We start from the raw sequence: 57,671 nt of genomic DNA, 5'->3' as shown, positions 1-57,671 counted from the left end.
CACGCCCGTAAAATCGAGGTGATCCTGCACGAGGATCAGTCCCTCGAGGTGATCGACGACGGCCGCGGCATGCCGGTGGACATTCACCCGGAAGAGGGCATTTCCGGGGTGGAGCTGATCTTCAGCAAGCTGCACGCCGGCGGCAAGTTCTCCAACAAGAACTACCAGTTCTCCGGCGGCCTGCACGGGGTGGGCATCTCCGTGGTCAATGCCCTAAGTTCGCGAGTGGAGGTCCAGGTGCGCCGAGGCGGCCAGGTGTTCGAGATGGCCTTCGAGCACGGTAACAAGGTGAGCGAGCTCACCGTGACCGGCACCTGCGGCCAGCGCAATACCGGCACTCGGGTGCGGTTCTGGCCTGACGGCAGTTACTTCGACTCGCCCCGCTTCTCCGCCACCCGGCTCAAGCACCTGCTGCGGGCCAAGGCGGTGCTGTGCCCGGGGCTGGCCATTCGTTTCGACGACAAGGCCAATAGCGAAACCCTGGAGTGGTGCTATGAGGACGGTCTCAAGGATTACCTGGTGGAAGCGGTCAAGGAGTCTCCCTGCCTGCCGGAGGCGCCCTTCGTGGGCAGCTTTGCTGCCGAACATTCGGCGGCGGACTGGGCCCTGTGCTGGCTGCCCGAAGGGGGCGAGACCCTGGGAGAAAGCTACGTCAACCTGATCCCTACCGCCCAGGGGGGCACCCACGTCAACGGCCTGCGCCAGGGGTTGCTGGATGCCATGCGCGAGTTCTGCGAATTCCGCAACCTGCTGCCTCGGGGCGTCAAGCTGACTCCGGACGATATCTGGGAGCGCTGCGCCTACATCCTTTCGGTGAAAATGCAGGATCCCCAATTCGCTGGTCAGACCAAGGAGCGGCTGTCGTCCCGCCAGTGCGCGGCCTTCGTCTCCGGGGTGGTGAAAGATGCCTTCAGCCTGTGGCTGAACCAGCATATCGAGCTGGCCGAGCAGCTCGCCGAACTGTGCATTAGCAGCGCCCAGCGTCGGCTGCGCCAGGCCAAGAAGGTAGTGCGCAAGAAGGTGACCCAGGGGCCGGCGCTGCCCGGCAAACTCACCGACTGCGCCTGCTCCGATCCGCTGCAGGGCGAGCTGTTCCTGGTGGAAGGGGACTCGGCCGGCGGCAGTGCCAAGCAGGCCCGGGACCGGGAGTTTCAGGCCATCATGCCCCTGCGTGGGAAAATTCTTAATACCTGGGAAGTGGAGTCCGGCCAGGTGTTGGCGTCCCAGGAAGTGCACGACATCTCGGTGGCCATCGGCCTGGATCCGGACTCCGACGATCTGTCCGGCCTGCGCTACGGCAAGGTATGTATTCTCGCCGACGCCGACTCCGACGGCCTGCACATCGCCACCCTGTTGTGCGCCCTGTTCGTGCGTCACTTCCGCCATCTGGTGGCGGCGGGGCACGTGTTTGTAGCCATGCCGCCACTGTACCGCATCGACGTGGGCAAGGAAGTGTTCTACGCCCTGGATGAAGACGAGCGCGACGGTGTGCTGGAGCGCATTCGCGCCGAGAAGAAAAAGGGCAAGGTGCAGGTCACCCGCTTTAAAGGCCTGGGTGAGATGAACCCCAAGCAGCTGCGGGAAACCACCCTGGATCCCAACACCCGCCGGCTGGTGCAGCTGACCGTGGACGACGTCGAGGCCACCGAAAAGCTGATGGACATGCTGCTGGCCAAGAAACGTGCCGGCGATCGCCGGGAATGGCTGGAAACCAAGGGCAATATGGTCGATCCCCTGGCCTGAGGATAATAATATAATGAGCAATCAAGACTTTACCATGGAAGGGGTGGAGCGCCTGCCGCTGCATACCTTCACCGAGCAGGCCTATCTGAACTACTCCATGTACGTGATCATGGACAGGGCCCTGCCGCATATCGGCGACGGCCTCAAGCCGGTACAGCGCCGTATTATTTACGCCATGAGCGAGCTGGGGCTGTCGGCCCTCTCCAAGCACAAGAAGTCCGCCCGTACCGTGGGTGACGTGCTGGGTAAATACCACCCCCACGGCGACTCCGCCTGTTACGAGGCCATGGTGCTGATGGCCCAGCCCTTTTCCTATCGCTACCCCCTGGTGGACGGCCAGGGCAACTGGGGCGCGCCGGACGATCCCAAGTCGTTCGCCGCCATGCGCTATACCGAGGCCCGGCTATCGCGCTTCTCCGAGCTGCTGCTGAGTGAGCTGGGCCAGGGCACGGTGGAGTGGATACCCAACTTCGACGGCACCATGAAGGAGCCGCGCATGTTGCCGGCCCGGCTGCCGCACATACTGCTTAATGGTGTGACCGGCATTGCGGTGGGCATGGCCACCGACATTCCGCCCCACAACGCCCGGGAGCTGGCCAACGCCTGCGTGCACCTGCTGGACAATCCCAAGGCCACCGTGGCCGAGCTGATGGCCCATGTGGCCGGGCCCGATTACCCGACCCAGGCCGAGATCATTACCCCTAAAGCCGATATTCAGAAGATTTACGAAACCGGCAAGGGCAGCATCAAGATGCGCGCCGTCTACCGGATGGAGCAGGGCGACATCGTGATCACCGCGCTGCCCCATCAGGCCAGCGGCGCCAAAATACTTGAGCAGATCGCCGGCCAGATGCAGGCCAAGAAGCTGCCCATGGTGGCGGATTTGCGCGACGAGTCGGATCACGAGAACCCGACCCGGCTGGTGATCATTCCCCGCTCCAACCGGGTGGACGTGGAACAGCTGATGCAGCACCTGTTCGCCAGCACGGATCTGGAGAAGAACTACAGGGTCAACCTCAACATGCTGGGGCTGGACAACCGGCCTCAGGTGAAGAGCCTGGACGTCATTCTCGGCGAATGGCTGCAATATCGCCGTGAGACGGTGCGCAGCCGGCTGCAATACCGGCTCGACAAGGTCGAGGCCCGGCTGCATATCCTTGCTGGATTGCTGATCGCCTTCCTCAATATCGACGAGGTGATCGAGATCATTCGAGCCGAGGACGAGCCCAAGTCGGTGCTGATGGCGCGCTTCGGCCTCACCGATATTCAGGCCGAGGCCATCCTTGAGCTGAAACTGCGCCACCTGGCCAAGCTCGAGGAAATGAAGATCCGCGGCGAGCAGGACGAGCTGGCCGCCGAGCGCGACAAGCTGGCCCAGATCCTGGGCTCCGAGCGCCGCCTCAGCACCCTGCTCAAGAAGGAAATTCTGGCCGACGCCGACAAATACGGCGATGACAGACGCTCGCCCCTGGTGGAGCGGGAAGAAGCCAGGGCCCTGAGCGAAAAAGAGCTGGTGCCGAGCGAACCGGTGACCATAGTGCTGTCGGAGAAGGGCTGGATCCGCTCCGCCAAGGGCCATGAGGTGGACGGCACCGGGCTCAGCTACAAGGCCGGCGACGGCTTCCTCGATGCCGCCTCCGGGCGCAGCAACCAGATGGCAGTGTTCCTGTCGAGCAGCGGCCGGGCCTATGGCCTGGATGCCCACAGCCTGCCCTCGGCCCGGGGCCAGGGGGAGCCGCTCACCGGCCGTTGCAGCCTGAGCCCGGGGGAGCAGGCCCGCTTTGTGCTCACCGGCGACGAAGAGCGGCTCTATCTGCTGGCCTCCGATGCCGGTTACGGCTTTGTCTGCCGCTATGGTGACATGGTCAGCCGTAACAAGAACGGCAAGGCGCTGCTCACCCTGCCCGCCGGCGGCGAGGTACTGAAACCCGTGCCGGTGTCACAGGTGGACAGCGAGCTGTGCCTGGTGGTGACCAACGAGGGCCGCATGCTGCTGTTCCCGCTCAAGGACCTGCCCATGCTGGCCAAGGGCAAGGGCAACAAGCTGGTCGGCATTACCGGGGTCAAGGTGCAGGCCCGGGAAGACTACATCAAGCAGCTGGCGGTGGTGTCCGAGGGGGCCAGCGTGACCCTGCACGCCGGCAAGCGCAAGCTGACCCTCAAGCCCGCCGATCTGGCCCACTACCAGGGCGAGCGCGGCCGCCGCGGCGCCCTGCTGCCCCGCGGCCTGCAACGGGTGGACAGCCTGGAGATCGAAACCACTCAAGCTTGAAGCTGGAAGTAAAAACCGGGCCTGTGCAGCCCGGTTTTTATTGAAGGTTGTTTCTCGCTCCCACGCTCAGGCGTGGGAGTGTATAGCTCGCTTAAGCCAGGCACCTGTATACATTCTTCCGGCCTCCGGCTACATTTGTTGCAGCTTTTCCACAATGGGGCTGTTGGCGGCGGGGAAGTCGTAGTTATGCAGTTCGTCCAGCGGTACCCAGCGGCTGGGCTGGCCTTCCAGGCCGTGCGGCTCGCCGTCAAAGGCGGTGACCCTGCGGATGTCGAGTATCACCCGCTTGTCTCCGTAGTCGTGCTCGATACGCATAAAGGGCTGGCAGGCCTGCACTGCTATGCCGATTTCCTCGGCCAGCTCCCGGGCCAGGGCCTGGGGCACGGTTTCACCGGCTTCCACCTTGCCGCCGGGGAACTCCCATTTATGGGCCTGATGCTGGCTGGCGCCGCGCCGGCAGATAAAGATCTCGCCGAGCCTGTTTTCGACCACCCCGACCGCCACCAGTACGGACTTCTTGAGGGTCTCAGTACTCATTTTCATCATCCTGTTCGGGCAGCCAGGCGGGATCGCCGGGGATGCGTTTTTCTTCGTCGGCCCACTCGCCCAGATCGATCAGTTGGCAGCGCTTGCTGCAAAAGGGGCGGAAGGGGCTCTGCTCATTCCATACCACCGGGGTTTGGCAGGTCGGGCAGGAAACAATCAGGGGTTTGTTCATTTTATATTGGCCAATTCAAAATCCAGGTTGCCGATCTCCATTTCGTCGACCGGCATAAAGCGTATGGTAAAACGGTACTTGTTGCCGCTGACCACGGGATAAACGGCAAGCTCGGCCGGCAGGCGCAGGCGGATCATCTCGGTTTGCTCTGCGTTGTCCTGGTAGAAACCGGTCATAGCTCGCTGGGGACGGAATTGACTGGCTTCCCGCCACAGGGTTAGCAGCAGCGCCAGACCATCCTGCAACAGCTGGGTATGGCTGAGCCAGCCGTTGATATCCTGCTGCTGTCGCTCGGCCGGCAGGTTCAGCCAGTAATGGAGCTGGGGCACATCGAAGGCACACAGGCCGCCAGGAATGGCGAAGCGGTTGCGAATGGCGGCCAGAAACTTGTCCTCCCGCAAAAACTGCCCCAGACGTGGGGTCCTGGGCAGGGCGTGGCTCAGTCTGGCCAGCTGCTCGCTCAGCTGCGCCAGGGCGTCTGCATCGACGCCGGGGACCCGGGCCCAGGCGTCGAGCCTGGCTTGCTGGGAGGCCAGATCCTTGGCCAGCTCGGTGCGCAGATCACAACGCTCCAGCAGCTCAAGTACGTCCAGCTGGGCCTTGAATAGTGCCACCGCCTGACCCGCCGTATTCAGTGTACGGCACGCCTGAAGCTGTTGAAACAGATCATCGAGGCGCAGATAGCTACGACATTTTTCATTAAGCGGAAATTCATAAAGCAGTGGTGACATAAGACTCCGGCCGACACGCTGTTACGACAACAGTGCCAAGAGTGTACCCGCTAAGGACGTCCATGTTGAGCGCTAAGGGCCAGATATTGCCGGTGCAGGACTTCGATCGCCGCGATCAGGGCGTTTTTGTCCGGGCCATTGTTATCCAGTACGTCATCGGCTGCCGTAAGGCGTTGCTCTCGGCTGGCCTGGGCGGCCATGATGGCCTTGATCTGACTTTCATCGGCGTTGTCCCGGGCCATGGTGCGGGTCAGCTGTTGTTCGGGAGCGACGTCTACCACCAGTACCCGCTGCACCAGTCCGGTCAGGTTGTTTTCCACCAGCAGGGGCACCACCAGCAGGCAATAGGGCGAGCGGGCGGCGGCGCAGGCCGCAACCATACGCTCTCGGATCAGCGGATGCAGCAGGGCATTCAGCCAGTCCTTGTGTTCCGGATGTTCAAATACCCGCGCTCGCAGGGCGCGCCTGTCGAGGCTGCCGTCACGGTGCAGCACGTCATGGCCAAAGTGCTCGGCGATGGCCGCCAGGGCCGGCTCCCCCGGTGCGACCAGGTCGCGGGCGATCAGATCCGCATCCACCACCTCTACTCCCAGGCCGGCGAACAGGTCGGCGACCGTGCTTTTGCCGCTGCCGATGCCGCCGGTCAGTCCTACAATAAAGCTCACAGTGCCAGGCTCCAGTACAGTTTCATCATTCCCGGTCCCCATAATAGATAGAGGGCGCCACCCAGTGCCAGGGCCGGGCCGAAGGGCAGCACCCTGTCCTGGCCGAGCTTGCGACTGGCCATCAGTGCCAGGCCGGCCAGGGCGCCGGTAAAGGAAGCCAGCAGCAGGATAGGCAACAAGGATTGCCAGCCAAACCAGGCGCCGAGCGCCGCCAGCAGTTTGAAGTCGCCGTAGCCCATGCCTTCCTTGCCGGTGGCAAGCAGAAACAACCAGTACAGGCTCCAGAGTACGCCGTAGCCGAATACGGCACCGAGCACGGCGTCGTCCAGAGGCACGAACAGTCCGTTGAGATTAACCAGCAGCCCCAGCCACAACAGCGGAAGGGTCAGGTGATCGGGCAGTAGCAGGTGATCCAGATCGATCAGCGTCAGGCACAGCAGGGTCCAGCCCAGCACCAGGGCACCCGCCAGGGCCGGGCTGACGCCGAAACGCCACAGGGCCAGCGCGGCAAGCCCGGCGCTGGCCAGCTCGACCAGCGGATAACGGCGGGAGATGGGCTCGCGACAATAGCGGCAGCGTCCCTGCAGCCACAGCCAGCTCAGCAGCGGGATGTTGTCCAGCGCCCCCAGCTGGTGCCGGCAATGGGGACAGCGGGAGCGGGGCCGGCACAGGTTGAGGGCCGGCTCGTCTTGTGGCGTTTCACCACCGAGCTCGGCACATTCCCGCCGCCATTGGCGCTCCAACATCAGCGGCAGCCGGTGGATCACCACATTCAGAAAGCTGCCCACCAGCAACCCCAGCAGCGACACCAGCGAATAGAGTAAGACGGGATTGTCTAGCATGTGCACCATTGTGTTTCCTGTATTGGATGTTCAGCCGTCAACCATGGATCCTGAGCGGCAGGACCAGACGGCCCGGTGTGATCTTGTATATTTTTGCTGATAGCTTACTTGATCACACTGCCCAGATTGAAGATGGGCAGATACATGGCGATTACCATGCCGCCCACCAGTATACCCAAAACCACCATGATCAGCGGTTCGATCAGGCTGGTCAGGCCGTCAACGGCGTCATCGACCTCCTGCTCATAGATGGTCGCCACCTTGTTCATCATATCGTCGATGGCACCGGATTCCTCGCCGATCATTACCATCTGCACCACCATATCCGGGAATAGCTGGGTGGCGCGCATGGCATGGTTCATCTGGATGCCGGCGATTACCTCGTCGCGCATACCCAGTACCGCCTGGCTATAGACAACATTGCCCGCGGCGCCGGCCGAGGATAGCAGGCCTTCGACCAGTGGGATACCGGTAGAGAAGGTGGTTGCCAGGGTACGGGCAAAGCGGGCGACCGCCGCCTTGTGCAGTATCTTGCCCACCACAGGGATGCGCAGGATAAAACGATCCGTGGCATCGCGTACCTTCTGGGAGTGGCGCCAGGCCCGTACATAGAGGAAGACGCCGACCATGAGCGCCGCCAGCAGATAGATCCACCAGGCCTGCAGCCAGCGAGACAGGGCGATCACCATCTGGGTAAAGGCGGGTAGGGGGGCGCCGAAGCCGGCGAAGATTTCCTCGAATTGGGGGATCACGAACAGCAGCAGGATGGCGGTAACCACGATGGCTACCAGCAGTACCATGGCCGGATAGAAGAGTGCCTTCTTTATCTTGGACTTGAGGGCCTCTGCCTTTTCCCGGTAGATGGCGATACGGTCGAAGATAAGATCCAGGGAGCCGGTCTGCTCGCCGGACCGCACCAGGTCGCAATAAAGCGTATCGAAGAAGCGGGGGTATTCTTTCAGTGCCTCCGAGACAGGGGTGCCCGACTCCACATCGGCGGCGAGCCGTCCGACCAGATCGCGCACACTGGCTTTGTCATAGGAGTGGCCGATCATTTGCAGGCTCTGTACCAGGGGCACGCCGGCACTCAGCATGGTGGCTACCTGGCGGGTGATGATGGCGATATCCACCGGCTTGACCTTGTCGCGGGGCAGGAACAGGCCACCCTGGCTGCGTCGTCGTATTCGGGTCGACTTGATCCCCTGGCGTTGCAGTTCCCGTTTGACCGCCTGGTTGTTGACTGCCTGGATATAGCCGGAGAGCTTCTGCCCCCGGCGGTTGACTCCTTCCCATTTATAGGAATGGAGCTTGTGGGTCGTTGCCTGGTATGCAGCCGCCATCATGATATCCCTATTATGAGCTTGAAGAGGCTTCTGGATAACCGGTTATCCGGTTATCCGGTTGACTTCCGCCAGGCTGATCAGCCCCAGCCTGGCCTTTTCCAGGGCCGAACGGCGCAGCGTCATCATGCCGTCCGTTTCCGCCGCCTTGGCCAGGGCCAGGGAGCTGGCGCCTTCCATGATCAGGTTGGCCAGGGTTTCGCTCATCGGCATCACCTCATACACGCCGATGCGCCCCTTGTAACCGTCGGTGCACTGGTCGCAGCCCACCGCCTTGTGCAGGGCCACGCCCCTGTCCAGCTGGGCCTGGCTGAAGCCCAGGACCAGCAGCTGCTCGGCGGGGACTTGCTCCGGGGCCTTGCAGTGCCCGCACAGCTTACGCGCCAGCCGCTGGGCGATGATCAGGCTGACGGACGAGGCGATATTGTAGGCGGGCAGGCCCATGTTGTTGAGCCGGGTGAGGGTTTCGGCGGCCGAATTGGTGTGCAGGGTGGACAGCACCAGGTGGCCGGTCTGGGCCGCCTTCACCGATATTTCGGCGGTTTCCAGGTCGCGTATCTCGCCCACCATGATGATGTCCGGATCCTGACGCAAGAAGGCGCGCAGGGCATGGGCAAAGGTCAGGCCCGCCTTGGTGTTGATCTGAACCTGGTTGATGCCCGGCAGGTTGATCTCGATGGGATCCTCGGCGGTGGAGATGTTGGCGGTGACCGTATTGAGTATGCTCAGGCCCGTATAGAGGGACACCGTCTTGCCTGAACCGGTGGGACCGGTCACCAGTATCATGCCCTGAGGGCGGCGCAATGCGTCCAGGTACAGCTGTTTCTGAGCCTCGTCGTAGCCCAGCTGATCTATGTCCAGCTTGGCGCCCGAGCTGTCGAGGATACGGATCACTATCTTCTCGCCCCATTGGGTGGGCAGGGTGTTGACCCGCAGATCCACCGAGCGGTTGCGGGTCAGTTTCAGCTTGATGCGGCCGTCCTGGGGCAGGCGGCGCTCGGCGATATCCAGCCGGGCCATGACCTTGAGACGGGCGGCGAAGCGGCCGGCCAGGTTGGCGGGCGGCGAGGCCACCTCGTGCAGCAGGCCGTCGATGCGGAAGCGGATGCGGTAAAAGTGCTCGTAGGGTTCGAAATGCAGATCCGAGGCTTCCCGGCGTACCGCATCCAGCATGATCTTGTTGATATAGCGTACTATGGGGGCGTCGTCTTCACCCCGGCCGAATTCGTCGTCGGGCTCCGGCTTGTCCTGGCCCAGCTCCAGCTGTTCTATATCCGCGTCATCGATATGGTCGAGATCCAGCATGGCCGAGCCGCCGCCCTGCTGCAGCTTCAGAATCATCTGGGAGAGCTTGTGCTCTTCCACCAGCAGCACGTCGGTGACCAGGTTGAAACGGAAGCTGAAATCTTCCAGCGCCGCCACATTGGTGGGATCGGGCATGGCCAGGTACAGCACCCGCCCCTGCAGGTAGACGGGCAGTGCATGGTGGCGCTCGATCAAGTCCAGGTTCAGGTACTGGGGCGGCAGTTGATCGGACTGAAAGTCGTCAAGATCAATCAGCGTCAGGCCGTATTCCTGCTCGCAGAAGCGGGCCAGTTCCGGGCTGGTCAGCATACTGTGCTCCACCAGCACGGTGCTCAGCGGCTTGCCTTCCTGGCGGGCCAGGGCCAGCGCCTGTTCCAGCTGTTCGGGCAACAACAGCGAAGAAGCGGCCAGGCTTCTGGCCAGGCCGCTTCTTTCCTGGTTAATGGCTTGGGTCATAGAGTCATTAAGTTAGCAGAGAACAGCATTTACACATGTGCCACCACGGGTCCAGTCAACTCTGGATCCTGCTGTAATCGTAGTGAGAGCAGGAGAAGGAGTGAGCGTAAAAGTTTCTCCATCGACATCGGATGTGCCTGTAGCTGTAATTACGCCAGTGTTAGCAACAGTTACTGATGCAACAACACCAAAAGCTGAAGGCGCTGCGCCACTAACTGCAGCTAAGCAATCTGTGGCAAGTGATGAGCCGGAATACCCCTGTACACATACTTCAAGAGCTGTTTTAGCTGGGCCCGCTGCCGCTATTACCTCACTAAATTTTGCCCGTTTGGTATAGGTCTGATAGGCCGGCAGGGCCACCGCCGCCAGGATCGCCACGATCGCCACCACTATCATCAGCTCTATCAGGGTAAAGCCGCCCTGGCGGCCGTTCACTGGAATCTTGCTCATAATCATCATCCTTGCTTTGAGAAGAGGCTGTCTTGTTATATTCGGGGGCGTTAATTGAAGCCCGCTCAATATCTATAGCAACTCCCGCCGGCTTTGCCCAATGAATCAACAGAAATTTTGAGATCGATCGGCGGTAAAGCCCGTGAAATTTGTCTATTTTTTAACCTTGTTGTTTCCCAGGTTCTGGACTAGTTAGCTGTTCCTGATGGGAGCCATGGTACACGCCTCGGTTCACGGCCCTAGAGTCGTTCAATAACCCCCCAGTCGAATCCTGTTCCCGGGTCCGTCTTGCGGCCCGGGGCAATATCGCTGTGGCCGACGATACGCTCCCGGGTGATGGCCGGATAGGTGCTCAGCAGCAGCCGGCTGACCTGGATCAGCTGCCGATACTGGGCGGGGGTGAAGGCATCGGTGTCGGTGCCTTCCAGTTCGATGCCGATGGAAAAATCATTGCACCGCTCCCGCCCTTCGAAACAGGACAGGCCCGCATGCCAGGCCCGCTTGGTGAAGGGCACATACTGTACCAGCTCGCCGTCCCGGCGGATCAGGCAATGGGCCGATACCCGCAATTGATGGATGTCGGCAAAGTAGGGATCGGCATCGGGGTCCAGTTTCCCCTGGAACAGCTGATCGATATAGGGGCCGCCGAAGCGGCCCGGCGGCAGGCTGATGCTGTGCACCACCAGCAGCGAGATTTCCCCCTCCGGGCGTTGATCACAATGGGGGGAAGGACAGTGGCGGGCGGGGGTCAGCCAGCCCTCGGGACAGAGGCTCAGGGACATATTTACCACAGGGTGAAGGAGCTTGAGGGTATACTAAAAGCGATAAGGTCAAAGGGGCAAGCCCCGGGGAAGGCAGCATGGGCAAGGATAGCGATACGCCACGCAGGCTGGGCCGCATCATGTGGCTGCTGGTGTGGGGGCTGGGATTGGCGCTGCTGACCTGGTTTTTTCAGCAAAAGATGGAGCAGGAATACAACCCCAACCGCCAGGTTCAAATGCTGGATGCCCAGACCATAGTGCTGGAGCAGAACCGCCAGGGTCATTACCTGGCCAGTGGCGCCATCAATGGCGAACCCGTGGTGTTTCTGCTGGATACCGGGGCCACCCAGGTGGCCATCTCCCAGCCGGTGGCGGCCCGGCTGGGGCTGGTGGTGGGCCAGCCGTTGCGGCTGAGCACGGCGGCGGGGTCGGTGACCGGTTATCGCACCCGGGTAAAAACCCTGTCTTTGGGCCCCTTCACCCTGTACGATCTGCACGCGGTGATCATGCCCGGTGATAACGACGAGATATTGCTGGGCATGAATGCCCTGCGTCAGTTTGAACTGATCCAGCGGGGCGAGCAGATGACGCTGAGGCATTACTGAAGCTTGGAGCCGCAAGCCAGTAAGTCTGGCTCTTCTTCATGAATCTGTCTGTACTCTCATGCAGAGTATTGAAACAGCGGGTGAGCGGGGCGGGATCATGAATAACAGCCCCGGCCCTTTGGCCCAAGTGCAAGTACTTGGCTATAACAGGAGTCTGTATTCCCACGCCGAGTATTGGGATAAAAAGTAATCAAGAAATAGGCGTTAAGCGCCGAGTTATTTTGGGTATGGATAAGGCGATGGAAGGGCCAGCACGCTGACTTACGGAGAGGACATGACACGCGATGTTGCAACCCACTGCGAACATTCACTGGATGCTCGGTTGGGCTGGAACACTTCGTCACGGTGAGCAAGCTTGCCCCATGGGGGCTTAACTGCGCCATCTGACCGCCATGGACGGCGAAAATGTCGAAAATGCAGGAGTATTTTTCGACCCTGGCGTTGATGGTCGGTTCTGCCGCGCTCTTCCATCACCTCGGCCCGATCCTCATTTCTGGATAAACGGTTAAAATATTTAAGGTTGGATAAAAGGCTGAACAAGATGCTGGATTCGATGCTGGAACAAGAAATTCGTTTTAATGTGACCGCGGCCCTGACCGAAGATCTGGGTGGCACCCTGGATTCCTCCCAGGACATCACTGCCCAGCTGTTGCCCGAGGGGCAGCAGGTGGTGGCCCACCTGATCACCCGTGAAGAAGGGATATTCTGTGGCCGGGCCTTTGCCGAGCAGACTTTCCTGCAGCTGGGTGGTGAGGTTAAATTGGAATGGTTTGTCGCCGATGGCGACCGGGTCGCCGCCGGCCAGCGGCTGCTGACCCTGAGCGGCCCGGCCCGGGCGCTGATGACCGGTGAGCGCACCGCGCTGAACTTTATCCAGACCCTGTCGGGAGTGGCCACCGCGACCCGCCGCTATGTGGATCAGCTGGCCGGCACCCGCTGCCGCCTGCTGGACACCCGCAAGACGATCCCCGGCCTGCGTCAGGCGCTGAAATACGCGGTAACCTGCGGCGGCGGGCATAACCATCGCATGGGCCTGTATGATGCTTTTCTAATCAAGGAAAACCATATTTTTGCCTGTGGCGGCATCGATAAGGCGGTGGCCGAGGCCCGCCGCATGCAGCCGGAAAAGCCGGTGGAAGTGGAGGTGGAATCCCTGGTCGAGCTGGAACAGGCACTGAATGCCGGCGCAGATATCATCATGCTCGACAACTTCACTACCGAGGATATGCGCACCGCGGTGGCCACCAGTGCCGGCCGTGCCAGGTTGGAAGTTTCCGGCAATGTTACCCTCGATACCATCGCCGACTATGCCGCCACCGGCGTGGATTTTATTTCGGTGGGGGCGCTGACCAAGCATATCTGCGCCCTGGATCTGTCGATGCGGGTACAGGCCTGAAGACAGCGGTCAGCTTTAAGACGTAAGTAAAGCAAATCTAAAACACCCATTCACAGAGCAGCACAATAAGCACTCCCACGTTGAGCCAGCGTGGGAGTGCTTGTTATTGAGGATACCTGTTTATTCGGAACCGATTGTCAGACGTATCAAGATAGACGGGCATGGGAGTGGTCCCATGCATCGATGCTGTCTTGTGGCTGATCGCATATGGTTTACGTCTCCCCTTGGTCTTACCAATTTAATTGTATTGTCATATCCGCAATTTAGACTAAATTCAGTGATCCAGCGCTAAGAAACCCTGTCTGAGTTGCCTGTTTTGTGTCCGATTTTGACGATAATGTTGGACATTTACCCAAGCTTCTGATACCTTTTTTTAACAGTGTTAATTGGTCTTACCAATATTAAGCCGGACAAGATGTCATATCAGCAGATTAAACAGCCGAAACTCGCCGACACCATCGCCGCCAAGCTGGAACAGATGATAGTGGAAGGCAGCCTTCAGCCAGGTCAGCGGCTGCCTCCCGAGCGGGAGCTGGCCAGCCAGTTTGCGGTATCGCGTCCGTCGGTGCGGGAGGCCATCCAGCAGCTTGAGGCCCGAGGGCTGGTGTCCCGCCGTCAAGGGGGGGGCACCTATGTGCAGAATGCCCTCAGCAAGGGGCTGGCCGATCCGCTGTTTCAGTTGCTGGCAGAACACCCGGAGTCCCAATACGACCTGCTGGAGTTTCGTCATACCATGGAAGGCATTTCTGCCTTTTATGCCGCCATGCGCGGTACCGAAACGGATTTTGATGCCATTCGCGAAGCCCAGCAGGCCATAGTAAAGGCGCAGGAAGCCGGGGATCTGCCGGCCGAGGCCAAGGCGGCCGCCGATTTTTATCTGGCGGTGGCGGCGGCGGCGCATAATGTGGTGCTGCTGCACCTGCTGCGCGCCATCCAGCCGATGCTGGAGTCCAGTATCTTGCGCAATATAAAAATCCTTAACCGGCGCGCGGGTATGGTAGAGCAGATTCGCAAACACAGGGCGAATCTGATCCGAACCATACTGGCCCGCGAGCCGGAGCAGGCCAGGGATGCTTGTCATGAGCATCTGGCCTTTATTGAAGAAACCCTGCTCGACATTCAGCGCGAGGAAAGCCGCATTCAGCGGTCCCTGCGCCGTACCCGACAGCAGGAATAAGAATGCCAACCGGCAATGACGATACCCATGGGCAGGAGCCCCAACGAGATAGGAAACAGCCATGTCTGATATCCTGAGTAATGATGTGGATTCAATTGAGACTAGAGAGTGGTTAGATGCCCTCGAGTCTCTGATCCGTCAAGAAGGTCCCGAGCGCGCGCAGTACATCTATGAGCGACTCACCACCAAGGCTATCCAGTCCGGTGTTGCCGTGGCGCGTAATGCACACTCAGATTACGTCAACAGCATCGCCCCCGACGAAGAGCCGGAATATCCGGGTAACTGGGATCTGGAACGGCGGATCCGCGCCATTATCCGTTGGAACTCAATCATGATAGTGCTGCGCGGCTCCAAGAAGGATCTGGACCTGGGCGGCCACATGTCTTCCTTTGCCTCCAGCGCGACCATGTACGAAGTGGCATTCAACCATTTCTTCCGTGCCCGCAACGACAAGGACGGCGGTGACCTGGTGTTCTTCCAGGGCCATATCTCACCCGGTGTCTATGCCCGAGCCTTTGCCGAAGGTCGTCTGACCGAGGCCCAGCTGGACATGTTCCGCCAGGAAGTGGACGGCAAGGGTATTCCCTCCTATCCCCATCCCAAGCTGATGCCGGATTTCTGGCAGTTCCCGACCGTATCCATGGGGCTGGGGCCGATCAATGCCATCTATCAGGCCCGTTTCCTCAAGTACCTGACCGACCGTGGCCTGAAAGACTGTTCCGAACAGCGGGTCTACGCCTACCTGGGTGACGGCGAGATGGACGAGCCGGAATCCAAGGGTGCGATCACCATCGCGGCCCGTGAGAAGCTCGACAACCTGTGCTTCATCATCAACTGCAACCTGCAGCGCCTCGATGGCCCTGTTGTGGGTAACGGCAAGATCATCAACGAGCTGGATGGCCTGTTCACCGGTGCCGGCTGGAACGTGGTCAAGGTTATCTGGGGACGTCGCTGGGACGACCTGCTGGCTAAGGACAAGACCGGCAAGCTGATCCACCTGATGAACGAAACCCTGGACGGCGACTACCAGACCTTCAAATCCAAGGACGGCGCCTATGTGCGCGAGCACTTCTTCGGCAAATATCCCGAGACCCGTGATCTGGTCAAGGACATGACCGACGAGGAAATCTTCGCCCTCAACCGGGGTGGCCATGATCCGGCCAAGATGTTCGCCGCCTACAAGAATGCTGCCGACACCAAGGGCAAGCCGACCGTTATCCTGGCCAAGACCATCAAGGGTTATGGCATGGGTTCCGCGGCCGAAGGCAAGAACATCGCGCACCAGGTCAAGAAGATGGACATGTCGGCGATCAAGCACCTGCGTGACCGCTTCAACATCGAAGTCAGCGACGAAGAGCTGCCCAACCTGCCTTACCTCAAGATCGAGGAAGGTACCCGTGAGCACGAATACCTGCACACCCGTCGCCAGGCGCTGAAGGGCTATGTGCCGACCCGTTTGCCCCAGACCACCATTAGGCTGGATATCCCCACCTTGAGTGAGTTCCAGCCGTTGCTGGAAGAGCAGAAGCGGGAAATTTCCACCACCATGGCCTTTGTCCGCTCCCTGAACATCATGCTCAAGGACAAGTCGATCGGTAAGCGTATCGTGCCCATTCTGGCCGACGAGGCCCGTACCTTCGGGATGGAAGGCCTGTTCCGCCAGATCGGCATCTACAACCCCTATGGTCAGCAGTATGTGCCCCAGGACCGTGAGCAGGTCGCCTATTACAAGGAAGACAAGCAGGGCCAGGTGTTGCAGGAAGGTATCAACGAGCTGGGCGCCATGTCCTCCTGGCTGGCGGCGGCAACTTCCTACAGCACCAACGACTGCCCCATGATCCCGTTCTACATCTACTATTCGATGTTCGGTTTCCAGCGGGTGGGCGATCTGTGCTGGGCGGCCGGTGACCAACAGGCCCGCGGCTTCCTGCTGGGCGCGACCTCGGGTCGTACTACCCTCAACGGTGAAGGCCTGCAGCACGAGGACGGTCACAGCCAGATCCTGGCCAACACCATCCCCAACTGTATTACCTATGACCCCACCTTCGCCTATGAAGTGGCGGTGATCGTGCAGGATGGCCTGCGCCGCATGTACGGCGACAAGCCGGAAAACGTCTACTACTATCTGACCACCCTGAACGAGAACTACCACCAGCCGGCGATGCCCGCCGGTGCCGAGGATGGCATTCGCAAGGGTATCTACAAGCTGGAAACCGTGGCCGGCAGCAAGGGCAAGGTTCAGCTGATGGGCTCAGGTTCCATCCTGATCGGCGTGCGTGAAGCGGCCCGCATCCTGGCCGACGAATACGGCATCGGCTCCGATGTGTACAGTGTTCCCTCGTTTAACGAAGTGACCCGTGATGGCCAGGACGTGGAGCGTTGGAACATGCTGCACCCGACCGATGAGCCCAGGGTGCCTTACATCGCCCATGTAATGGGCAAGGAGCCGGCCATCGCCGCCACCGACTACATGAAGAACTACGCCGAACAGGTGCGTGCCTTTATGCCGTCGGTCAGCTACAAGGTACTGGGTACCGATGGTTTCGGCCGTTCCGACAGCCGTGAGAACCTGCGTCGTCACTTCGAGGTAAACAGCCATTATGTGGTGGTGGCTGCCCTCAACGAGCTGGCCAAACAGGGCTCGCTGGACAAGCAGGTGGTGGCCGACGCCATCAGCAAATACGGCATCGATGCTGATAAGATCAACCCGCTGTACGCATAAGGGGTAATGCATGTCTAAAGATATTCTGGTTCCGGACATAGGTGCGGACGAGGTTGAAGTAACCGAGATTCTGGTCGCCGTGGGTGATAGCGTCACCGAAGAGCAGTCCCTGCTCAGTGTCGAAGGCGATAAGGCCTCGATGGAAGTGCCGGCCCCCGCCGCCGGCGTGGTCAAGGAAATCAAGATAGCGGTGGGCGACAAGGTCGCCACCGGTAGTCTGATCATGGTGTTTGAAGGGGAGGGCGGTGACACCGCCCCGGCTGCCGAGCAAGCGGCGCCCGCCGCCGAAGCCAAGGCGGAATCCGCTCCCGCTGCCTCCGGCGCTGTGCAGAAAGAAGTCCAGGTACCGGACATCGGTGATGACGAAGTGGAAGTCACCGAGATTGCCGTCAAGGTCGGCGATACCGTGAGCGAAGAGCAGACCCTGCTCAGCGTCGAAGGCGACAAGGCCTCGATGGAAGTGCCGGCCCCCTTCGCCGGCAAGGTGGCCGAGATCAAGATTGCGGTAGGGGACAAGGTGTCCACCGGCAGCCTGATCATGGTATTCGAAGTGGCCGGCGCCGCGGCTCCGGCAGCCCAGGCGGCCCCCGCCGAAGCCGCACCGGCCGCCGCGCCTGCAGCGGCGGCAGCCAAGGACGTGAAGGTGCCGGATATCGGCGGTGATGAAGTGGAAGTCACCGAGGTGATGGTCTCTGTGGGCGATCAGGTGGCCGCCGATCAGTCGATCCTTACCGTTGAAGGCGACAAGGCCTCGATGGAGGTGCCCGCGCCCTTTGCCGGTGTGGTCAAGGAAATCAAGGTCGCCACCGGCGATAAGGTGTCCACCGGCTCGCTGGTGATGGTGTTTGAAGTAGCCGGTGAGGCCCCTGCCGCCAAGGCCGAGGCGCCGAAGGCTCCTGCTCCGACCAAGAAAGAGGCGCCGAAAGCGGCTCCGGCCGCCAGCTCGGCCAAGGCCGGCTTCGTGGAAAACAACGCCTATGTGCACGCCACCCCGGTGGTTCGTCGCCTGGCCCGTGAATTCGGCGTGGATCTGTCCAAGGTATCCGCCACCGGCCCCAAGCAGCGCATTCTGAAGGAAGACGTACAGAATTACGTCAAGTCCATCATCAAGCGCGTGGAAGGCCAGCCGGCAGGCGTGGCCGTGGCCGGCAGCGGCTTCGAGGTGTTGGCATGGCCCAAGGTCGACTTTGCCAAGTTCGGTGAAGTGGAAGAAGTGCCGCTGACCCGGATCCAGAAGATCTCCGGTCCGAACCTGCACCGTAACTGGGTCAAGATTCCCCATGTGACCCAGTTCGACGAGACCGACATCACCGAGCTGGAGGAGTTCCGCAAGAGCGAGAACGCCATCGCCGAGAAGCAGAAGCTGGGTTACAAGATCTCCCCGCTGATCTTCATCATGAAGGCCGCCGCCAAGGCGCTGGAAGCCTTCCCCAAGTTCTGCTCTTCCCTGTCGGAAGACGGCCAAAGCCTGGTGATGAAGAAGTACGTGCACATTGGTGTGGCGGTGGATACCCCCAATGGTCTGGTGGTGCCTGTGGTGCGCGACGTCAACAAGAAAGGCATTCGCGAGTTGGCCCTGGAGCTGGGTGAAATCTCCAAGAAGGCCCGCGCCGGCAAGCTGACCGCGGCCGACATGCAGGGCGGTTGCTTCACCATCTCGTCGCTGGGCGGCATCGGTGGCACCCAGTTCACCCCCATCGTGAATGCGCCGGAAGTGGCCATCCTGGGTGTGTCCAAGTCCAGTATCAAGCCGGTGTGGAACGGCAAGGAGTTCGAGCCTCGTCTGATGCAGCCGCTGGCGCTGAGTTATGACCATAGGGTGATCGATGGTGCCGACGGTGCCCGCTTTATCACCATGCTGAGTGGTGTGCTGAGCGACCTTCGTCGTTTAGCCCTTTAATGTGACAAGGCAGGCATTAGCCTGCCTTTTTACTTTCTTTTTACCGACAGAACAGTAAACTTTTGCCCGTTTGGTTTGGCAGTGGTCGTAATGAGTCTGGTCTGTCCAGATGCTGCTGTTTGAACAGGGCGAAATAATCATAATAGAGGTCACCATGAGTCAAGAAGTAAAAGCTCAGGTAGTGGTATTGGGCGCGGGCCCCGCAGGCTATTCTGCTGCCTTCCGTGCCGCCGATCTGGGTCTGGAAACGGTTATCGTCGAGCGCTATGCCACCCTGGGTGGTGTGTGTCTGAACGTGGGCTGTATCCCCTCCAAAGCTTTGCTGCATATCGCCAAGGTGGTTGGCGAAGCCAAGATGATGGCTTCCCACGGCGTCAGCTTCGGCGAGCCGGAGATCGATCTGGACAAGATCCGCGGTCACAAAGAGAAGGTGATCGGCCAGCTGACCCAGGGCCTGGGTGGCATGGCCAAGATGCGCAAGGTCAAGGTGGTCAATGGTTTGGCCAAGTTCACCGGCGCCAATACCCTGCAGGTGGAAGGCGAAGCCGGCAGCACTACCGTGACCTTTGATAACGCCATTATCGCGGCGGGTTCCCGTCCGATCAAACTGCCCTTTATTCCCCATGAAGATCCCCGGATCTGGGATTCGACCGATGCCCTCGAGCTGAAAGAAGTTCCCGAGAAGCTGCTGGTCATGGGTGGCGGTATCATCGGCCTGGAAATGGGTACCGTGTACCATGCCCTGGGCTCCAAGATCGACGTGGTCGAGATGTTCGATCAGGTGATCCCGGCTGCCGACAAAGACGTGATCAAGATCTTCACCAAGCAGGTGAAAGACAAATTCAACATGATGCTGGAAACCAAGGTCACCAAGGTTGAAGCCAAGGAAGACGGCATTTATGTGACCATGGAAGGCAAGAAGGCCCCGGCCGAAGCCCAGCGTTACGACGCCGTACTGGTGGCCATCGGCCGTACCCCGAACGGCAAGTCACTGGATGCCGAGAAGGCCGGCGTCAATGTCGATGAGCGTGGTTTCATCAATGTCGACAAGCAGTTGCGCACCAATGTGCCGCATATCTATGCCATTGGCGACATCGTCGGTCAGCCGATGCTGGCCCACAAGGGTGTACACGAAGGTCATGTAGCCGCCGAAGTGATCGCCGGCATGAAGCACTACTTCGATCCCAAGGTAATCCCCTCCATCGCCTATACCGAGCCGGAAGTTGCATGGGTGGGTGTCACCGAGAAAGAAGCCAAGGAAAAAGGCCTGAACTTTGAAGTGGCCAGCTTCCCCTGGGCTGCTTCCGGCCGCGCCATCGCCTCCGATTCGTCCTACGGCATGACCAAGCTGATCTTCGACAAGGATACTCATCGGGTGCTGGGTGGTGCCACCATAGGTACCAACGCCGGCGAACTGCTGGGTGAAATCGGCCTGGCTATCGAAATGGGTGCCGATGCCGAAGATTTGGCGCTGACCGTACATGCGCATCCGACCCTGCACGAGTCCGTAGGGATGGCCGCCGAAATCTTCGAAGGGTCCATTACCGACCTGCCGAATGCGAAGGCCAAGAAGAAGAAGTAAGCCCGTTCAAGGCTGCTAAAAAACCCGGCCCCGGCCGGGTTTTTTATGCCTGGCGGCCACCGATGCAATGGTTATTCAGAAAGAGCGGCGACCCTGCCGCGATATTGCCGGTTTCATTGCCCCAGACCGGGCCTCCTGCAGCAGCCAGGCTTCCCGCTATTGGCTGCCGGCCCTACAATGGGGTTATCTTTCCCTAATATTTTGTCATGCCCATGAACCGTTTTTTCCCGTTGTTGCTGTTACTGATCGGCATCAGTCTGCCGGCCCATGCGGAGCGTCCCAAAATCGCCCTGGTATTGAGCGGCGGCGGCGCCAAGGGGGCGGCCCATATCGGTATTATCAAGGTATTGGAAGAGCAGCGCATTCCGGTGGATATCATCACCGGCACCAGCATGGGCGCCTATGTGGCGGGCATGTATGCCCTGGGACTGGATGCGGACGAATTGGAGCGGCAGACCCTGGCCCTGGACTGGAATCAGGGTTATCAGGACCAGGTGGCGCGGGATGAACTGTCGCTGCGCCGCAAACGGCAAAACGACGAGTTTTTGCTGCAGACGGATATTGGCGTCAACAGGGCCTGGCAGCTCAGCCTGCCCGGCGGTTTCTTTCAGGGCCAGGCGATGGGCGCCCTGCTGCGCCAGAGCACCCTTAATATCCCCAAATTGAAGAATTTTGATCGGTTGCCCATTCCCTACCGGGCGGTGGCCACCGATATGGAGACGGTGACCCCTGTGGTGTTGAAGCGGGGTCACCTGGCCACCGCCATGCAGGCCTCGATGTCGGTGCCCGGGGTTCTGCAGCCGGTGGAACTGGGGGGCCGGCTGCTGGCCGACGGCGGCGTGGTCAACAATATGCCGGTGGATGTGGCCAAGGCGATGGGCGCCGATGTGGTGATAGCGGTGGATATCGGCGATGCCATGCTGTCCAGGGAGCAACTGGACAGCGCGCTGGCGATGGTCGGGCAGCTGACCAATTACCTGACACGCTCCGGTACCGAACGGCAGAAGGCGTTGATGGGAGGGCAGGATATCCTGATCAGCCCGCCTATCGGGGGGATCGGGGTTGGGGATTTTAACCGTATGCCGGAGATCATTGCCCGCGGCGAGGCCGCCGCGCGCGGTATGTTACCGGCCCTGTCCCGGTTGTCGCTGAGCGAGGCCGACTATCATGCCTACCAGTCCGCCAAGCTGGACAGGCGGGCCCGGCTGGGGCGCTCGGATGCCATTTACCTGGACAGGATCGAGGTGGATAACAATTCCGGCCTGAGCGATGAAGTGATCAAGGATGTGTTGGGGGTAGAGCCGGGCCAGTTTCACCAGGCCCGGGAACTGGAAAAGGGCGTCCGCCGCCTCTATGCCCTGGATGCCTTCGATCGGGTCACCTACCAGATAGAGGAGAGGGACGACGAGCAGGTATTGACGGTGCTCACCAATGAAAAAAGCTGGGGGCCCGGTTTTGTCGACCTGAAGTTTGCCCTGGAAGACGATTTCTCCAGTCGTTCCAACTATGAGATAGGCGCCCAGTTCAGGAGGACCAATATCAATATGCTGGGCGGGGAGTGGCTGGTGGAGGGCACCTTCGGCAGCAACAAGCAACTGGCCAGCGAGTTCTATACTCCCCTGGATACCGGCTATCTCCTGTTCTGGAAGGCGCGGGCTGAGTATGAAAAACGTCGGCGCACCTTCTTCTTTAATGGCGAGCAAGTGGCCGACAGTCCCTTTGCGCCCCTGACGACCCTGGATTTTGACTACAGTTCCTGGACCCTGTCCAGCGAACTGGGGGGCAACCTGCGGCCCTGGAGTGAACTGGCGCTGGGCGTGCAGGGGCTGGTGGGGGATATTGCCACCCGCAATATCGACAGTCGTTTCGATATTGATTCATTCGGGCCTTATGTCAGGTTCAGCCACGATACCCTGGACAATGTCTTCTTCCCCACCCGGGGGACCGCCTTCGAGACCCGGGCCGGTTATTTTCGCAATGGCCTGGAGGTGGCAGGGGAACGGGAAGAAATGACAGTGCTGGACTATACCCTGGACTGGCTGCAGCCTTTTGCCCTGGACCGGCATACCCTGGTCGCCAAGTTGAGTTACGGAGGCTCCGATGCACAGCAGCCGATCCCCGTGCTTGCCCGCAGTTTGGGCGGCCTGTTCAACCTGTCCGGTTACCAGACCGATCAGCTGAGCGGTCGTTACAGTGCCTTCGGTGGCTTGCTCTACCACTTTCGCTGGTTTGACAATGACTTTGGGGCCTTCCGTTCACCTGTCTATGTGGGGGGCTCGCTGGAGCGGGGCGGGGTCTGGAGTTCGGGTAGTGATATCCGCTGGCAGACGGCACTCGGCGCCGGCAGTGTTTTTATTGGTGTGGACACCAATTGGGGACCCTTATATCTGGCATACGGCGAGGGAGAAGGGGATAAAAGCAGCTTTTATCTCTATTTCGGCAATCTGTTCAGCTTTTAAATGTTAACTAATTGTTTGTTTTGTGTGCCGGCGGGATAAATGAAAAAATCATTTTAAATCATTACCTTAATCAAGTGTTCGACCAAAGGGTAGTGGGCCCTGATTTTAATTGCTGGTCAAAACTTATATACTGCTGCGGCGTCCGCAAGGATGTTGTACCAAGGTACTAGCCCTAACAAGGATATTCCCGCCCAAGGTGGCGAATGATAATAAGAGGATACAGTCGTGCTTGAAGCCTATCGTAAACACGTCGAAGAACGTGCCGTTGAGGGAGTCGTTGCCAAACCCCTCGATGCAGAGCAAGTTGCCGCCCTGGTTGAATTACTCAAAATCCCCCCTGCCGGCGAAGAATCCTTCCTTTATGAATTACTTTCCACTCGCATTCCCCCCGGAGTTGACGAAGCGGCCTATGTAAAGGCTGGTTTCCTGGCCGCCGTCGCCAAGGGTGAAGTGAGCTCGCCTGTGGTTTCCCCCGCCCAGGCCACTGAACTGCTGGGTACCATGCAGGGCGGCTACAACATAGCCCCGTTGATCGAACTGCTGGATGTTGAAGCCCTGGCGCCAATCGCCGCCAAAGCCCTGAGCCACACCCTGCTGATGTTCGACGCCTTCCACGACGTGGACGAAAAGGCCAAGGCCGGCAACGAATTTGCCAAGCAGGTGATGCAGTCCTGGGCCGAGGCCGAGTGGTTCCTGGAGCGTCCCAAGCTGGCCGACAAGATCACCATGACCGTATTCAAGGTGCCCGGCGAAACCAATACCGATGATCTGTCCCCGGCCCAGGACGCCTGGTCCCGCCCGGACATCCCGCTGCATGCCCAGGCCATGCTCAAGAACGCCCGTCCCGGCATCGAGCCCGACGAAGACGGTGTCATCGGCCCCATCAAGGCCATTGAAAGCCTGAAGGAAAAAGGCCATCCGCTGGTATACGTGGGTGACGTGGTCGGTACCGGCTCCAGCCGCAAGTCCGCCACCAACTCCGTGCTGTGGCACATGGGCGACGACATTCCCTTCGTGCCCAACAAGCGTGCCGGCGGTATCTGTATCGGCAGCAAGATCGCCCCCATCTTCTTCAACACCATGGAAGATGCCGGCGCCCTGCCCATCGAATGCGACGTGACCAAACTGAACACCGGTGACGTGATCGACATCTACCCCTACGAGGGCAAGATTTGCCGTCATGGCAGCGACGAAGTCATCAGCACCTTCACCCTGAAAACCGAGGTGCTGCTCGACGAAGTCCGCGCCGGCGGCCGTATTCCGCTGATCATCGGCCGCGGCCTGACCGACAAGGCCCGCGAAGCGCTGGGTCTGGATGCCTCCACCGTGTTCAAGCGTCCGGGCGCCGTGGCCGACTCCGGCAAGGGCTACACCCTGGCCCAGAAGATGGTCGGCAAGGCCTGTGGTGTGAAGGGCGTGCGCCCCAACCAGTATTGCGAGCCCAAGATGACTACCGTCGGCTCTCAGGACACCACCGGCCCCATGACCCGCGACGAGCTGAAGGATCTGGCCTGTCTGGGCTTCTCCGCCGACCTGACCATGCAGTCCTTCTGTCACACCGCCGCCTATCCCAAGCCGATCGACGTGACCACCCACCACACCCTGCCGGACTTCATCATGAACCGCGGCGGCGTGTCTCTGCGTCCGGGCGACGGTGTTATCCACTCCTGGCTGAACCGCATGCTGCTGCCCGATACCGTCGGCACCGGCGGTGACTCCCACACCCGTTTCCCGATCGGCATTTCCTTCCCGGCGGGCTCCGGCCTGGTGGCTTTCGCCGCCGCCACCGGCGTCATGCCGCTGGACATGCCGGAATCGGTACTGGTGCGCTTCAAGGGCGAAATGCAGCCCGGTATTACCCTGCGTGACCTGGTGCATGCGATTCCCTACTACGGCATTCAGAACGGTCTGCTGACCGTGGCGAAAGAAGGCAAGATCAACGAGTTCTCCGGCCGGGTTCTGGAAATCGAAGGTCTGCCCCAGCTGAAAGTAGAGCAGGCGTTCGAACTGGCCGATGCGACTGCCGAGCGTTCCGCTGCCGGTTGTACCATCAAGCTGGATAAAGAGCCGATTGCCGAGTACCTGAACTCCAACATCGTGATGCTGAAGTGGATGATCGCCGAAGGTTACGGCGATCCCCGTACCCTGGAGCGTCGCATCAAGGGCATGGAAGAGTGGCTGGCCAACCCCGAGCTGCTGGAAGCCGATGCGGATGCCGAGTACGCCCACGTGCTGGAAATCGACATGAGCGAGATCAAGGAGCCCATTCTGTGCGCCCCCAACGATCCGGACGACGCCCGTCTGCTGTCCGACGTGACCGGCGAGCAGATCGACGAGGTGTTTATCGGTTCCTGCATGACCAACATCGGCCACTTCCGCGCCGCCGGCAAGCTGCTCGACAAGTACAAGGGCCAGCTGCCGACCCGTCTGTGGGTGGCACCGCCTACCAAGATGGACAAGGATCAGCTGACTGCCGAAGGTTACTACGGCATCTTCGGTCGGGTCGGTGCCCGCATCGAGATCCCGGGCTGCTCCCTGTGTATGGGTAACCAGGCGCGGGTCGGTGACAACACCACAGTGGTGTCCACCTCCACCCGTAACTTCCCCAACCGTCTGGGCAAGGGTGCCAATGTGTACCTGGCCTCCGCCGAGCTGGCGGCGGTGGCGGCCATTCACGGCAAGCTGCCGACGGTCGAGGAGTATCAGGAATACGCCCAGGCGCTCAACGCCACGGCGGCGGATACCTATCGTTACCTGAACTTCGACGAGCTGGACAGCTATGTGGAAAAGGCCGACACCGTGATTTTCCAGCAGGCTATCTAAGCCTCTTAGCGAATCATGCGGTAAACAAAAGCCAGCCTTCGGGCTGGCTTTCTTGTGGCTGAAAATCAGGCGTAGGGCGGGCCTGAGCCCGACGCAAATAATACCAAACAGATTAAATCACTGATCTATGTTGTTGCTCTGTAATACTAATCCTAGTAAATAATCGATCTATTTCATCCCTGTATAAATATCGGACAAAGCGTCTGCTCCATCGACCCGCTTCAAGCACACTCTATGTGCCGGTCGGTGGAGGTGATCTCTTCGTCCTCCTTATACCAGCCAGTTGCCTGGTGGCGTTGTTTATAGATAACTCGATATATGATCAGCTCTTTATTCAAGTTGGAATCACAGATTCATTCTGCCGGCGTGGGCTCTCTTTCAGTTTCCGGCTCTGTCGGTTGCGGCTGGCTCAGCGGCATGATGATGTTCATCAGGATGGCGGTGATGCCGCCGGCGGCGATGCCGGAAGAGAACACGTTCTTCACCAGCTCGGGCATAAACTGCAGTATTTCCGGACGCTGTGAGATACCCAGTCCCATACCGAAGGAGATGGCCATGATCAACAGCGCCCGACGGTCCAGGGTTTCCCGGGAGATAATTCGTACCCCGGCGGCGGCGATCGAGCCGAACATCACCAGGGTGGCGCCGCCCAACACCGGCTCGGGAATACGCTGGATCAGGGTACTGATGGCCGGGAACAGGCCCATCAGTACCAGGATGGCGGCCACGAAGAAGCCCACATGGCGGCTGGCGACGCCGGTCATCTGGATCACCCCATTGTTCTGGCTGAAGGTGGATACCGGAAAAGTGTTGAACAGCGAAGCCAGGGAAGAGTTGACGCCGTCGCCGAGTACGCAGCCCTTGAGGCGGCCCATATAAACAGGTCCCTTAACCGGTTCGCCTGACACTTCCGAGGTGGCAGTGGTATCACCGATGGCTTCCAGGGCGGTGATCAGGTACACCAGCACCAGAGGGATAAACAGCGAGGCATCGAAGCCCAGGCCGTATTGCATGGGAATGGGCAGGGCCATGGTCGGCAGGCTGTCGCCAACCGGTGTCAGCTTGTCCATCCCCCAGGCCAGCAGGGTACCGGTCACCATGGCGACCAGGATGGATGACAGGCGGATATAGGGATTACGGCTGCGGTTCATCAGAATGATGATGGCAAGTACGGTACCGGCCATCATCAGGTTGTCCATCGCACCGAAGCTGCCGTCCTGCATGGCGCCGAAGCCGCCACCGATGGACAGCAGTCCCAGCTGGATCAGGGTCAGACCGATCAGGGTGACGATAATACCGCTGACCAGGGGCGAGATGAGGCGCCGGGCCAGGTGCAGGAAGCGGGACAAGATCATCTCGGTCGGCGCGGCCAGCAGCGCGGTGCCGAAGATGGCGGCGAGCATGGTTTCGGTGGTGACGCCGCCGTCTTTCATGGCCAGGCCGCTGGCGATGATGGGACCCAGGAAGTTAAAGCTGGTGCCCTGGATGGACAGCAGGCCGGTACCCACGGGCCCGAACCGCCTCATCTGGATGAAGGAGGCTATGCCGGTGATAAACAACGACATGCTGATGATATGGGCGGTATCGGCGGCGGGGATACCCAGGGTCTGGCAGATGATCAGCGGTGGGGTAACGACGGCCACGAACAGGGCCAGCAGGTGCTGGATGGCGGCGAACAGGGATTGCATAAAAGGGGGCTTGTCGTACAGCCTGTAGACCAGATCCTGCTGGCTGACCTGAGCTTGCGGGTGATGGTGCATTGTTTGTGTTCCGTTGGTGTATACGATTTGTTACGTAGATGACCTGGTTGTGATTATTATTGGCTTGTATGGACGGTCATCTTTTTTAGGTGAGGAGTTTTTATCTGCATGCATTGAAAAATGTGATCGAATCTCTCCTTAATTTGAGGATCGCGGCTAGGATACTGGAGATAAATCTGTCAGGCCAGTTTCCTTTGAATTAAGAGTGTATGCATTACCGTGAACAATGCTATTGCTGATAGCCGTTGTTCCGAAACAAACCGTGCACGTGCAGGTACCAGGGTGGGGGACTACAGGCACCTACTTATTTGCATGGTGTTGCGAATGGTTTTCTTTTAGAATCTCGTGCGCACCGGAACTTGGAGTGTCAGACCGAATGAATTGCACGGAGATGAAACATGGAACGCCTCGATGAACTGCTCGTATCCTTGCAGGTCCTGCTATGGGATCCGCTGATCGACAGGCTGATTGGTATCTTCGATCTCAATGGGCGCTTCTCGGTCTGGTTTCTGGGCATATCCTATCTGGCGGCCCTGGGGCTCTATCTACTGCGCCGCCAGGATGGCACCACGACAGCCAGTAGCTATTGGCGCTTTATCGGCGGCCGCGATGTGTTGTTCCATCCCTCGGCCTTGCTGGACTATCAGTACTACCTGTTGCGCGGTGTGCTCAAGCTGCTGTTTGTGCTACCGGTGGTTGGGCTGGTGGAGCCCCATATCTGGGAGTCCCGGGACTATATGGGATTCTTCACCCGGGTCTGGGGCGAGCGGCCGCGCCTGGGTGAAAACATGGGGCTGATGATGCTCTATGGTCTGGGCCTGTTCCTGGTGGCCGACTGCGTGCATTACTGGGTGCACCGGGTCTTTCATTGCCGCTGGCTGTGGGAATTTCACAAAGTGCACCATTCGGCGGAGGTGCTGGTGCCAGCCACTGCCAGTCGAATCCATGTGGTGGAAAAGGTGGTGGAGAAACTGGCCAAGGGCGTTTTTATCGGCGCCTACGCGGGCGGTTTCTATTATCTGTGTGGCGGCAGCGTCAGCAAGTATACCCTGTTCGGATCCAGCTACCTGGTGCTACTGTTCAACTCGCTGGCCGCCAATCTCAGGCATACCCATATCTGGTTGTCGTTCGGGCCGGTTGTCGAGCATGTGATCAACAGCCCGGCCCAGCATCAGATCCATCACAGCAACGATCCCAAACATTTCAACAGAAACTTCGGCACCAATTTGTCGGTGTGGGACTGGATGTTCGGTACCCTGTATGTCACCAGCTGGCAGCCAGAGCCGCTCACCTTCGGGGCGGGAAAACCGGAAAACAACCGTTACCGCAGCCTGTGGGCACTGATCTTCCTGCCCTTTATCCTCACCATCAGCCGGTTGCGTGATCGACTTCGCCTGGTTGGTCGACGGTCGGCAGCAGGGGCCGGGCGCTGAGAAATTTGTCCGACACCGGTTGGCAGGGGTAGAATCACCGTTTTAACGCAGGAGGTATGGGTGGAGTTTGAATTCCTTCGGGACCTGGAAGGGCGTCACCGGGCCCGTTTTACCATGGGCCATGAAGCCCTGGGTCAGTGGCTGACCGATGAGGTGGATCCCGTCGAGGCGGCCGAACTGTTGCTGGTTATCGGCCGCATCGAGGCATGTGAACTGCAGCAATTCAGCAAAACTTACCCCGAGTTTAGCCTGCTGCTGACCCGAGAAGAAGCCGAGTTGAGTGCCCATGCCCTGGCTTTTGATACCGACCAGATGGAAGACGGCATGGCCTATTACGATGACGAGCTGTACGCCGGTTGCGGCCTGGATGATCTGGCTCGGGTGCTGAAACAATGGCTGAAATTCATCGAAACTTAACGCGGTAAGCTGTCGGCTTTAAGCTGTCCCGTGCTGCCAGCCATATCATACCTTCGAGCCGGAATCTTGTTACTTGAATGCACGAGATTCCGGGGCTCTCATACCGAACTCGATTCAGTCGCTTAATGGCCATAGATCGGGATTCGCGTCGCTCATCGTCAACCGCCCCAAGTCGCTGACGCAACCTATCACCAGCCGCCAACTCGATCCTCTTGCTGTTTCTGGCTTGCAACTTAAAACGTGATCTTCCCCCGCCCGCTCTTGATCTTGCCTCTGTGGGTCTTGCTGTCCGTGCGCTTGCGCTTGGCGGCCTTGCTTGGTTTGGTCGCCCGGCGCACCTTGACCGGCCGGGCGGCCTGTTGCAGCAGGGTGAGTAGCGCTTCCCTGGCGGTTTCCTTGTTTTGCAACTGGCTGCGATAGCTCTCGCATCGGATCAGGATGCAGCCCGATTCCAGCACCCGGTGATCCTTCATCTTACTCAGCCCCACCTTGTATGCATCGGGCAGGGTGGGGCTGTTGGCGTAGTCGAAGCGCAGCTGCACCGCCGAATCGGTCTTGTTCACATGCTGGCCACCGGGGCCGCTGGCCCGCATGGTTAAAAACTCCAGTTCCTGCTCGGGGATCTGTACCCGGGCCGATAGGGATAACATTACGACTCCATTGCACCATTTCGGTGCGTTCATAGTTTGGCCTGCACCAGGATCATATCACAGCGGGCGCCTTAATCTATTTTTTACGTATAACCATTTGAAAATAAAGAAATAAAAAACTGGCACGAATATTGTTTATATCTGATTAACCCAGGCTTACACAAGGGAACTAGCCATGAAAATGATCTGCGCCATTATCAAACCATTCAAGCTGGACGACGTGCGTTCGGCCCTTGCCGAGGTCGGCATCGAAGGGATGACAGTCTCGGAAGTAAAGGGATTTGGCCGGCAGAAAGGCCATACCGAATTGTACCGGGGAGCCGAGTACACGGTGGACTTCCTGCCCAAAATCAAACTGGAAATCGCCACTCAGACCGAACAGGTCGAACGTGTGCTGGAGGCAATCTGCGACACCGCCTATACCGGCAAGATAGGCGACGGCAAGATTTTTGTTTACGACCTGCAGCAAACCGTGCGTATCCGTACCGGTGAGCGGGATATTGAAGCGATTTAAGCGAGGGAATGCATGATGGATGCACTAACTGAAGTGAAATTTGCCCTGGACACCTTTTATTTCCTGATGTCCGGTGTGCTGGTGATGTGGATGGCGGCTGGCTTCGCCATGCTGGAGGCTGGCCTGGTACGAGCCAAGAACACCACCGAGATCCTGACCAAGAATATTCTGTTGTTCGCCATTGCCTGCACCATGTATTTGCTGGTGGGTTACCACATCATGTATGTGGACAATGCCGAAGGCGGTTGGCTGCCCAGCCTGGGCGGCCTGATCGGCAGTCAGGCTGAGGGCGCCGATCATGCCCTGGAATCCGACTTTTTCTTCCAGGTGGTGTTCGTGGCGACGGCCATGTCTGTCGTTTCCGGTGCCGTGGCCGAGCGCATGAAGCTGTGGGCCTTCCTGGCCTTTTCGGTGGTGCTGACCGCCTTTATCTACCCGTTGGAAGGCTACTGGACTTGGGGCGGCGGCTTCCTGTCCGAGTGGGGCTTCACCGACTTCGCGGGCTCGGGCATAGTGCATATGACCGGTGCCGCCGCCGCCCTGGCCGGTGTACTGCTGCTGGGTGCCCGCAAGGGGAAATACGGCAAGAACGGCGCCATCCATCCGATTCCCGGCTCCAACATGCCGCTGGCGACCCTGGGTACCTTTATCTTGTGGATGGGCTGGTTCGGCTTTAACGGGGGCTCCCAGCTGCTGGTGTCCGATGTGGAGAACGCCACCGCAGTGGCCAAGATTTTTGTTAACACCAATGCTGCCGCCGCCGCCGGTGCCATCGGCGCCCTGCTGGTCACCAAGCTGACCTGGGGCAAGGCCGATCTTACCATGGTACTGAACGGCGCCCTGGCCGGCCTGGTGGCCATTACCGCCGATCCCCTGTCGCCCGGTCATTTGTGGGCCGCGTCCATCGGTTTGCTGGCCGGTGTGCTGGTGGTCTATGCCATCGTCAGCCTGGACAAGCTGCGCATCGATGATCCGGTCGGCGCCATCTCGGTGCACGGTGTTTGCGGTATCTTCGGCCTGCTGCTGGTGCCGGTGGCCAACGACGACGTCAGCGTATGGGCCCAGTTGGCCGGTATCCTGGTGATCGGTGCCTGGGTATTTGGCGCCAGCCTGCTGGTTTGGTATGTGCTTAAGCAGGTCATGGGGATCCGCGTGACCGAAGAAGAAGAACTGTCCGGCATGGACATGATCGACTGCGGTATCGATGCCTATCCTGAATTCGTGACCGTGAAGCAAAACTGATTGATGATTTGACGAGGCTGCCGAGCCTGGTTTTTTGGGGGACCCTGGGTCCCCCTTTTTTCGTATTGAGTCAGCAGGCCGGGTAAAACGAGTGCGGATGAAAATTTTTCTTATTCAGTCATGATCTGGCTATTGATTACGTTAGCTACAAATGTATACTGCTAAATGCTAATTATTCTCAATCAACCAAATGGAACCTGGATAATGCACCATAAACACCTGTTGTCCGCTGCCGCTGTGTTGGTAAGCAGTGTGTCCGCCAATGCCTTTGCCGAAGAGGTGAACGTCTATTCCAACCGTCAGGACTTCCTGATCGCCCCTATCGTCGAGGCCTTTACCAAGGACACCGGCATCGATGTCAATGTGGTGTTCATCAAGAATGGCATGGGTGAGCGCCTGGAGCGGGAAGGGCGCCTGTCACCGGCCGATCTGGTGTTGACTGTCGATGTCAGCCGCTTGATGGATGTGGTCGACAAGGACCTGACCCAGCCGCTGGACAACAAGGTGCTGGAGGAAAACATTCCGGCCCAGTATCGGGATGCCGATGGCCGCTGGTTTGCCCTGACCACACGCGCCCGGGCCGTGTACAGTTCGGTGGAGCGAGTAGGCAAGCGTGACGACATCACCTATGAAGAGCTGGCGGATCCCAAATACAAGGGCAAGTTGTGTACCCGCAGCGGCAAGCACCCCTACAATGTGGCGCTGACTGCCTCCATGATTGCCGAGCATGGCAGCGAATACACCAAAACCTGGTTGGAAGGTCTGAAGGCCAACCTGGCGCAGAAGCCTCAGGGCGGCGACCGGGATCAGGTCAAGGCCATCAAGGACGGGGTCTGTGATTACTCCCTGGGCAACAGCTACTACTACGGCGTCATGCTGACCAACGACAAGCAGCGTGAGTGGGCCGAAGCTGTTCATATCAACTTCCCCAACCAGGCGGATCGTGGCACCCATGTGAATATTTCCGCCATGGCTTTGACCAAGCATGCCAAGAACAAGGATGCGGCGGTCAAGCTGATGGAGTTCCTGAGCAACGATCAGGCTCAGCACCTGTATGCCTCCGCCAACAATGAGTATCCGGTCAAGCCGGGCGTTGAGCCATCCGAGCTGGTCAAGGGCTGGGGCGAGTTCAAGTCCGATACCTTGCCGCTGACCGATGTGGCAAAACATGCCAAAGAAGCGCTGCAATTGCTGGACGAGGTCCAATACGATCTGTAAAAAGACGGGGGTGCGCCCCCGTGTAGAGTAATAGATGAAAAGACTTGGTTGGACAGTCAGCAGCTGGGGCCTGGCCCTGCTGCTGACTTTGCCTGTTTTGGCCCTGGTCTATGAGGCCTTTTTACCCACAGAGGATATCTTTCATCATCTGTGGAGTACCGTGTTGCCTGTGTACATTGGCAATACCTTCTGGTTGGTGCTGGCGGTGATGGGTTTCAGCCTGTTGTGCGGGCTGCCCGCCGCCTGGCTGATGGCCATGTGCGAACTGCCGGGCAAGCGCTGGCTGCAATGGGCGCTGATCCTGCCCCTGGCCATGCCTTCCTACATAGTGGCCTTCGTCTATACGGATCTGCTCGATTATTCCGGCCCGGTCCAGTCTGCCTTGCGCGGCTGGTTCGGCTGGCACTCTTCTGCGGACTATCATTTTCCCGCTATCCGCACCCTGGGTGGGGCGGCCATCGTGCTGGGACTGGTGCTCTATCCCTATGTCTATCTGCTGGCCCGAACCGCCTTCCTCGAACAGTCCACCAACCTGGTTCAGTCCAGCCGTCTGCTGGGCTGTACTCCCTGGCAGAGTTTCAAGCGGGTGAGCCTGCCCCTGGCGCGGCCGAGCATCGCCGTCGGCCTGTCACTGGTAGCCATGGAGACCCTGGCCGATTTCGGCACAGTTCACTTTTTCGCGGTCAGTACCCTGACCACGGCAGTCTACGATACCTGGCTGGGCTACGGCAGCCTCAATGCAGCCGCAAAGATTGCCGCCATCATGCTGCTGGTGGTCATGCTGCTGCTGAGCATGGAACGCATGAGTCGCAAGCGTCAGCAGGTGTTCCAGAAAACCATGGAGCATGAGCAGGAATGCGGTTACCGGCTGACCGGCCTGACTCGCCTGGCTGCCCTGGGCTATTGCTGGGGGCTGGTGACCATCGGCTTCCTGCTGCCCTTCGGCATCCTCTGTTATCACGCGGTGCATTATTTCGATCAGGCATGGAACGCCAGGTTCTTCGAGTACAGCGCCAACAGCCTGCTGCTGTCGACCCTGGTGGCTGTGCTGGCCATCGGGCTGGCGGTGATGCTTGCCATGAGCCACCGGTTGAAGGGCAAGACCTATACGGTGCTGCCCATGCGGTTGGCGTCCATGGGCTATGCCCTGCCGGGCACTGTGCTGGCGATTGGCGTGTTGATCCCCTTGACCGGCATGGACTTTGTCATCAATGATCTGGCGCTGGTACTGGGGTTGAAGGAGCCCGGGCTGGTGCTGACCGGCACCATGACCGCCATTGCCTTCGGCTATCTGGTGCGTTTCTCGGCCATGGCGGTGGGCGCGGTGGAAAGCAGCATCAACAAGGTCTCACCGTCGCTGGATATGGTTACCCAGACCCTCGGCTATGGTCCGGGCGGCATGATTGCCCGGGTGCATATTCCCCTGATCCGCAAAGGGATACTGGCCGGGGCCCTGCTGGTGTTTATCGAGTGCATGAAGGAGCTGCCGGCGGCCTTGTTGCTGCGCCCCTTCAACTTCCATACTCTGGCGACCTATGTGTATCAATTCGTGTCCGATGAGCAACTCGAGCTGGGCGCCCTGCCTGCCATTGTTATCGTGCTGGTCGGGTTGATCCCGCTGATATTTTTAAACCGTTCTCTGGAGCAGCATCACTGATGGCCGCCTTGGATATAAAGGGTATTCGTTGCAGTTATAACGGCAAGCCCATCTTGGATAACCTCTCCCTGTCGGTGGCGGAGAATGAAATCATGTGCCTGCTGGGGGCCAGCGGCTGCGGCAAAACCACGCTGTTGAAGGCGGTGGCGGGGCTGCTGCCGGTATCCCGGGGGGAAATTAGCATCCACGACCGGCAGGTGAATGGCTCTGGTGTGGCGCTGGTGCCCGAGCTGCGCAACATTGGCATGATATTCCAGGATTATGCACTGTTCCCGCATCTGACGGTGGCGGACAATGTCGCCTTCGGCCTGGTGAACAAGGAAAAGAACAAGGCCAGGATCCGGGCCCGGGTCGCCGAGGCCCTGGAGCTGGTCAATCTGGCGGAGCTGGGCGAGCGTTATCCGCACCAGCTGTCGGGCGGTCAGCAGCAGCGGGTGGCGATAGCCCGGGCACTGATCTGCCAGCCCAGGTTGATGCTGCTGGACGAGCCTTTTTCCAATATCGACACCCAGGTGAGGATGCGGCTGATCGGCGAGATCCGGGGATTGCTGAAGGGTCAGGGGATTAGCGCCATGTTTGTCACCCACAGCAAGGAAGAAGCCTTCGCCTTCTCCGACAAGCTGGCGCTGTTCCGGGCCGGCCATATCGAGCAGGTGGGCCGGCCGCAGACCCTGTATCAGCATCCTGAGAGCCGTTTTGTAGCCGATTTTCTGGGGCTGGCCAATTATGTGCCGGGGCAGGTGCTGGACAGTCATAGTGTCAGCACCCCCTTTGGCCGCGTCAGCAGTGTGTCGGCGTTGAGCCTGGCCGCCGGTACCCATGGGCACCTGTTGCTCAGGCCCAGGCAAATACAGCTGGCGCTGGCGGAGCAGGGCAATGGCCGGGTACTGGAGCAGCAGTTCCTCGGCAGCCATACCCGCTGCCTGGTCGAATGCCGGGGGGTACGCCTCGAGGTCAGTATCAATGAACCCTTGCCGGCGGTCAGTCAGGTCAATGTCAGTATCAGTCCCCATTCACTGACGTTCTTCCCCGACGCCGAGGCAAGCAGTAATCAGACGGAACCGATGCGCAAGTTGGGTTGATAAGAGATGGGCCCCCGGGGGAGGGAGTCGTCAAATCCTCCTTCCTTGGTCACTGCTGCCACCTGTTCGCACTTGCCTGTTGCCGTATGGCTCACGTTATACTGGGTTGTTTCCCTATAGGAGAGCAGGCGAATGACACCACAAGCAGGCATCTGTGCCGAGCCCAACCTTCATGCCTTTTATCTGATGTTCAATCTGATTCCCGGCAAGCGGGAGCAGGTGCGGCAAGCCCTGGCAGAGCTGCCGGTCTTCTGGCAGCACACCGCCGAACAATACCCGGAGGCCAGCTTTTCCGGCCTGGTGGCTATCGGCAACAACGCTTGGGATGATATTTATCCCCACGCCAGGCCCGCCGGGCTGAGCGCGTTTCCGGCCCAGCAGGCGGGAGATCGACAGGCGCCCGAAACCCCTTATGATCTCTTCTTCCAGTTCAGGGCAGATCGGCTGGATGTGGCCTATATCGCCAGCCAGCAGGTGATGTCGTTGCTTGCCGGGCTGGCGGAGCTGACCTATGAACGGCAAGGATTCCGTTACCTGGACAGCCGTGATTTCACCGGTTTTGTCGATGGTACCGAGAACCCTCAGGATGAGCACAGGGCAGAAGTGGCGCTGGTAGCCGAGGGACGCTTTGCCGGTGGCAGCTATCTTCATGTGCAGCATTATCGCCATCGCATGGCCAAGTGGCGGAAGCTGCCGGTCAGGCAGCAGGAAGACGTCTATGGCCGTACCAAGTTGGAGAATATCGAGTATGAGTCGGCGCGCAAGCCGCTGACCGCCCATACCAAGCGCACCAGCCTGAAAGACGAGCTGGGAAAAAGCATGGAAATATTGCGGCAGAGCATGCCCTGGGGTAATGCCACCGAGCAGGGTCTGGTGTTTATTTCCTGCTGTTATACCCCGCTGCATTTCACCCGTATGTTGGAAAGCATGTTTCAGGGGGACGGGGCGGGGAACTTCGATCACCTCACCCTCTTTACCCAGGCGGAAACAGGCAGTGCGTTTTTCGCGCCGTCCTTGGAGTGGCTGGCTCGCCAGGGCGACCTGTTAGGCGGGAGTTAGGGACTGGAGAACTGGAGATCAGGGACTTGAGAGCGGGGACTGTACTCCACTCCCAAGTCCCTAGTCTCGGTTCAGACGTATTGCTCAAACAAGTCCAGCACGCTCTGATAAAGTTCTTCTATCGGGGTGTTATGGGTGGGGGTGATAAAAATGGTATCGTCCCCGGCAATAGTGCCCAATATGCCTTCGGCCTTGCCGAGCGAGTCGAGCATGCGGGCTATCAGCTGGGCGGCACCAGGACTGGTGTGGATCACGATCAGGGCATTGTTGTGGCCGACATCCAGTACCAGGTTCTTCAACTGGCTGCTGCTGGTGGGAACACCCAGCTCGACGGGCAGGCAATAGACCATTTCCATCTTGGCGTTACGGGTACGCACGGCACCGAACTTGCTCAGCATGCGTGATACCTTGGACTGATTGATATTGTCAAATCCCTGCTCCTGAAGGGCATTGACAATTTCAGCCTGGGAGCCGAACCTTTCTTCCTTGAGCAGTGCTTTGAAGGCCTTAATGAGTTGTTCTTGCTTCTCGTTCATTTTTTGGAGCCGGCTGAGAGTGGTGGAATAAGGCATATTGTCTATCCATAAGGCAGTATTATCAAGGATTAGTCATTTGTATTGCATAAAGATGCAGAATTAGCTTGCAATCAGCTGAATGTAAAATAGAATCAGCTGAAATCTCTAACAGAGAATGTGAAAATAGCACATGGGCATAGAGTTCAGCGATATTTGTAAGTCCTGGTCGGGCCAGGAAATCCTCAGCCGGGTGTCCCTGCAGTGTGATGCCGGCGAGACTTTGGTGCTGCTCGGCCCCAGTGGTGCCGGCAAGAGTTCGCTGCTGCGGCTGCTCAACCTGCTGGATATTCCCGATGCCGGTGAGCTGACCATTGCCGGCCAGCACTTCAGTTTTCCTGCCCCCAATCCCAGAACCTTGCACAAGCAGGCCCAACAGCTCAGGTGCAAGGTCGGCATGGTGTTTCAGCAATATCACTTGTGGCCGCACCTGACGGTGGAGCAGAACCTGCTGGAGGCGCCGCTCAAGGTATTGGGCATGGACAAGGCCAAGGCCAGAGACAGGGCCGGCGAGTTGCTGGCACAGCTCAAGCTGGCGGATAAACGCCAGGCCTGGCCCGGCGCCCTGTCCGGTGGTCAGCAGCAACGGGTGGCCATCGCCCGGGCGCTGATGATGAATCCCTCCGTGTTGCTGTTCGACGAACCGACGGCGGCACTGGATCCAGAAATCACCAAAGAGGTGGCGGAGATCATTCTGCAACTGGGAAAAACCGGTATCACCCAGGTGGTGGTGACCCACGAGGTCGGCTTTGCCCGCCGGGTGGCGACCAAGGTGGCCTATTTGGAGCAGGGCAAGCTGGTGGAGTACGGTGATGCCGACCGGCTCAGTCAGCCCCAGACCCGGCGCCTGGCCGAATTTCTTACTCATTGATTGGCGTTAAGGATGTGACCATGAAGAAAACCCTGTTGTCTCTGGCATTGCTGGCGGTGTCTGCGTCGGCCGTTCAGGCGGAAGAAGTGAAGTTTGTCACCAATGCCGCCTATCCCCCCTTTGAATACGTTGACGATAACAACGAAATGCAGGGCTTCGATATCGAGCTGGCCAAGACCCTGTGTGCCCAGGCCGAGCTCGAGTGCAGCTTCCACAATCAGGCCTTCGACAGCCTGATCCCCAGCCTCAAGTTCCGTCGCTATCATGCTGCCATCGCCGCCATGGATGTGACCCCCGAACGGGCAGAGCAGGTGGATTTCAGCGATATCTACTATGAAAATTCGGCGGTGTTCGTCGCCCCGGCCGGCAAGTACGAAAGCCTGGATTCTCTGCTAAAGCAAACCGTGGGGGTACAAAACGGCACCTCCCACCAAAAATACATTCAGGACAAGCTGGAGGCAGAGGGCCTGCAATCCCGGCCCTATCAAAGTGTACAGGATGCCCTGCTGGATATGACCAATGGCCGCCTCGACGGGGTGTTTGCCGATACCGCCGTGGTCGGTGAGTGGTTGGCCAAGCAATCCGGTTATACGGTGGTGGGCGACCCCATTACCGATGCCGATTATTTCGGCACCGGCTTTGGAATTGCAGTGACCAAAGGCAACCAGGCATTACTGGAGCAGCTGAACAAGGCGCTGGCCGAGATCAAGGCCGACGGCCGCTACGATAGCCTCTACCAAAAGTACTTCCCGCACTGAGATGCTGAACCATCTGTTGAATGCCGCCCTGATGACCCTGGGGCTGGCATTGGTGTCACTGGTGCTCGGCCTGGTGCTGGCGGTGCTGTTCAGTGCCGCGGAAATGAGCCGCCGCGTCTGGCTGCGCTGGCCGGCGGTGGCCATCACCACCTGCCTGCGTGGCCTGCCGGAAATTCTGGTGGTGTTCTTTATCTATTTTGGTTCTACCCAGCTGCTGTTTTTGCTGACCGGTGAGTATCTGGAGTTCAGTCCCTTCTGGTGCGGGGTAACGGCCCTCTCCCTGCTGTTTGCCGCCTATGCCGCCCAGACCCTGCGTGGCGCCCTGAACGCGGTGCCGAGGGGGCAGCGACAGGCAGCGCAGGCCCTGGGTCTGCCGCCCCTGTACAGTTTCTGCCGCATTGTGTTGCCGCAAACCTGGCGTCATGCGCTGCCGGGGCTGGGCAACCAGTGGCTGATCCTGCTCAAGGATACGGCGCTGGTGTCGTTGATCGGGGTACACGACCTGATGCATCAGGCCAAGATGATTTCTGCCAGCAGCTACCAACCCTTTACCTGGTACGGCACGGCGGCGCTGATCTATCTGGCCATTACCATCATCAGCCAACATGGAATACGCCGTCTGCAGGCGAGGGTAACGCGTTATGACTGACTGGCTAGAATACCTTCCCACCCTGCTGATGGGGGTCAGGGTCACCCTGTGGATTACCTTTTCCGGTCTGCTACTGGGGCTGCTTATCGCCCTGTTGCTGACCTGGATACTGGAACAGAAAGTCCCGTTACTGGCCCAGCTGGCCGAAGGCTATCTGTTACTGTTCACCGGCACTCCCTTGCTGGTGCAGATTTTCCTGATTTATTACGGTCCGGCCCAGTTTGACTGGCTGAAAGCCAGCTGGGCCTGGCAATACCTGCGGGAACCGGGGTTTTGCATCGTGCTGGCCCTGGGACTGAATGCCGGTGCCTATACCTGCCGACTGTTCAAGGGGGCCCTGGATGCGGTACCCAAAGGGGAAATACTGGCCTGCCGGGCACTCGGCATGAATGCCTGGCAGACCCTGAGCATCAAGCTGCGCCATGCGGGACGGCGGGTGATACCTGCCTATTCCAACGAGGTAATCCTGGTACTCAAGGGCAGTTCCCTGGCCAGTACCATCACCATCATGGACATCATGGGTCTGGCCCAGCGGCTGAATGCCCAGACCTACGACACCCTGGTGGTGTTTGCCCTGGCGGGTCTGATCTATTTGGTTCTCAATGGGACTCTTACTCTGTTGTTTCGACTGCTGGAGCGCAGGGCCCTGGTATTCCAGACTCAGGGGTGAACCGGTTCCGGCGTCACATAAACCGACTTCGGAGCGGTTAAGGCATTGTCTTTCCCGGGCGCTTTGGTTATGTTGCTACAGCCTAGGAAACGTATAACTATTCAATAATAAACGGAGTTCAGCTATGAAAGTTGCCGTACTCGGAGCTGCCGGTGGTATCGGTCAGGCTCTGGCCCTGCTGTTAAAAAACAATCTGCCCGCCGGTTCTGAATTAAGCCTGTATGATATCGCTCCCGTGACTCCCGGTGTTGCCGCGGATCTGAGCCATATCCCTACCCCGGTCAGCATTGTCGGCTTCAGCGGTGAGGATCCCACTCCCGCCCTGGTCGGTGCCGATCTGGTACTGATTTCCGCCGGTGTGGCGCGCAAGCCGGGCATGGATCGTGCCGACCTGTTCAACGTGAACGCCGGTATCGTCAAGAACCTGATTGAAAAATGCGCCGCTGCTGCACCCAAGGCCTGTATCGGTATCATCACCAATCCGGTGAACACCACAGTGCCGATCGCGGCCGAAGTGCTGAAGAAAGCCGGCGTGTACGACAAGAACAAGCTGTTCGGCATCACCACCCTGGACGTGATCCGTGCCGAGACCTTTGTCGCCGAAGCCAAGGGCCTGGACGTGACCCAGGTGAAGGTTCCCGTGATCGGCGGCCACAGCGGTGTGACCATACTGCCACTGCTGTCCCAGGTCGAAGGCGTTTCTTTCTCTGATGAGGAAATCGAGAAGCTGACCTACCGTATCCAGAATGCCGGTACCGAAGTGGTCGAGGCCAAGGCCGGCGGCGGCTCCGCTACCCTGTCCATGGGTCAGGCGGCTTGCCGTTTTGCGCTGTCGCTGGTCAAGGCCATGCAGGGTGAAGCCAATGTGGTGGAATGCACCTATGTAGACGGCGGCAGCGAGCATGCCCAGTTCTTCGCCCAGCCCGTGTTGCTGGGTAAAAACGGCGTAGAGAAAGTCCTGCCCTACGGCGCCGTCAGCGCCTATGAACAGGCCGCCATGGACGGTATGCTGGAAACCCTGAAAGGCGATATCGCCAAGGGTGTGGAATTTGTAAACCAGTAAGTTACAGAGTTTACCGGTTAAAAGGGAGCCTTGGCTCCCTTTTTGTTTTTACATGCAGACCTGATAATTTCATACAAGGGAATTGCAATCTGGGGCATTGCTTCTTATTGTGGCTGCCGCGATTCGGCAGCGATGGCTGTCGCCAATATTGATCCCTCTATTTGCCGAGCTTTCAGTCTGGGGTCATTATTCGGGAGCACCATTTGATTTTTCATCTTCGTCGGCAGGCGATTCATGCTACATCGGGCACACAATGAACAGAATTAATCCGGAGCAGACCCAGGCCTGGCAACAGTTGCTTGAGCTGGCCGCACAGCCGCTCGACCTGACTCGATTGTTCGCGGAAGACGGCAGCCGGGCCCGGCGTTACAGCCTGGAACTGGGACAGAGCCTGAAACTGGATTTTTCCAAAAATCTTATCGATGACAGGGTGCTGGAAGCCCTGCTGATGCTGGCGGAGCAGACCGATCTCAGGGGCAATATCGAATCCCTTTTCAAGGGCGAAGCCATCAACCGCACCGAACAGCGTGCTGTATTTCACATGGCACTTCGTTATCGGGGCGATGAGCCCATGACCCTGGCCGATGGCACGGATGTCATGCCCCGGGTCAAGACAGTGCTGAGCCAGATGAAGCGTTTCTGTGAAGCGGTGCGTAACGGCCACTGGACCGGTTTCGGGGGGGAGGCCATCACCGACGTAGTCAATATCGGTATCGGTGGCTCGGATCTCGGTTCCTATATGGTGACCGAGGCGCTCAAGCCCTATCAGGGCAGTGTAAAGGTACATTTTGTCTCCAATGTGGATGGTGCCCACCTGGCTCAGACCCTGGCGGCGCTGAACCCGGCCACCACCCTGTTTATCGTGGCCTCGAAAACCTTCACCTCCCAGGAAACCATGACCAACGCCTTCGCCGCTCGGGAGTGGCTGCTGTTGGCGGCGGGGCGAGATGACGCCATCGCCAGACACTTCGTGGCCCTGTCCACCAATAGCGCCAGGGTGGCCGAGTTCGGCATCGACACCGACAATATGTTCGCTTTCTGGGATTGGGTCGGCGGTCGCTTCTCGCTGTGGTCGGCGATCGGCCTGCCGATCGCCCTGAGTATCGGCTTCGAGCGATTCGAACAGCTGCTGTCCGGGGCCTGGGAGATGGATCAGCATTTCAGGAACGCACCTTTCGAAGCCAACATGCCGGTGCTGCTGGCCTTGCTCAGCATCTGGTACCGCAACTTCCTGGGAGCTGCCTCCGAGGCGGTGTTGCCCTACGACCAGGGCCTGCACCGGCTGCCGGCCTATCTGCAGCAGGCGGTGATGGAGTCCAACGGCAAGTCCGTGGACCGTAACGGCCGACCGGTGCACTATGACACAGCCGGCATTGTCTGGGGCGAGTCGGGTACCAACGGTCAGCACTCTTTCTATCAGCTGATCCATCAGGGCACGCAACTCATCCCCTGCGATTTTATCCTGCCGGCGCAAAGCCACTACCCCTTGGGGGATCAGCATGCCAAGCTGATGGCCAATTGCCTGGCCCAGAGCCGGGCACTGGCCTTCGGTCAGTCGGAGCAGGAACTGCGTGCACAGGGAGAGCGGGAGGCGCTTATCCCCTTCAAGGTGCATAAGGGGAATATCCCCAGCAATACCCTGCTGTTGCCCAAGGTCACGCCCCATACCCTGGGGGCGTTGCTCGCTCTCTATGAGCACAAGGTGTTTGTGCAGGGGGCAATCTGGAATATCTTCAGCTTCGACCAGTGGGGGGTCGAGCTGGGCAAGAAACAGGCCGGCATGCTGTTGCCCTGCATTACCGGCGAGCAGGACGGGACCGGGCTGGATGCCTCAACCCGCAGCTTACTGGCCCAGCTGAAAGAATGGTCTTGAGGTTGGCTCGAGATTTGAAGTCGGAAGAGGAATAGGCTTCCATCTTCTCCCCTTCAGCCCTTTACCGCCGCCACCGCTTGCGCAGCCAGGCGGGTGATGCCGTCCCAGTCCCTGGCGGTGACCAGTTCCGCCGGCAGCATCCAGGAACCGCCCACCGTCATCACCGACGTCACCGCCAGGTAGTCCCTGGCGTTGGCGATGCTGATGCCGCCGGTGGGGCAGAAGCGCAGCTGGGGCAGGGGGCCGGCCAGGGCCTTGAGCGCCTTGGCGCCGCCGTTGATCTCCGCCGGGAAAAACTTGAGGTGGGTGTAGTCCAGCTCCAGCGCCTGCATGGCCTCGGAGGCGGTGGCGATGCCCGGTATCAACGGCACCGGGCCGGCCTTGGCGTGCCTGAGCAGGTCCGGGGTTAATCCGGGGGTGAACACGAATTTGGCGCCGGCGGCCACAGCAGCATCGTACTGCTCCACGTTGAGTACGGTGCCGGCACCCAACAGGGCGTCGGGCAGCGCGCGGGCGATGGCACGGATGGCATCCAGTGCCGCGGCAGAGCGTAGTGTCACTTCGAACACAGTAATGCCGCCGGCGGCCAGGGCCTTGGCCAGGGGTACGGCATCGGCGGCGTCTTCCACCACCATCACCGGGACCACAGGGGAGGCGGAAAAGACATCGGCGGGGGAAAGGGTCCAGCTCATGGGTTACTCCTGATAAAAGATAGAGGTGCCGGCTTTTCGCACTGGAAGCCTGCCGCTGTGGGATGATGTGCAGGAGGAACTGCTGAAGATCCGCGGCTGAAAAAGGGTTGCCTCCATACTTAAAGGCACCGGTGGGCGCCTTTAAGTTATTAGGGCTCAATTGGCTTATAGCAGAGGGGGCCGACTCTGGGTTACTGTTTCCAATATGATCACATATTTACCGGGATCGGCATAATGCCTTCCCCGTCTTGGAGCCGTTTTCCCGGCCCAGCTTGCGGCTTATCCACCAGCCGGTTTCGATGAGCCGCGTCAGGTCGATACCGGTTTCTATGCCCAGTCCCTGCAGCAGATAAAGCACGTCTTCGCTGGCCACATTACCAGAGGCGCCCCTGGCATAGGGACAACCGCCGAGTCCGGCGACCGAGGCATCGATCACCGCGACACCTTCTTCCAGCACCGCATACAGGTTGGCAAGGGCCTGGCCGTAGCTGTCATGAAAGTGCGCAGCCAGGTGTTCGACCGGCACTTCCCGCTGCACCGCCGCCAGCATACGCTTGGCCTTGAGCGGCGTGCCGACCCCTATGGTGTCGCCCAGGGAAATTTCATAGCAGCCCATCTGATACAGCTCCCGGGCGACCAGAGCGACTTTGGACGGGGCTATCTCGCCCTCAAAGGGGCAACCGAGCACGGTGGACACATAGCCCCGCACCCGCAGGCCCTGGGCGCGAGCCTGCTCCACCAGGGGGGCAAAACGGGCCAGGCTTTCGGCGATGGAACAATTGATGTTCTTGCGGGTGAAGGTGTCGGAGGCGGCGCCAAACACCGCCACTTCATCGGCACCGGCCTCGGCGGCGGCAGCCAGCCCTTTCAGGTTGGGCGTCAGGGCCGCGTAGACCACGCCCGGGACACGCTCAATGCCGGCCAGCACCGCAGCGCCGTCGGCCATCTGCGGCACCCATCTGGGCGAGACGAAGCTGGCCGCCTCGATATGGCGCACTCCGCAGTGGCTCAGACGGTCGATCAGTTCAACCTTGATGTCGGTGGCAATCACGGGCCCTGGCTCGTTTTGCAGGCCGTCCCGGGGACTCACCTCCACCAACCTTACCCGCTCCGGCAGGCTCACCGGCTGCCCTCCTCTGTGATACTTTCCAGCACGACAAGCTCGCTGCCCTCGGCCACCTGCTCGCCTTCCCGGTAGTAGATGTCACCGACCATGCCGTCTCTGGGGGCCTTGATGATGTGTTCCATCTTCATGGCCTCCATGACCAGCAGGGGCTGACCGGCGCATACCGCTTCCCCCTTTTTGACCAGCACGGCCACCATGACCCCGTTCATCGGTGCCAGCAGGCTACCTTCGAGGTCGCCATGCTGTACTTCGAAGCTTTCCTCATGCCGGCTGCACGAAAAACTTTCTCCCTCATAAAACAGTGTCAGCTGATGCTCTTGCTGCCAGCCGTGCACATCCAGGGTATGGCCGTCGACCACCGCCGACAGCCGGTCATCCTGTAGCCGGGCTTGCAGATAATAGAGACTGCCATCGATACCAATCTCATGGCCCGGCGGTCGTGACCGTATGGTCAGGGTATGCACCGTTTCGCCGACTCGCAGTGACAGGGGGCGGGCATATTCTGAATTCAGCCGCCAGCCGCTCTGGCAGCCGAACGGCGACCAGGGATCCCCTGCACGGATGTTGTCCGCCCTGGCGGTTTCCAGCCAGAAACCGGCGGACAAGACCAGGGCCCGCTGGTGGTCCAGCCGGGCGGGGGGGAACAGCAAGGGTCTGTGCTGTTCGATAAAGCCGGTATCCAGCTCGGCCTGACGGAATGGCTGGGCATCGGCCAGGGCATGAAGGAAGCGCACGTTGTTCTTCACGCCACCGATGCGGTAATGCTCCAGGGCCTGGACCAGGCGATTGATGGCCTGCTCCCGGCTGTCATCCCAGACGATCAGCTTGGCTATCATGGGGTCGTAATGGATGCCGATCTCGTCGCCTTCCACCACACCGGTGTCCACCCGTACATGAGTGCTTTCGGCGGGGGTGCGCAGGTAATGCAGCCGGCCCGTGGCTGGCAGGAAGTCATGGTCGGGATCTTCAGCGTAGATACGTGCCTCCAGGGCATGGCCGCGTACCCGAACCTGTTGCTGGGTGAGTGGCAGGGGGGCGCCGTCGGCCACGCGCAGCTGCCATTCCACCAGATCCAGGCCGGTGACCATTTCGGTAACCGGGTGTTCGACCTGCAGTCGGGTATTCATCTCCATAAAGTAGAAGTCGTCGTCCCCCTGGTAGAGGAACTCGACCGTGCCGGCGCCCACATAGTCGATGGCCCGGGCGGCCCTGACCGCGGCCTCGCCCATGGCTTGGCGGGTGGCATCCGACAGGCCGGGTGCGGGGGCTTCTTCCAGCACCTTCTGATGGCGGCGCTGCACGGAGCAATCTCGCTCCGCCAGATAGAGGCCGTTGCCATGCTGGTCGCAAAACACCTGGATTTCCACATGGCGCGCGCGGTGCAGGTAGCGTTCAAGCAGCATGTCCGGGTTGCCGAAGGCATTTTGAGCTTCCCGCCGTGCCGCGGCCAGGGCGTCGTCAAATTCGTCAATATGGTTGACCACCCGCATGCCTTTTCCGCCGCCGCCGGCCACGGCTTTAAGCAGCAGGGGGAAGCCGCATCTTTCCGCCTCGTCACGCAGCCGCTCCGGGCTTTGCTCGGCACCGTGGTAGCCGGGCACCAGGGGGACACCCGCCCGCTGCATGATGGCCTTGGCCGCAGATTTGGAGCCCATGGCGGCAATGGCTGCGGCCGGCGGACCGATAAACACCAGGCCGTGGCGCGCGCAGCTGTCGGCGAATTCGCTGTTTTCCGACAGGAAGCCATAACCCGGGTGGATGGCCTGGGCGCCGCTTTGCCTGGCAAGCTCGATGATCCTGTCGGCCCGCAGGTAGCTTTCCGCTGCGGGTGCCGGGCCCAGCAGGAAGGCTTCGTCGGCCATGGCCACATGGCGGGCATGGGCGTCGGCCTCGGAATATACGGCGACGCAGCGTATGCCGAGGCGGTGGGCCGTGTGGATCACCCGGCAGGCAATTTCACCCCGGTTGGCAATCAGAATCTTGCTGAACATCGTCGCTCTCCTGAATCCAGTTGGGCTTGCGTTTGCCGAGGAAGGCGCTCAGCCCTTCCTGGCCTTCGGCACTGACCCTGATATCGGCGATACGGCGGGCGGTGTCGGCGATAATGGCATTGTCGATCGGCTTCTGACTGACCGCGAAGATCAGTGATTTGGCCGCCTGCATTGCCTGTGGACTGTTGTTGGCGAGTCGTTGCACCAGCGACCGGCAGGCCGCCGGTAGCTGCCCGGCGTCGTCGACCAGCTGGTGAACCAGGCCGAACTCCAGGGCCTGTTCGGCGCTGAATGGCTCGGCGGTAAGGAAGTAGCGACGAGCCTGTCGTTCGCCGATGGCTCGCAGCACATAGGGACTGATCACCGCAGGGATCAGGCCGATGCTGACTTCGCTCAGGCAGAATCGGCTGTGGCGGGTGGCGATCACCAGGTCGCAGCAGGCGGCCAGGCCAACGGCCCCCCCGAAGGCGGCGCCCTGTACCAGGGCGATGGTGGGTTTGCTGTGCTGATTCAGCAGCCGCATCAGGCGAGCCAGGCGGTGGGCATCTTCGATATTTTCCTGACGGCTGTTGCGGGCCATGCGTTTCATCCAGACCAGATCGGCCCCGGCCGAAAAGTGCTCGCCGTTGGAACTCAGCACCAGGGCGCGCACCTGCGGATCCTTGTCGGTTTGTTCCAGCATCTCGATCAGGGTGAGGATCATATGGTCGTCGAAGGCGTTGTGTTTGTCCGGCCGATTCAGGATAAGCTCGGCTATCCCCTGCTCCTGATAACGCAACAATACCGGGTTGCTATGGTCGCTCATATGGCCTCCTTACATGCGAAATACACCGAACCGGGTATCGGCCGCGGGCCTGTTGAGGGCTGCCGACAGGCTCATGGCGACCACGGTCCGGGTCTGGGCGGGATCGATAACGCCGTCATCCCACAGCCGGGCGCTGGCATAGAAGGGGTGGCCCTGGTGTTCGTAGCTGTCGATGATCGGTTGCCTGAAGTCGGCTTCCTGTTCCGCAGACCAGGGGGTGCCGGCCCGTTCCATGCCTTCTCGTTTGACGGTGGCGAGCACACCGGCTGCCTGTTCACCGCCCATCACCGAGATGCGGGCGTTGGGCCACATCCACAGGAAGTCGGGATTGTAGGCGCGGCCGCACATACCGTAGTTTCCGGCGCCGAAGCTGCCGCCGATCAGCACGGTGACCTTGGGCACCCTGGCGCAGGCCACCGCCATCACCATCTTGGCCCCGTGCTTGGCGATGCCGTCCGCCTCGTACTTGCGGCCGACCATAAAGCCGGTGATATTCTGCAGGAACAGCAGGGGAATGTTGCGCTGGCAGCAGAGCTCGATAAAGTGGGCGCCTTTGAGCGCGGACTCCCCGAACAGTATGCCGTTATTGGCGATGATGCCCACCGGGTAACCGTGGATATGGGCAAAGCCGGTCACCAGGGTCTGGCCGTAATAACGCTTGAACTCATCGAACTCGGAGCCATCCACCAGTCGGGCGATGACCTCGCGCACCTCGAAGGACTTGCGCAGATCCGTGCCGACAATGCCGTACAGCTCGTCTATGGGATACCTGGGCTCGACGGGTTTGGCGAGGGGGATTCCCGGTTGTTTGTGTCGATTGAGGCGGGCGACGCAGCGGCGGGCGATCTGCAGGGCGTGCTCATCATTTTCCGCATAGTGGTCGGCCACCCCCGACACCTTGCAGTGCACATCGGCCCCGCCCAGCTCTTCGGCACTGACCACTTCGCCGGTGGCGGCTTTCACCAGTGGCGGACCGGCCAGGAAGATGGTGCCCTGGTTGCGTACGATAATGGACTCGTCGGCCATGGCCGGCACATAGGCGCCACCGGCGGTGCACAGGCCCATGACCAGGGCGATCTGGGGGATGCCTTGGGCGGACATGCGGGCCTGATTGTAGAAGATGCGCCCGAAGTGATCCCGATCCGGAAATACTTCATCCTGACGGGGCAGGTTGGCGCCGCCCGAGTCGACCAGATAGAGGCATGGCAGGCGATTCTGCTCGGCGATTTCCTGGGCGCGCAGGTGTTTTTTCACGGTCAGCGGATAATAGGTGCCGCCTTTTACCGTGGCGTCGTTGACCACTATCATGCACTCGATGCCGCTGACCCGGCCGATGCCGGTGATAATGCCGGCGGCGGGCACTTCTTCATCGTAAACCTGGTAGGCGGCCAGCTGAGACAGCTCGAGGAAAGGCGCACCCTCGTCCAGCAGGCGGTTGATGCGCTCACGGGGCAGCAGCTTGCCTCGGGCCAGATGGCGCTGCTGGTAGCGCTCGCCGCCGCCCTGCTCGATGCGGGTCACCCGTTCACGCAGTTCCCGCACGGCCTCGCTCATGGCCCTGCGGTTGGCAGCAAACTCGTCCGACTTTGGCTGTATTTGGCTGATCAGTAGGGTCATGGCTGACTCCAAGCTAAGCTTGAACGAGGCGATGGCAGGATACAACTAAGCCGACCGTTGGCGCCATGGACGGCGCCGTCGAGCATACATGGATGTACTTGCTGCGTGTCGGCATGTTGTGTCTGCCGGCGCCGGGAGCGGTGGGTTGGTTTCATATATCTGCCTCACCGGTTCTGAAACAGTTCACGGCCGATCAGCATGCGGCGGATCTCCGAGGTGCCGGCGCCGATCTCATACAGCTTGGCATCCCGCAGCAGCCGGCCCGTGGGGTATTCGTTGATGTAACCGTTGCCTCCCAGCAGCTGGATGGCATCCAGGGCTATTTGGGTGGCCGTTTCGGCGGCATAGAGGATGACGCCGGCGGCATCCTTGCGGCTGATCTGATCCCGGTCGGCGGCCATGGCCACCATATAAACGTAGGACCTGGCGGCATTCATGCGGCTGTACATGTCGGCGAGTTTGCCCTGGACCAGTTCAAACTCGCCGATGGCCTGGCCAAACTGTTTGCGATCCCGCACATAGGGCACCACCACATCCATGGCTGCCTGCATGATGCCGAGGGGGCCGCCGGCGAGCACCAGGCGTTCCAGATCCAGCCCGCTCATCAATACCTGTACGCCGCCTCCCGGCTCACCCAGGATATTTTCCTTGGGGATCATGCAGTCCTGAAACACCAGCTCGCAGGTGTTGGAGCCACGCATGCCCAGCTTGTCGAGTTTTTGTGCCTGGCTGAAACCCGGGACCCCCCGTTCCACGATAAAGGCGGTGATGCCGCGAGCACCGGCGTTGACGTCTGTCTTGGCGTATACCACATAGACGTGGGCATCCGGACCGTTGGTGATCCACATCTTGTTGCCGTTCAGTACAAAGTGATCGCCGGCATTGCGGGCGTGCAATTTCATGGCCACCACGTCGGAGCCGGCATTGGGTTCGGACATGGCCAGCGCGCCTATGTGTTCGCCGCTGAGCAGTCCGGGCAGGTAGGCTTGTTTCTGTGCCTCGGTACCGTTTTTGTGGAGCTGGTTGACGCACAGGTTGGAATGAGCGCCGTAAGACAGGGCCACCGACGCCGAGGCGCGGCTGATTTCCTCCATCGCCACCACATGAGCCAGGTAGCCCATGTCGACACCACCGTATTGCTCTTTTACGGTAATGCCGAGCAGGCCCATGTCACCGAACTTGCGCCAGAGATCGGCCGGAAACAGGTTGTCCCGGTCGATGGCGGCGGCCCGGGGGGCGATTTCCCGGGCGGCGAAGCCATTGACCTGTTCACGCAGCATGTCGATGGTTTCACCCAGGCCAAAATTCAATTCCGAATATTGAGCAATCATCTTAGCTTACCTTCCTCTTGCTGTCCGATCCCTTGAGCGGGGCGGGCGTCCGGCCTTTCTGCATCTGCTGGCGTAGTTTGGCCAGGGCTTCGGCGCAACGCTGTTCGGCAATGTCCAGTTCCTGCTGCACCATGGCGATATCCTTGATCTGCTGCTCAAGCTGGGCCCGTCTCGATGCGATGGTTGTCAGCATCAGCAGCAGCTGTTTTTCGCAGCCAGTGGGGGTCTCGTCCCACAGCTCAAACAGCTCCCGGATTTCGGCCAGGGATAAGCCCAGTCGCTTGCCGCGCAGGATCAGCTTGAGCCGCACCCTGTCCTGAGCGCTGTAAATTCGGGTAGTGCCCTTGTGCTCCGGGTGCAACAGTTGCTGATCCTCATAGAAGCGAATGCTGCGGGTGGTGAGTTCGAACTCGCGGGCAAGTTCGCTGATTGAGTAGGTTTTTTTGATCATCATGGCAAATCCCTCGCACCTCCTCGTTAAGGCTATTTTATTCTTACGTAAACGTAAAGTTTATTTTATGTTATATGTTTACTTGCGTATACTATTGATAAATAAGTATTTTATGTTATTTCTTGTAACATTTGGCGGCTGTTTGTTAAATGGCGACTGCTTGTTAATCGGCGGGATACTTGCTAGCTTTTCAATCAATCCTTTACGTAAAGGTTATATTTCGGGGGCAAGATGAGCAGCAACTCAGTGGTGATAGTGGGCGCCGCCAGGACGCCAATGGGGGGCATGCTGGGGGGGCTGAGCCAGGTACGAGCACCCGAGCTGGGGGCGGTCGCCATACGGGCTGCCTTGGCCCGGGCCGGCGTTGCACCTGAAGCGGTGGATGAAGTCATCATGGGCTGTGTGTTGTCGGCGGGCCTGGGTCAGGCGCCGGCCCGGCAGGCCGCCCTGGCGGCCGGGATACCGGTGACCACCGGCTGTACCACGGTCAACAAGATGTGCGGCTCGGGCATGAAGGCGGTGATGCTGGCTTACGATCAAATCCTTGCCGGCAGTGCCGGCCTGCTGGTGGCCGGCGGCATGGAAAACATGAGCCAGGCCCCCTATCTGTTACCCAAGGCGCGGCAGGGGCTGCGCATGGGCCATGGTCAGCTGCTTGATCATATGTTCTTTGATGGCCTGGAAGACGCCTATCAGGGCGGTTTGATGGGCAGCTTTGCCCAGCAGGTGGCCGACCGTTTCGCCATCAGCCGGGAAGCGATGGATGATTTCGCGCTGCAGTCTCTGAGTCGTGCCCTGCGGGCGATCGAGGCCGGGGATTTCGAGGAGGAAATCGCCCCGGTCGAGATCACCGGCCGCAGTGGCCTGGTCCTGATGGATACGGACGAACAGCCGGGTAACGCCATGCCGGACAAGATCCGCAACCTCAAACCCGCATTCGCCAAAGAGGGAACAGTGACTGCCGCCAACTCCAGTTCCATCTCCGACGGCGGCTCGGCCCTGGTGTTGATGAACGAAGCCGACGCCCGGGCCCGAGGGATGAGGCCGCTGGCGCGGATCCTGGCGCATGCTACCCATGCCCGATTGCCGGAAGAATTCACCCTGGCACCGATTGGCGCGCTGGAAAAGGTCATGACGAAGATCGGCTGGTCCAGGGATGAGGTGGATCTGTTTGAGATCAACGAAGCCTTTGCCGTGGTTACCATGCTGGCCCAGCAGCAACTTGGCCTGGACTCGGCCAGGGTTAATGTCAACGGCGGCGCCTGTGCTCTTGGCCACCCCATCGGCTCGAGCGGTGCGCGGATCCTGGTGACCCTGCTCCATGCCCTGGACCGACGAGACCTGAAACGGGGAGTAGCGGCGCTGTGCATCGGTGGCGGCGAGGCCACGGCGGTGGCCATAGAGCGGCTTTAGCCGCAGGGCCCGGAGAGGGGGGGGATCATTATCCCTGATGCGAGGCAAATGAATTTCATACGGCTTGAAGGCTCCTATTATTAGGAGGTGTCACGGTATTGTTCATGATGTCGTTGCCGCTCCGACAGGGCGCGATAAGGGCAGAAGGCGCAACACTTAGTGGGCTAAATCTGCTAACGCAGAGCGCGTCCTGTTGGGGAGCCTACTGCATGCACAATATCCGGACACCCCCTGGTAGTGGGTATGGCGAACAGCCATTGCGAATGCTAACGACTCGGCTCAAAGGTAACTCGTATGACACATCAGATCCCCCTCCTGATCGGAGGACAAATGGTCCACAGCGAAACCAGTCAGTGGCTCCCGGTTACCAACCCGGCAACCCAGGAGGTCATCGCCCAGCTGCCCTGTGCCACCGAGGCGGAGGTCAACCGGGCCGTAGCCGCGGCCAAGGCGGCCTTTGCCGACTGGAAAGAAGTCCCGGTGGGTGAACGAGCCCGGCTGATGCTGCGTTATCAGGCACTGCTGAAAGAGCACCATGACGAGCTTGCTGCCCTGTTGTCACGGGAAAGCGGCAAAACCGTGGAGGACGCCAAGGGGGATGTCTGGCGCGGCATCGAAGTGGTCGAGCATGCCTGCAACATCGCTTCGCTCGGCATGGGCGAAACGGTAGAAAACGTGGCCCGCCAGGTGGACTGCTACAGCTACAGCCAGCCCCTTGGGGTATGCGTGGGTATCACCCCCTTCAATTTTCCGGCCATGATCCCCCTGTGGATGTTCCCCATGGCCATCGCCTGCGGCAATACCTTTGTGCTCAAGCCGTCCGAGCAGGATCCGCTGACGCCCATGCGCCTGGCCGAATTGTTCAAGGAAGCCGGTGCGCCCGACGGCCTGTTGCAGGTGGTGCATGGCGGCAAACAGGTGGTGGATCAGTTGCTGGTGCACCCGGATACGCCGGCCATCTCTTTTGTCGGTTCGGTGGCCGTGGCTCAACATATTTACCGGACGGGAACCCATCATATGAAGCGGGTTCAGGCCTTTGCCGGTGCCAAGAACCATATGGTGATCATGCCCGATGCCCAGAAGCAGCAGGTGATCAACAACCTGGTTGGCTCGTCGGTGGGGGCCTGTGGTCAGCGCTGCATGGCGATCTCGGTGGCGGTATTCGTGGGCAGCGCCAATGAATGGATACCCGAATTGCGCGATGCCATGTCCAGGGTGCAGCCGGGAACCTGGGATGATGCCAAGGCCGGGTTCGGGCCGCTGATCAATCCCCAGGCCAGGGAGCGGGTGCTGCGTTTGATCGAGGAAGGCAAGGCGGCGGGCGCCGAGTGCCTCCTTGATGGCAGCCATTGCCGGGTTGATGGTTACCCCAATGGCAATTGGCTTGGCCCCACCCTGTTCCGCAAGGTGACCACCGAGATGTCCATCTACAAGGAAGAGATCTTCGGGCCCGTACTGGTCGCCCTGGAGGTCGACAGCCTGGATGAGGCGATCCATCTGGTCAACGCCAACCCCTACGGCAACGGCACCTCTATCTTTACCGCCTCGGGAGCGGCCGCCCGCAAGTATCAGCATGACATCCAGGTGGGCAATGTGGGTATCAATGTACCCATCCCGGTGCCGCTGCCGTTCTTTTCCTTCACCGGCTGGCGTAAGTCCTTCTGTGGCGATCAGCACGCCTACGGCAAGCAGGCGGTGCGTTTCTATACCGAGACCAAGACCATTACCGCCCGCTGGTTCGAGGACGATATCGCCGCCGGCCCCAATATGAGCATTCATTTGAGATAGCAACAGGACGGCATGCCTTGGCCACCATTTCAGCGGGGGAAACATGGATTTCGAATTGACGGACGAGCAGGTGGCCTTTGCCGATATGGCGACGGCCTTTGCCCGGAATGAGTTGGCGCCTTTCGCCGCCGACTGGGATCAGCAACAGCATTTCCCGGTAGAGATACTGCGCAAGGCCGGTGAGCTGGGCTTTTGCTCCCTTTACACCCCGGAAACTGCGGGCGGCCTGGGACTGAGCCGGCTGGATGCCAGCATCATCTTCGAACGGCTGGCGATGGGCTGCACCTCCACTACCGCCTTCCTGACTATCCACAACATGGTGACCTGGATGCTGTCCAGCTTCGGCACCGACGAAGCCAGGGCCCGTTGGGCCGAAGGTCTGATCAGCGGCCGGCTGTTGGGTTCCTATTGTCTGACCGAGCCCAATGCCGGTTCGGATGCCGCGGCGATCAAGACCAGCGCCCGCCGAGACGGTGACGGTTATGTGCTCAATGGCAGCAAGATATTCATCTCCGGCGCCGGCAGTACCCAGCTGCTGGTGGTGATGGCCCGTACCGGAGAGGGCGGTGCCAAGGGCATTTCCGCCTTCGCGGTAGATGCCGAATCTCCCGGTATCGGCTATGGCCGCAAGGAAGACAAGATGGGCTGGAACAGCCAACCGACGCGGATGATCAGTTTTGAAGAGGTGCGGGTGCCGGCCCATGCCTTGCTGGGCAAGGAAGGCGAAGGCTTCAAACTGGCCATGAAAGGGCTGGATGGCGGGCGCATCAATATCGCCACCTGCTCGGTGGGCACGGCCCAGCAGGCATTGAACCTGGCACAGCAGTATCTGCTGGAGCGCAAGCAATTCGGCCGGCCCCTGGCCGAGTTCCAAGGGTTGCAGTTCCGGCTTGCCGATATGGTTACCGAACTGGTTGCGGCCCGTCAGCTGGTGCGACTGGCGGCGAGCAAGCTGGATGCCGGCCATCCCGATGCCACTACCTACTGCGCCATGGCCAAGCGTTTTGCCACCGATGTGGGCTTCAAGGTCTGTGACGACGCACTGCAGCTGTTCGGCGGTAATGGTTATATCAGGGAATATCCGCTGGAGCGTTATGTGCGGGACACCCGGGTGCACCGGATACTGGAGGGTACCAACGAGATCATGCGGGTGCTGATCGCCCGTCGGGTGCTGGCGGAGGGGGCGGCGGAGTTGTGAGTGAAGTTGATATGTAAGCAGCGATAGCCGGGGAGCACTCGGCATAGTGCGAACAATAAAGGCGCGCTTAAGGGAGAACAGCCATGTCCGATGCCATTCGCGTAGAAAAACACGGCCATGTGGCCGTGTTGACCATGAACAACCCGCTGGCCAATACCTGGACCGCGGATAGCCTGTCGACCCTGGCCGAGACGGTGACCCGGCTGAATGCCGATCGTGGCATCTGGAGTCTGGTGCTGATCGGGGCCGGAGACAAGTTTTTCTCAGCCGGTGCCGATTTGAAGCTGTTTGCCGACGGCGACCGCAGCGTGGCCCGAGATATGGCCCGGCTATTCGGCCAGGCGTTCGAGACCCTGAGTGCCTTCAGGGGGGTGTCCATCGCCGCCATCAACGGCTACGCCATGGGGGGCGGGCTGGAAGTGGCACTGGCCTGTGATTTGCGCATTGCCGAACAGCAGGCGCAGCTGGCCTTGCCGGAGGCCAAGGTGGGCCTGTTGCCCTGTGCCGGTGGTACCCAGAACCTGACCTGGCTGGTGGGCGAGGGTTGGGCCAAGCGCATGATCCTGTGCGGTGAACGGCTCAATGCGGAGCAGGCACTGGCCATCGGCCTGGTGGAAGAAGTGGCTCCCCGGGGGCAGGCTCGTGAACGGGCCTTGGCCCTGGCCGAGCAGGTCGCGGAGCAGAGCCCGACCTCGGTGGCGGCCTGTAAACAGCTGATCCAGTCCGCCCGCTGCCGGCCGCTGCAGCAGGGCTATATTCTGGAGCGGGAGCTGTTTGTGGATCTGTTTCATACCGAGGATCAAAAGGAAGGGGTCAATGCCTTCCTCGAAAAGCGCAAAGCCGAATGGAAAAACCGCTGACCGGGAGAGCTTATGAGCGGCGTTATCTTTAGCGAACACCGGGGCCGCGATGGTAAGCGAATCGCCGAGATCAGGCTGGACTCGGAACGCACACTCAATGCCCTGACCCTGGAGATGATCGAACTGATCCAACCCAGGCTGGATGCCTGGCGCGAGGATCCGCAGGTGGTTGCCATCCTGCTCGACAGCGCCGGCCAGAAAGCCTTCTGCGCTGGCGGCGATATCGTTCGTCTCTATCAAAGCATGCAGGGCGAGGGGGACAGCGACTTTCCCGAACGTTATTTCACGCACGAATACCGGCTGGACTACAGTCTTCATACCTATCCCAAACCGGTGATCTGCTGGGGCAGCGGCATTGTGATGGGCGGTGGCATGGGGCTGCTGAGCGGCTGCAGCCATCGCATTGTCACCGAACGCTCCCACCTGGCGATGCCAGAAGTCAGCATAGGCCTGTATCCGGATGTTGGGGCCAGCTGGTTTTTAAACCGCTTGCCCAGGGCGCTGGGGGAGTTTATCGCCTTGACCGGATGTGCGCTCAATGCTCCTGATGCTCTTTACCTTGGGCTGGCGGATCGGGCCTTGAGTGCCCAGCTGCATGATGAGCTGCTGCCGCGTCTGTTGGCGCAGAGTTGGCAGGGGGAAAGCGGTCGGGGAGTGAGCAGGGTGCTGCGCGAGCTGGAACAGGCATCGGCAACCTTGCTTGCAGAGCTGGATTCGCCGCTGCGTCGCCATCGGGAGCTGATCCGGCAGCTGATGGACAGGGATAGCCTGGCCGACAAGGTTGCAGCGATCCTGTCCCAGGATGTGGCTGATGCCTGGTTTCAGCGGGCGCAAAAAAACCTGGCCAGTGGCAGTCCGCTGGCGATGGCCATGACCCTTGAGCAGCTCAGGCGGGGCCGGCATTGGTCGTTGAAAGAGGCGTTTCAGCATGAGCTGGTGCTGTCGGTGCAGACCTGCCGTCAGC

The 57,671-nt window shown here is 59.9% G+C and carries 48 protein-coding genes (2 of these 48 only partly in view); 29 read left to right on the top strand and 19 right to left on the bottom strand.

The genetic code is table 11. From position 1 onward, the window contains the following. Together parE and parC are read left to right on the top strand one after the other, a co-directional pair. Positions 1–1,743, top strand: partial view of a DNA topoisomerase IV subunit B gene (gene parE / locus DCS96_RS14520; RefSeq protein WP_116475131.1) — the 3' portion only. The gene continues 153 nt to the left of window position 1, outside the view; only the last 1,743 of its 1,896 coding nucleotides appear in the window; its start codon lies off the left edge, out of view; the stop codon is at positions 1,741–1,743. Between the two features lie 13 nt (positions 1,744–1,756). Then, positions 1,757–4,015 carry a DNA topoisomerase IV subunit A gene (gene parC / locus DCS96_RS14515; protein ID WP_116475130.1) on the top strand — a complete coding sequence of 753 codons (2,259 nt, stop codon included), beginning with the start codon at positions 1,757–1,759 and terminating at the stop codon, positions 4,013–4,015. A gap of 129 nt (positions 4,016–4,144) precedes the next feature. On the opposite strand, the gene mutT is transcribed toward parC, so the two are convergent. From mutT to ampD, 9 genes are all read right to left on the bottom strand, one after another. Continuing rightward, positions 4,145–4,552, bottom strand: coding sequence for an 8-oxo-dGTP diphosphatase MutT (gene mutT, locus DCS96_RS14510; RefSeq protein ID WP_116475129.1), 408 nt, complete (start codon positions 4,550–4,552; stop codon positions 4,145–4,147). After that, the gene (yacG, locus tag DCS96_RS14505) at positions 4,542–4,733 is read right to left on the bottom strand and encodes a DNA gyrase inhibitor YacG (RefSeq protein ID WP_116475128.1); all 192 of its coding nucleotides are present in this window, start codon (positions 4,731–4,733) and stop codon (positions 4,542–4,544) included. The genes mutT and yacG overlap by 11 nt, the downstream gene beginning before the upstream one ends. After that, positions 4,730–5,464: a cell division protein ZapD gene (gene zapD, locus DCS96_RS14500; RefSeq protein ID WP_116475127.1), complete on the bottom strand. Its 735-nt coding sequence runs from the start codon at positions 5,462–5,464 to the stop codon at positions 4,730–4,732. The genes yacG and zapD overlap by 4 nt, the downstream gene beginning before the upstream one ends. 50 nt (positions 5,465–5,514) lie before the next feature. Then, positions 5,515–6,129, bottom strand: a complete 615-nt coding sequence (gene coaE, locus DCS96_RS14495; RefSeq protein ID WP_232818282.1) for a dephospho-CoA kinase — start codon at positions 6,127–6,129, stop codon at positions 5,515–5,517. Next, positions 6,126–6,980 (bottom strand): prepilin peptidase, encoded by an 855-nt coding sequence (locus tag DCS96_RS14490; RefSeq protein ID WP_116475125.1) that lies wholly within the window; start codon positions 6,978–6,980, stop codon positions 6,126–6,128. Before DCS96_RS14490 ends, coaE begins: the two co-directional genes overlap by 4 nt. 95 nt (positions 6,981–7,075) lie before the next feature. Continuing rightward, on the bottom strand, positions 7,076–8,311 hold the full coding sequence (locus tag DCS96_RS14485; protein ID WP_157953641.1) for a type II secretion system F family protein: 1,236 nt from the start codon (positions 8,309–8,311) through the stop codon (positions 7,076–7,078). Between the two features lie 45 nt (positions 8,312–8,356). Next, the gene (gene pilB / locus DCS96_RS14480) at positions 8,357–10,072 is read right to left on the bottom strand and encodes a type IV-A pilus assembly ATPase PilB (protein WP_116475123.1); all 1,716 of its coding nucleotides are present in this window, start codon (positions 10,070–10,072) and stop codon (positions 8,357–8,359) included. A 12-nt stretch (positions 10,073–10,084) separates the two neighbouring features. Continuing rightward, positions 10,085–10,522 carry a pilin gene (locus tag DCS96_RS14475; protein WP_198650092.1) on the bottom strand — a complete coding sequence of 146 codons (438 nt, stop codon included), beginning with the start codon at positions 10,520–10,522 and terminating at the stop codon, positions 10,085–10,087. Positions 10,523–10,761: 239 nt separating this feature from the next. Continuing rightward, entirely contained in the window at positions 10,762–11,304 is a 543-nt protein-coding gene (ampD, locus tag DCS96_RS14470) for a 1,6-anhydro-N-acetylmuramyl-L-alanine amidase AmpD (RefSeq protein WP_116475121.1), read from the bottom strand. A gap of 77 nt (positions 11,305–11,381) precedes the next feature. Here ampD and DCS96_RS14465 point away from each other — a divergent pair, with 77 nt between their 5' ends. The 8 genes from DCS96_RS14465 (at position 11,382) to acnB (ending at position 25,947) form a co-directional block, all read left to right on the top strand. Further along, positions 11,382–11,888 (top strand): retropepsin-like aspartic protease family protein, encoded by a 507-nt coding sequence (locus DCS96_RS14465; RefSeq protein ID WP_116475120.1) that lies wholly within the window; start codon positions 11,382–11,384, stop codon positions 11,886–11,888. Between the two features lie 553 nt (positions 11,889–12,441). Next, a complete protein-coding gene (gene nadC, locus DCS96_RS14460) occupies positions 12,442–13,284 on the top strand; it encodes a carboxylating nicotinate-nucleotide diphosphorylase (RefSeq protein ID WP_232818290.1) in 843 nt (280 codons plus the stop codon). A gap of 415 nt (positions 13,285–13,699) precedes the next feature. After that, positions 13,700–14,461, top strand: coding sequence for a pyruvate dehydrogenase complex transcriptional repressor PdhR (gene pdhR, locus DCS96_RS14455; RefSeq protein ID WP_116475118.1), 762 nt, complete (start codon positions 13,700–13,702; stop codon positions 14,459–14,461). A 61-nt stretch (positions 14,462–14,522) separates the two neighbouring features. Next, positions 14,523–17,183: a pyruvate dehydrogenase (acetyl-transferring), homodimeric type gene (aceE, locus tag DCS96_RS14450; RefSeq protein WP_116475117.1), complete on the top strand. Its 2,661-nt coding sequence runs from the start codon at positions 14,523–14,525 to the stop codon at positions 17,181–17,183. A 10-nt stretch (positions 17,184–17,193) separates the two neighbouring features. After that, positions 17,194–19,083 (top strand): pyruvate dehydrogenase complex dihydrolipoyllysine-residue acetyltransferase, encoded by a 1,890-nt coding sequence (aceF, locus tag DCS96_RS14445; RefSeq protein WP_116475116.1) that lies wholly within the window; start codon positions 17,194–17,196, stop codon positions 19,081–19,083. Positions 19,084–19,237: 154 nt separating this feature from the next. Next, positions 19,238–20,665, top strand: a complete 1,428-nt coding sequence (lpdA, locus tag DCS96_RS14440; protein ID WP_116475259.1) for a dihydrolipoyl dehydrogenase — start codon at positions 19,238–19,240, stop codon at positions 20,663–20,665. A 212-nt stretch (positions 20,666–20,877) separates the two neighbouring features. Beyond that, complete coding sequence (locus DCS96_RS14435; RefSeq protein WP_116475258.1) at positions 20,878–23,124, top strand: patatin-like phospholipase family protein; 2,247 nt, start codon at positions 20,878–20,880, stop codon at positions 23,122–23,124. Between the two features lie 225 nt (positions 23,125–23,349). Beyond that, positions 23,350–25,947 (top strand): bifunctional aconitate hydratase 2/2-methylisocitrate dehydratase, encoded by a 2,598-nt coding sequence (gene acnB / locus DCS96_RS14430; protein WP_116475115.1) that lies wholly within the window; start codon positions 23,350–23,352, stop codon positions 25,945–25,947. A gap of 353 nt (positions 25,948–26,300) precedes the next feature. On the opposite strand, the gene DCS96_RS14425 is transcribed toward acnB, so the two are convergent. Further along, entirely contained in the window at positions 26,301–27,707 is a 1,407-nt protein-coding gene (locus tag DCS96_RS14425) for a uracil-xanthine permease family protein (protein WP_116475114.1), read from the bottom strand. A gap of 398 nt (positions 27,708–28,105) precedes the next feature. Here DCS96_RS14425 and DCS96_RS14420 point away from each other — a divergent pair, with 398 nt between their 5' ends. Together DCS96_RS14420 and DCS96_RS14415 are read left to right on the top strand one after the other, a co-directional pair. Then, positions 28,106–29,140, top strand: a complete 1,035-nt coding sequence (locus DCS96_RS14420; RefSeq protein WP_116475113.1) for a sterol desaturase family protein — start codon at positions 28,106–28,108, stop codon at positions 29,138–29,140. A 60-nt stretch (positions 29,141–29,200) separates the two neighbouring features. Continuing rightward, complete coding sequence (locus DCS96_RS14415) at positions 29,201–29,557, top strand: YacL family protein (protein ID WP_116475112.1); 357 nt, start codon at positions 29,201–29,203, stop codon at positions 29,555–29,557. A 233-nt stretch (positions 29,558–29,790) separates the two neighbouring features. Here the strand turns inward: DCS96_RS14415 and arfB are convergent, their stop codons facing one another. Next, the gene (gene arfB / locus DCS96_RS14410) at positions 29,791–30,207 is read right to left on the bottom strand and encodes an alternative ribosome rescue aminoacyl-tRNA hydrolase ArfB (RefSeq protein WP_116475111.1); all 417 of its coding nucleotides are present in this window, start codon (positions 30,205–30,207) and stop codon (positions 29,791–29,793) included. A 175-nt stretch (positions 30,208–30,382) separates the two neighbouring features. Here arfB and DCS96_RS14405 point away from each other — a divergent pair, with 175 nt between their 5' ends. The 6 genes from DCS96_RS14405 to DCS96_RS14380 all read left to right on the top strand — a co-directional run bounded on the left by DCS96_RS14405 (position 30,383) and on the right by DCS96_RS14380 (position 36,979). Further along, positions 30,383–30,721 (top strand): P-II family nitrogen regulator, encoded by a 339-nt coding sequence (locus DCS96_RS14405; RefSeq protein ID WP_116475110.1) that lies wholly within the window; start codon positions 30,383–30,385, stop codon positions 30,719–30,721. A 15-nt stretch (positions 30,722–30,736) separates the two neighbouring features. Then, complete coding sequence (locus DCS96_RS14400; RefSeq protein ID WP_198650091.1) at positions 30,737–31,963, top strand: ammonium transporter; 1,227 nt, start codon at positions 30,737–30,739, stop codon at positions 31,961–31,963. A gap of 204 nt (positions 31,964–32,167) precedes the next feature. Beyond that, on the top strand, positions 32,168–33,181 hold the full coding sequence (locus DCS96_RS14395) for a Fe(3+) ABC transporter substrate-binding protein (RefSeq protein WP_116475108.1): 1,014 nt from the start codon (positions 32,168–32,170) through the stop codon (positions 33,179–33,181). A 34-nt stretch (positions 33,182–33,215) separates the two neighbouring features. Beyond that, positions 33,216–34,838 (top strand): ABC transporter permease, encoded by a 1,623-nt coding sequence (locus tag DCS96_RS14390; protein ID WP_116475107.1) that lies wholly within the window; start codon positions 33,216–33,218, stop codon positions 34,836–34,838. Further along, positions 34,838–35,920 carry an ABC transporter ATP-binding protein gene (locus DCS96_RS14385; protein ID WP_116475106.1) on the top strand — a complete coding sequence of 361 codons (1,083 nt, stop codon included), beginning with the start codon at positions 34,838–34,840 and terminating at the stop codon, positions 35,918–35,920. Before DCS96_RS14390 ends, DCS96_RS14385 begins: the two co-directional genes overlap by 1 nt. 132 nt (positions 35,921–36,052) lie before the next feature. After that, a complete protein-coding gene (locus DCS96_RS14380) occupies positions 36,053–36,979 on the top strand; it encodes a Dyp-type peroxidase (protein ID WP_116475105.1) in 927 nt (308 codons plus the stop codon). 71 nt (positions 36,980–37,050) lie between these two features. On the opposite strand, the gene argR is transcribed toward DCS96_RS14380, so the two are convergent. Further along, positions 37,051–37,551, bottom strand: coding sequence for a transcriptional regulator ArgR (gene argR / locus DCS96_RS14375; RefSeq protein ID WP_408646013.1), 501 nt, complete (start codon positions 37,549–37,551; stop codon positions 37,051–37,053). A 133-nt stretch (positions 37,552–37,684) separates the two neighbouring features. Between argR and DCS96_RS14370 the strand changes: the two genes are divergently transcribed. From DCS96_RS14370 to pgi, 6 genes are all read left to right on the top strand, one after another. Continuing rightward, positions 37,685–38,422: an ATP-binding cassette domain-containing protein gene (locus tag DCS96_RS14370; RefSeq protein ID WP_116475104.1), complete on the top strand. Its 738-nt coding sequence runs from the start codon at positions 37,685–37,687 to the stop codon at positions 38,420–38,422. A 20-nt stretch (positions 38,423–38,442) separates the two neighbouring features. Then, positions 38,443–39,180 carry a transporter substrate-binding domain-containing protein gene (locus DCS96_RS14365; protein WP_116475103.1) on the top strand — a complete coding sequence of 246 codons (738 nt, stop codon included), beginning with the start codon at positions 38,443–38,445 and terminating at the stop codon, positions 39,178–39,180. A 1-nt stretch (position 39,181) separates the two neighbouring features. Then, positions 39,182–39,829 carry an arginine ABC transporter permease ArtQ gene (gene artQ / locus DCS96_RS14360; protein ID WP_116475102.1) on the top strand — a complete coding sequence of 216 codons (648 nt, stop codon included), beginning with the start codon at positions 39,182–39,184 and terminating at the stop codon, positions 39,827–39,829. Continuing rightward, positions 39,822–40,499, top strand: a complete 678-nt coding sequence (gene artM / locus DCS96_RS14355; protein ID WP_116475101.1) for an arginine ABC transporter permease ArtM — start codon at positions 39,822–39,824, stop codon at positions 40,497–40,499. The genes artQ and artM overlap by 8 nt, the downstream gene beginning before the upstream one ends. Positions 40,500–40,623: 124 nt before the next feature. Next, positions 40,624–41,562, top strand: coding sequence for a malate dehydrogenase (mdh, locus tag DCS96_RS14350; protein WP_116475100.1), 939 nt, complete (start codon positions 40,624–40,626; stop codon positions 41,560–41,562). A gap of 253 nt (positions 41,563–41,815) precedes the next feature. Further along, positions 41,816–43,435: a glucose-6-phosphate isomerase gene (pgi, locus tag DCS96_RS14345; RefSeq protein ID WP_116475099.1), complete on the top strand. Its 1,620-nt coding sequence runs from the start codon at positions 41,816–41,818 to the stop codon at positions 43,433–43,435. A 53-nt stretch (positions 43,436–43,488) separates the two neighbouring features. On the opposite strand, the gene DCS96_RS14340 is transcribed toward pgi, so the two are convergent. The 7 genes from DCS96_RS14340 to DCS96_RS14310 all read right to left on the bottom strand — a co-directional run bounded on the left by DCS96_RS14340 (position 43,489) and on the right by DCS96_RS14310 (position 51,451). After that, positions 43,489–44,127, bottom strand: a complete 639-nt coding sequence (locus DCS96_RS14340; protein ID WP_116475098.1) for a bifunctional 4-hydroxy-2-oxoglutarate aldolase/2-dehydro-3-deoxy-phosphogluconate aldolase — start codon at positions 44,125–44,127, stop codon at positions 43,489–43,491. Positions 44,128–44,344: 217 nt separating this feature from the next. Beyond that, positions 44,345–45,250 (bottom strand): hydroxymethylglutaryl-CoA lyase, encoded by a 906-nt coding sequence (locus DCS96_RS14335; RefSeq protein WP_116475097.1) that lies wholly within the window; start codon positions 45,248–45,250, stop codon positions 44,345–44,347. Next, complete coding sequence (locus tag DCS96_RS14330; protein ID WP_116475096.1) at positions 45,247–47,244, bottom strand: acetyl/propionyl/methylcrotonyl-CoA carboxylase subunit alpha; 1,998 nt, start codon at positions 47,242–47,244, stop codon at positions 45,247–45,249. The genes DCS96_RS14335 and DCS96_RS14330 overlap by 4 nt, the downstream gene beginning before the upstream one ends. Next, a complete protein-coding gene (locus tag DCS96_RS14325) occupies positions 47,210–48,049 on the bottom strand; it encodes an enoyl-CoA hydratase/isomerase family protein (RefSeq protein WP_116475095.1) in 840 nt (279 codons plus the stop codon). Before DCS96_RS14325 ends, DCS96_RS14330 begins: the two co-directional genes overlap by 35 nt. A gap of 9 nt (positions 48,050–48,058) precedes the next feature. Further along, on the bottom strand, positions 48,059–49,666 hold the full coding sequence (locus tag DCS96_RS14320; RefSeq protein ID WP_116475094.1) for a carboxyl transferase domain-containing protein: 1,608 nt from the start codon (positions 49,664–49,666) through the stop codon (positions 48,059–48,061). A 164-nt stretch (positions 49,667–49,830) separates the two neighbouring features. Continuing rightward, entirely contained in the window at positions 49,831–50,997 is a 1,167-nt protein-coding gene (locus tag DCS96_RS14315) for an isovaleryl-CoA dehydrogenase (RefSeq protein ID WP_116475093.1), read from the bottom strand. 1 nt (position 50,998) lies between these two features. Next, entirely contained in the window at positions 50,999–51,451 is a 453-nt protein-coding gene (locus DCS96_RS14310; protein WP_116475092.1) for a MerR family transcriptional regulator, read from the bottom strand. Between the two features lie 228 nt (positions 51,452–51,679). Here DCS96_RS14310 and DCS96_RS14305 point away from each other — a divergent pair, with 228 nt between their 5' ends. From DCS96_RS14305 to DCS96_RS14285, 5 genes are all read left to right on the top strand, one after another. Beyond that, positions 51,680–52,861, top strand: coding sequence for an acetyl-CoA C-acyltransferase (locus DCS96_RS14305; protein WP_116475091.1), 1,182 nt, complete (start codon positions 51,680–51,682; stop codon positions 52,859–52,861). Positions 52,862–53,155: 294 nt separating this feature from the next. After that, positions 53,156–54,649: a CoA-acylating methylmalonate-semialdehyde dehydrogenase gene (locus DCS96_RS14300; protein WP_116475090.1), complete on the top strand. Its 1,494-nt coding sequence runs from the start codon at positions 53,156–53,158 to the stop codon at positions 54,647–54,649. A gap of 43 nt (positions 54,650–54,692) precedes the next feature. Beyond that, entirely contained in the window at positions 54,693–55,847 is a 1,155-nt protein-coding gene (locus DCS96_RS14295; RefSeq protein ID WP_116475089.1) for an acyl-CoA dehydrogenase family protein, read from the top strand. 83 nt (positions 55,848–55,930) lie between these two features. Continuing rightward, positions 55,931–56,707 (top strand): enoyl-CoA hydratase, encoded by a 777-nt coding sequence (locus tag DCS96_RS14290; protein WP_116475088.1) that lies wholly within the window; start codon positions 55,931–55,933, stop codon positions 56,705–56,707. Positions 56,708–56,719: 12 nt separating this feature from the next. Beyond that, positions 56,720–57,671, top strand: partial view of an enoyl-CoA hydratase/isomerase family protein gene (locus DCS96_RS14285; protein ID WP_116475087.1) — the 5' portion only. Its footprint extends 149 nt past the window's final position; only the first 952 of its 1,101 coding nucleotides appear in the window; the start codon lies at positions 56,720–56,722; its stop codon lies off the right edge, out of view.

This window comes from Zobellella maritima (assembly GCF_003075035.1).
GTDB classification, from domain to species: Bacteria; Pseudomonadota; Gammaproteobacteria; order Enterobacterales; family Aeromonadaceae; genus Oceanimonas; species Oceanimonas maritima.
The sequence above is the reverse complement of the archived record's forward strand: the minus strand, read 5'-3'. Positions and strand labels throughout refer to the sequence as shown.

Bases quoted from the DNA above. Each gene is read 5' to 3' on its own strand.
- parC (WP_116475130.1), top strand. From the start codon at position 1,757: ATGAGCAATCAAGACTTTACCATGGAAGGGGTGGAGCGCCTGCCGCTG.
- mutT (WP_116475129.1), bottom strand. From the start codon at position 4,552: ATGAGTACTGAGACCCTCAAGAAGTCCGTACTGGTGGCGGTCGGGGTG.
- yacG (WP_116475128.1), bottom strand. From the start codon at position 4,733: ATGAACAAACCCCTGATTGTTTCCTGCCCGACCTGCCAAACCCCGGTG.
- zapD (WP_116475127.1), bottom strand. From the start codon at position 5,464: ATGTCACCACTGCTTTATGAATTTCCGCTTAATGAAAAATGTCGTAGC.
- DCS96_RS14490 (WP_116475125.1), bottom strand. From the start codon at position 6,980: ATGGTGCACATGCTAGACAATCCCGTCTTACTCTATTCGCTGGTGTCG.
- DCS96_RS14485 (WP_157953641.1), bottom strand. From the start codon at position 8,311: ATGGCGGCTGCATACCAGGCAACGACCCACAAGCTCCATTCCTATAAA.
- pilB (WP_116475123.1), bottom strand. From the start codon at position 10,072: ATGACCCAAGCCATTAACCAGGAAAGAAGCGGCCTGGCCAGAAGCCTG.
- DCS96_RS14475 (WP_198650092.1), bottom strand. From the start codon at position 10,522: ATGAGCAAGATTCCAGTGAACGGCCGCCAGGGCGGCTTTACCCTGATA.
- ampD (WP_116475121.1), bottom strand. From the start codon at position 11,304: ATGTCCCTGAGCCTCTGTCCCGAGGGCTGGCTGACCCCCGCCCGCCAC.
- DCS96_RS14465 (WP_116475120.1), top strand. From the start codon at position 11,382: ATGGGCAAGGATAGCGATACGCCACGCAGGCTGGGCCGCATCATGTGG.
- nadC (WP_232818290.1), top strand. From the start codon at position 12,442: ATGCTGGAACAAGAAATTCGTTTTAATGTGACCGCGGCCCTGACCGAA.
- pdhR (WP_116475118.1), top strand. From the start codon at position 13,700: ATGTCATATCAGCAGATTAAACAGCCGAAACTCGCCGACACCATCGCC.
- aceE (WP_116475117.1), top strand. From the start codon at position 14,523: ATGTCTGATATCCTGAGTAATGATGTGGATTCAATTGAGACTAGAGAG.
- aceF (WP_116475116.1), top strand. From the start codon at position 17,194: ATGTCTAAAGATATTCTGGTTCCGGACATAGGTGCGGACGAGGTTGAA.
- lpdA (WP_116475259.1), top strand. From the start codon at position 19,238: ATGAGTCAAGAAGTAAAAGCTCAGGTAGTGGTATTGGGCGCGGGCCCC.
- DCS96_RS14435 (WP_116475258.1), top strand. From the start codon at position 20,878: ATGAACCGTTTTTTCCCGTTGTTGCTGTTACTGATCGGCATCAGTCTG.
- DCS96_RS14425 (WP_116475114.1), bottom strand. From the start codon at position 27,707: ATGCACCATCACCCGCAAGCTCAGGTCAGCCAGCAGGATCTGGTCTAC.
- DCS96_RS14420 (WP_116475113.1), top strand. From the start codon at position 28,106: ATGGAACGCCTCGATGAACTGCTCGTATCCTTGCAGGTCCTGCTATGG.
- arfB (WP_116475111.1), bottom strand. From the start codon at position 30,207: ATGTTATCCCTATCGGCCCGGGTACAGATCCCCGAGCAGGAACTGGAG.
- DCS96_RS14405 (WP_116475110.1), top strand. From the start codon at position 30,383: ATGAAAATGATCTGCGCCATTATCAAACCATTCAAGCTGGACGACGTG.
- DCS96_RS14400 (WP_198650091.1), top strand. From the start codon at position 30,737: ATGGATGCACTAACTGAAGTGAAATTTGCCCTGGACACCTTTTATTTC.
- DCS96_RS14395 (WP_116475108.1), top strand. From the start codon at position 32,168: ATGCACCATAAACACCTGTTGTCCGCTGCCGCTGTGTTGGTAAGCAGT.
- DCS96_RS14390 (WP_116475107.1), top strand. From the start codon at position 33,216: ATGAAAAGACTTGGTTGGACAGTCAGCAGCTGGGGCCTGGCCCTGCTG.
- DCS96_RS14385 (WP_116475106.1), top strand. From the start codon at position 34,838: ATGGCCGCCTTGGATATAAAGGGTATTCGTTGCAGTTATAACGGCAAG.
- DCS96_RS14380 (WP_116475105.1), top strand. From the start codon at position 36,053: ATGACACCACAAGCAGGCATCTGTGCCGAGCCCAACCTTCATGCCTTT.
- argR (WP_408646013.1), bottom strand. From the start codon at position 37,551: ATGCCTTATTCCACCACTCTCAGCCGGCTCCAAAAAATGAACGAGAAG.
- DCS96_RS14370 (WP_116475104.1), top strand. From the start codon at position 37,685: ATGGGCATAGAGTTCAGCGATATTTGTAAGTCCTGGTCGGGCCAGGAA.
- DCS96_RS14365 (WP_116475103.1), top strand. From the start codon at position 38,443: ATGAAGAAAACCCTGTTGTCTCTGGCATTGCTGGCGGTGTCTGCGTCG.
- artQ (WP_116475102.1), top strand. From the start codon at position 39,182: ATGCTGAACCATCTGTTGAATGCCGCCCTGATGACCCTGGGGCTGGCA.
- artM (WP_116475101.1), top strand. From the start codon at position 39,822: ATGACTGACTGGCTAGAATACCTTCCCACCCTGCTGATGGGGGTCAGG.
- mdh (WP_116475100.1), top strand. From the start codon at position 40,624: ATGAAAGTTGCCGTACTCGGAGCTGCCGGTGGTATCGGTCAGGCTCTG.
- pgi (WP_116475099.1), top strand. From the start codon at position 41,816: ATGAACAGAATTAATCCGGAGCAGACCCAGGCCTGGCAACAGTTGCTT.
- DCS96_RS14340 (WP_116475098.1), bottom strand. From the start codon at position 44,127: ATGAGCTGGACCCTTTCCCCCGCCGATGTCTTTTCCGCCTCCCCTGTG.
- DCS96_RS14330 (WP_116475096.1), bottom strand. From the start codon at position 47,244: ATGTTCAGCAAGATTCTGATTGCCAACCGGGGTGAAATTGCCTGCCGG.
- DCS96_RS14325 (WP_116475095.1), bottom strand. From the start codon at position 48,049: ATGAGCGACCATAGCAACCCGGTATTGTTGCGTTATCAGGAGCAGGGG.
- DCS96_RS14320 (WP_116475094.1), bottom strand. From the start codon at position 49,666: ATGACCCTACTGATCAGCCAAATACAGCCAAAGTCGGACGAGTTTGCT.
- DCS96_RS14315 (WP_116475093.1), bottom strand. From the start codon at position 50,997: ATGATTGCTCAATATTCGGAATTGAATTTTGGCCTGGGTGAAACCATC.
- DCS96_RS14310 (WP_116475092.1), bottom strand. From the start codon at position 51,451: ATGATGATCAAAAAAACCTACTCAATCAGCGAACTTGCCCGCGAGTTC.
- DCS96_RS14305 (WP_116475091.1), top strand. From the start codon at position 51,680: ATGAGCAGCAACTCAGTGGTGATAGTGGGCGCCGCCAGGACGCCAATG.
- DCS96_RS14300 (WP_116475090.1), top strand. From the start codon at position 53,156: ATGACACATCAGATCCCCCTCCTGATCGGAGGACAAATGGTCCACAGC.
- DCS96_RS14295 (WP_116475089.1), top strand. From the start codon at position 54,693: ATGGATTTCGAATTGACGGACGAGCAGGTGGCCTTTGCCGATATGGCG.
- DCS96_RS14290 (WP_116475088.1), top strand. From the start codon at position 55,931: ATGTCCGATGCCATTCGCGTAGAAAAACACGGCCATGTGGCCGTGTTG.